We start from the raw sequence: 57,671 nt of genomic DNA, 5'->3' as shown, positions 1-57,671 counted from the left end.
AGAGCTGGTGTATCATCAATATAAATCGGCGCGTTGGTCAGCTTGTGAATACGATGGTGCAATTGCTCCCATTCATGTGGTGCAAGACTTCCTTTTCTGATTTTTTCACTGTCAATTTCAGCCTCAGCAGAGATAAGCCTGTTCACCAGCTGTACCGAGGACATTTCGAGAGAGAATATGGCAACAGGAATATTGAAATCCACCGCTGCGTTGCGTAGGGACGATACTACGAAAGCCGTTTTCCCCATACCTGGACGTGCTGCCAGAATCATCAATTCAGTTTTTTGCCATCCGGATGTTAAACGATCCAGAGCGCTGAAACCTGAGGGAACACCTGTAAGTCCGTCTGTATTGTTTTTCTTCTGATCCAATTCTTCCAGAGCCTGACGCATGAGAGCACCCATATCCGAATAATTCTTCTTGATATTGGATTCAGATATCTGGAACAGAGCTTGTTCAGTTTTATCAAGAAGCCGAAAAACGTCAGTAGTATCTTCAAAAGCATCTCGTATTATCTCTGAAGATATTTTGATAAGTTCTCTCTTGATGGCTGCCTGAGAAATGATACGAGCGTGAAATTCGATGTTGGCAGCCGAGTTGACTCTCGACGTCAGCTCCATAATATAAGCTGCGCCACCTATCATTTCCAGTTCACCGGTGCTCCGTAACTTACTGGTTACCGTAAGCATATCTATAGGCTCGGAATCAGCAAAAAGCGTAATTATGGCACTGTAAATTCGCTGGTGCGATTCTTTATAGAAACTATCTGGTTTCAGAATGTCGGCAACGTCAGTCAGTGCGTCTTTTTCTATCATTAATGCTCCCAGAATAGCTTCTTCCACATCAACAGCCTGTGGAGGTAGTTTACCGAAGTTCTGGTCATTGCCAGTAAGTCTGGCAGGGCCAGGCCTGCGCGATGAAGCAGCTTGCCGGGGAGCGTTTTTTGCTGAATTATTATTTTCCATATTACCACAAAATTAAGCATAACAGGGCAGTGAGAAAAGGAGAAGGCGACAAGTATTTTTTTGAGCCGGATATAAAAAATGGAAGGGCTGATTATGAATCACTTGTCAGTTTTTGATTCAGATTATAGTTTTTTCTTGCAACAGGTGAAGCTATAGAAAGAACCCATTTGTGGCAAATCTTGGTTATTATTACTAAATTTTACAATATTTATAAAACACTAAACCAATTATTCATTTGCTGGAAAAAATCATCACTCTCGAAGACATTTCAATGGTCGATTTTCTTGGAATACACAATTCCAATATCAAGGAAGTTGCAACCGCTTTTCCCGGGAGTAAAATAATTTCAAGAGGTAACGAAATCAGGATCCAGGGCACCGCGCCGGAGATCATGCGAATTACTGATGTCATGGATTCACTGATCGCTCATTACCAGAAGTATGGAAAAATAACTCCGGAGAATGTTAGGATTTATCTTAACGGAGTCACACTACCGGCCAGTTCCAAAACTGCTGAGGACGATGATGACGTAATTATATATGGTAACAAGGGGCTGGTTATCAAAGCAAAAACGGCTAATCAGAAGTTGCTGGTTGACAGGGCTTCGAAGTTTGATCTGGTGTTTGCAGTTGGACCGGCGGGAACAGGAAAAACTTATACGGCTGTAGCTATTGCAGTTAAGGCATTGAAAAACAAGGAGGTCAGGAAAATCATCATCACCAGACCTGCCGTTGAAGCAGGGGAGAACCTGGGTTTTTTACCGGGCGATTTGAAAGAAAAAATAGATCCGTATTTACGACCGATTTATGACGCGCTTGATGATATGATCGCCCCGGAAAAGCTGAAGCTGTATCTGGAGTCACGCGTAATCGAAATTGCTCCCCTTGCTTACATGCGTGGACGAACATTGAACAATGCATTTATTCTGCTGGATGAGGCGCAAAATACAACGCCTATGCAGATGAAGATGTTCCTGACCAGAATGGGGCCAAGTTCAAAGGCAATTATTACCGGCGATAAATCTCAGATTGATTTACCCAAGAATCTGAAATCGGGATTAACGGATTCTATTCAGGTTTTGAAGGGGATTAAGGGAATCAGTTTTGTAGAGCTGGATGGATCCGATGTGGTTCGTCATCGTCTTGTTCGTGATATATTGGCAGCTTATGAAAAATCGGAGCAGTAGTAGATTTCTGACAGTTTTATTGTCAGCACTTTGTGCTACTTCTCTGGTAGCGCAGCAATCAGAAGTTCCCCTGAAACGCTGCGCTACTGATTATCTTGATTCTATACGGATCCGTAATAATCCGTCACTGCTTCATATCAGAGAGAAAACGGAGGAGGCGATTCAGGATCATCTATATCAAAAATCAAATAACTTTCGCATTGCTTCTGATGTTGTTGTCACGATACCTGTGGTAGTGCATGTGGTGCATAATCGTCGTGACGGACAAATTGGTGGTGCCAATAACAGCAATATTTCCGACGAGCAAATCGCCAGTCAGATCGAAACGCTGAATGAAGATTACAGCAATACATCAGGTTATCAGGGTTTTTATACAGGGACGCATGCTGTAGATACTGGTATCCGTTTCAAATTGGCAGGCGTCGTAAGAACCTACGATTCCCGGCAGTCTTTCAGCGTACAAACTTCAGATAAAGAACTTGCCAAAGCTTCACCTCCGTGGGCTACCAATAAGTATTTGAATATATGGGTTTGCGAGCTTTCAGCTGAATATCTGGGGATCGCGCAAAGTCCGACGGTAACAGAAATCAATCCTCAAACCAACGGGCTTGTAACCAGTGAAGATGAGGCGATTGATCCTTTAACTGATGGTGTAATTATTGGCTGGCGGTATTTTGGCCGGAATCAGCCTGCAAATACAAGTAGTTTTTATAACCTTGGACGAACCACCACACACGAAATAGGTCATTGGTTGGGTTTGCTGCATATCTGGGGACGTACAATTTGCGGAACTGATTATTGCGACGATACACCAAGGGCGGAAACGTCTTACCTACCCGATACACCTGTGTGCGGTGAGGTGTATTCCAACTGCGAGGGCAGGCCATCGCGCAACATGATTGAGAATTACATGGATTATTCTCCTGATCGCTGCATGAGCGTGTTTACAAATGATCAGAAGAAAAGAATGCATGCCGTCCTGGCTGTGAGTCCGCGTCGTGCTCAGTTAGTTGCGTATGCTACAAGTACAGAAAACAGGCTTTCTGTTGAAGTGTATCCCAATCCCGTGGGAGATTATCTTCAGGCCAATGTCTATACTCCCAATTATGCTGATTTTCGCCTCAGTGTATTCAATGACAAGGGTGTCCAAATGATCGGCGAAACATACAATCAGACTTATATCAACGTGAAAAACTTACCATCCGGTGTTTACATTCTTCGTGTAACCAGCGGTTCAGAAACTGTAAGTAAACGTTTATTAGTCAGATGATAACATGCTTTCACGTACGCCGTTTGTAAGTCCTGTCCTGAGTTTCATGACAGGAGTCCTTCTTGGAGAATACTTTTTTCGGGATTCACATCTTACGCTACTGATTTTGGAAGTAGCCACATGTGCTCTTCTATTTGCTCTGGTTACAATTGTGCTTCTGAGGAGACAGGCCAAGGGGAGTCTCATCCTGCTTTTTTTCCTGCTGTCAGGTGCACTGGCAGTGTCCTTTCAAAACGATTGGTTAGATCAGGATCAGGCGCTTTTTGAAAAACAAGATTGCGAGGTATATACAGCCATAATTAGCTCTCTACCGGAAAAGCGTACAAAGAACTTTCGATACGAAATTCGGATTGATCAGTACAAGTCCGGCACTAACTGGAATCACTGCGACATAAAGGCGCTGATGACTATTCCTCTTGATGCGGTTCTTGTACCACAGCCGGGCAATCGTGTTTTGGTGATCGGCTCTCTGGATCGTCCATCTCAGCCACTCAACCCGGATGAATTTAACTACCCTCTGTATCTGAGAAACAAAGGAATAGTATGGGTGGATTATCTGCAGAATGGAACCTATCAAATCATTGACTCCGATAACAGTCTTTCTCAACTTCGTAGCTGGAGTTTTTCTATGTCCGGCTGGGCCGATCAGGTTTTCAGAAAACAGATTAAGGATGACGAGTCTTATGGTTTGGTAAAAGCCATGTTGCTGGGGCGCAGAGACGATCTGAGATCAGAACAGGTTGATAATTACACAATTTCAGGTACAGTACACATTCTATCTGTGTCCGGGATGCACGTGGCTATTATTTTCCTGGTGCTGAGTAAGTTACTGGGGTGGGTAAAAAAGTTGCCTGGAGGAAGATTGATTTATCTGTTATTAATCGTGGCAAGTCTCGGATTTTATGCTTTGGTTACTGGTTTACCTCCATCTGTTCAGCGCGCCACACTGATGTGTGTCATTTTCGTAATTGCTGAAACATTCAGCCGGAAGCAGCAGTCTGTCAATACCTTGGCCATTTCGGCTCTTTTGATTCTTGTTTTTGATCCGCATGCCTTATTCGACATTGGTTTTCAGCTGTCCTTTCTGGCTATGGCCGGCATTTTTCTCTTCTATAAGCCGATTGCGGATATATGGCAACCGACTGGTCGTATCAGTGCATTTTTGTGGGAAATTACGGTGTTGTCCTTTGCAGCTCAGTTGGCAACCTTTCCTTTGAGCTTATACTATTTTCACCAGTTCCCGACTTATTTCTGGCTTGTCAATCCATTTGTCATCTTTTTTACAAATATTCTGCTGCCTGCTTCGATGGTGTTATTACTCGTTAGTATTATTCCGATCGAATGGTTACAGTTTCTACCAGAACAGGCCGTATACTTCTCTGCTTACCTGACAAACATCTCAGTGGCCATTCCTAAGTATTTGCCGGGATACGTCCTCACAAATTTGCATCTGGATCATCTTGAAGTTGTTATGTTATACCTGCTTATGCTCATTGTATGGTACTCATTGGAAAGCAGGCAACTAAAAATACTTCAATACAGCCTGTTTCTCACAGTCATTTTTGTAATGTATTCTGTTTCGCAAAGCGTACAGCTTTTCTATTCACCGGCTGCAATTATTCATTCAATTCCCAGACATTCCGTTGTAAGTTTCAAAAATGGTGATCAGCTTTATGTTATGAGCGACAGTGCTTTTGTGAATGATAAGGATGCTTATAATTTCCGCATTGCAAATTATGCAATCAATCATGGTGTGCTGAATACCGTATATCTGTACCAGTCAGATAAATTGAACGATGCTGCCCCGGCATTTCTAAAGTGCCCATATGGGGAACTTGCCCTGTGGAATGGCAGACTTTTCACGAGAGGGAAATTTATTCGGGACAGCAACATTGATTATCAGGTCGTGACGAACGGTATGCCACCTAACGATATTTCATCACAGTCGCTGGTGATGCTGGGAGGGGAGATCAGATACAAACGAGCAGATCAATGGAAGGAATATCTGCTTGCTAATCAGATTCCTTTCTATGATCTGTCAGAAAAAGCCTACTGGGTTCCGGAATAAATACCCGAAATTTCACTCGTAATCTTTCTGTCCCACGCTGCCTGAGCCGAAGCATTTAAACCATGACCAGTTTCTCCGTCGTAAGCCTCCTGTTCCCGATTCATTTCCCGGTAGGTTTCAAGAAATTGATATTGTATTTCACTGTCGAAATCGTCTATTGTGAGCTCTGCTTTGATCAGATTTTTCTTGAACCGTTCTACAACAATACGGGTTACATCGAAATGAAGCTGCTCGTGCCGGAGTGTGCCTGCATTCCGTGACTCAGGCCGGCCCCAGGACATACTTTTTACCATAAAGATTTTAAGTCCTATTTCTACAACGAGGTCGTCGCCTTTGGGATAGGATTTTCCTTCATAAGCAAAGCTGGTAAAAACCGCGGCAGCATAACGGCTTCCGGGCTTGCTGCTCTGTCCGCGGAAATCAGCCCAGATGAGCGGTCTTGCAGAGTCGTAAAAGACAGTATCCCTGTCATTCCTGTTTCTGATTTCCTTAAAGACCAATACCAGATTTCGGGCCAGTGAAGGCGTTTTACCTGCATTCGTGTTCATCCAGTTGGTGAAATGAACAAGTGTCTGATTGAGAATCTGTTCCGCTATTTTTTCATAATATGGATCGTTCTCCGGCCGGGTGTAATTGGCGGAAGTCTGGTAGCTGGTGAGCTCAACTGGCTGCATATTCCTATACCAGCGGAAGGATACATCTAAGGTGATTTCACCTGTAACCTTGTTGGGCCCAGCCTTTTTTTCATTGATCCTGAAATCTTTAACTGTGATGTAAAGAGGAAGATAAGTCTGATTATTTTTGGGAGCCGTGAACGACCAATGTGTCAGCATTTCCTTTTCGATTGAAGAGGCGAAAGATAATGACGCTTCCTGCCCACCGCTGATCACACGACCAATCCCGGCACCTGGCGATTTTCTTTTGTCTTCGACTTCCTGAACAAAAAATTTATAGGATTTAAGCAGGGCAGGAGATTGTTTCTGCAGTTTGAGTGTTACCTTATTTGTCTGTGCAAATACCGGTCTTGCGCATAGTAGCATAAGTACCGGGATCAGCAGCATTTTAATGTGAGACAGTAATGTATATTGAATCCAAATCATCATTTTTCTAAGTTTGCAGCTCAATTCAAGTTTATAACCGCAATGACATTACCTACAACGAATTTTAAGCCGGAATTTGATGATATTTTTATGGAGTTGGCAAAAAATCTTGCGCAACGTTCACATTGTATCAAAGCTCAGGTCGGTGCGGTACTTACAAAAGATACGAGAATTATATCAATAGGTTACAACGGGCCACCTGCCGGTACACACAACTGCGATGAAGAGTTTCCGGAAACGGGTTGTCCGCGTGATGCAAAAGGCAGTTGCTCGCTTGCTTTGCACGCCGAGCAGAATGCAATTTTGTTTGCAGTAAAAAATGGTTCAAATATTGAAGGTTCCACTCTTTTTGTCACATTAGCCCCGTGCATTGCGTGTGCAAGAGTAATTTATACAATGAAGATCAAAAAGGTGATTTTTTTACATTCTTACGCCGCATACAAAGGTATTGCCGTAGAAGAAGGAGTGGAGTTCCTGAAGAGATTCGGAGTGGAAGTGGAGCATTATAAGCCGTAGGCTTATAATTATAAATGAAAAGTTAAGAATTAGGAATGAAGAATCAACCACAGCTAATTCTTCATTCCTAATTTATAACTCCTAATTTCCTCAGTGATGCACTCCGCCTTCGCCATGTACGTGACCGTGGCTGATTTCTTCTGCAGTTGCAGGACGAATAGATAATATCTGTCCTTCGAAGTGCATTTCTTTTCCTGCGAGCGGGTGGTTGAAGTTCATTACTACAACTTCCTCTTTTACCTCTAAAACCTGACCGTGCATACGTTCTCCGTCTTCGTTGGTCATCGGAATAAGATTGCCGACCTGAAGAAGCTCATCCTGGTTCACGTCTTCCATTTGAAATACCTGTTTTGGCAATTCAACAACAGCTTCTTCGTCGTATTCACCATAACCTTCTTCGGGTTCTACAGTGAAATCGAATGTATCACCCACTACAAGTCCTTCTATCTGGTTTTCGAAGCCTTCCGGAAGACCGCTGATACCTTGTATGAAATACATCGGATCCTCTTCCGTTACTACTTCTACCACATCCATTTCGCCATCTGTGTCGGGAATGCGCAGGCTATATGTTAACGCAATCACGTTATTTTTTTCAACTTTCATTTGCTTGTCTGATTAAAATATTGATTGTTGTAAAATAATTGTTCCCGGTGGTTGGCAGTAGCCATTGTGGCAGCAAACGTACAGCTATTTTATTAAAATATCAGGGAAATGAACTTTTTAGCACACTTATTACTGTCAGGAAACAGGGAAGGAATTATAATGGGTAATTTTGTCGGGGATTTTGTAAAAGGACTTCTCACGGAGGAAAAAACATCTGACTGGAATCCGGAGTATGTAGCGGGACTGAGATTACATCGGTTTATAGATTCCTTCACGGATACACATCCGATCGTACGCGAGGCCAGGAAAAAGATTGCTGAAAAGCATGGTCGACTGTCAGGAATTATCGTTGATATTTACTTCGATTACTTTTTAGCGAAGTTTTTTATGGACTTTTGCAATGAAACGCTCTGGAAGTATTCGCACCGGATGTATAGCCTGATCGAAAAGAATGAATATCTGATTCCCGAGGAAATGATACCGATGGCAAGGGGAATGATACGGCAGGACTGGCTCAATAGTTACAATTCATTTGAAGGTATTGATCTGACCTTTAGCCGTATGTCGCGCAGAGCAGGTTTTATGGCTCCTATCCGAGACGCGGTGAACGAGCTCAGGTTCAATGAGTTATTTTACGAGGAAAAGTTTATGACCTTTTTCCCTGAACTTAAAGTGGAATCTGAGCGCTTCATAGCAGAACATAATCAGTTTAACAATAAGAATCATTAGTACCTATGGCTCAATCGCCTGATGTTGCTTTAAAAGAAATTAAAAGTAAAAAGTATAAACCGCTCTATTTCCTGCATGGAGATGAGCCTTTTTATATTGATAGTATTGCTGAAGAACTCGAAAAACGTGTTGTTCCGGAGTCGGAGAAAGGTTTTAATCAGTTTATATTATACGGGAAAGATACGGATGTGGCTGGCGTACTGAGTTACGCCAGAAGATTCCCCTTTATGGCTGAACGACAGCTTGTATTGGTAAAGGATGCTAACAAGCTGGGCGGTATAGAACAGAAGGAACAGCAAACGCGCCTGGAGGAATATGCTTCTAATCCACTGAGCAGCACAGTATTGGTGTTCTGCTTTCAAAGTAATGCCGATGAACGCAAATCATATATCAAAGCTTTCAATACGCATGGGCTGGTGGTTCAGTCTAAAAAGATGTATGATAATAAGTTACCTGAATGGGTGGCTTCGTTCTGTCAGTCTGAAGGCGTGAAAATAAGCCCGAAGGCAATCCAGATGATCGTCGATAATATTGGCAACGACCTGAAAAGATTGACCAATGAGATCAGGAAAATCATGGTTAATCTTAATCCCGATCAGGGTATTGATGCAGAGGCGGTGGAGCGGTTTATCGGAATCAGCAAAGAATACAATGTTTTTGAATTTCAGAAAGCATTGGCAAACCGTGATGCATTGAAAGCAAATCGTATTGCCGCGTATTTTTCAGCCAATTCGAAGGATAATCCGTTGGCTCCGATTTTGATTATCCTGTATAATTTTTACGCAAAAGTACTTTTAACGCACGCAAGTAAGGATAAATCGGAAAAGGGACTTGCCGCAGAGCTGGGAGTGAATCCTTTTTTTGTCAAAGATTATAACCATGCTGCCCGCAACTACCCTATGGCGAAAGCGGCCAATGTGATTCAGTATCTTCGTGAAGCGGATGCGCGCATGAAAGGTTTGGACGGAGTGTCGATTCCGGAATCAGAATTACTGAAGGAGCTTGTATTCAAGATTATTCATTAGAAGCAAGACATCTATCCCCGAAAAAGCAGTTTCCGGGGATAGATAACACGATTATACGGCAACTACCTCCACCTTGCGTTCTCCGATCTGTTGGCGCCACATTGCATAGTAGAGGCCTTTTTCAGCCAGCAGGGTAGTGTGGCTACCCGTTTCAACAATTTTGCCTTTTTCGAGTACATAAATACGATCAGCATGCATAATGGTTGAAAGCCTGTGTGCAATCATCACCGTGATATGCTGACGCTGGTCGGTAATATTTCTTATCGTATTAGAGATTTCTTCCTCTGTAAGTGAATCCAAAGCAGAAGTTGCTTCGTCAAAGATCATCAGGTTCGGATTTCTTAGCAACGCACGTGCAATAGACAAACGTTGTCTTTCACCGCCAGAAAGTTTCAATCCTCCCTCACCGATTACTGTCTCGATGCCATTTTCTGCTCTTGCCAGCAGATTGTAGCAAGCTGCTTTGTGAAGCACGTCGTTGATCAGTTCATCAGATGCTTCGGGATTGACAAATAAAAGATTCTCTTTAATTGTTCCCGAAAACAACTGCGTATCCTGTGTTACGAAACCTATTTTGTGACGCATTTCATCGAAATCAATCAGATTGCCATCTAAGCCGTTGTAAAACAACGTCCCGTTGATAGGGTGATACAAACCGACAAGCAATTTTACCAGGGTAGTTTTGCCCGATCCTGAAGGACCTACAAACGCAATAGTTTCTCCTTTTTTAACTTCAAAGGAAATATCTTCCAGTGCGGGCCGGGTGGCCGACTGATGTTGAAAATGCACATGATCAAATCGTAATGCATTGATTTCATGAATAATATGAGGATTGACCGGCTTTCTTTCTACAGGTCTTGCGAGCAGTGTTTGCAGATTTCCCAAAGAAGCTTCAGCCTCCCTATAGGAAAGGATTACGTTACCAAGTTCCTGCAACGGACCAAAAATAAAGAAAGAATAAAACTGCATCATCATCATTTGTCCCACTGTAATCTGTTCATGAAAAACATAAAACAGCAAGGCGAACATAATGCACTGTTGAAGGAAGTTAACGAATGTTCCCTGTATGAAGCTGATAGACCTGATACTTTTAACCTTATTGAGTTCCAGTTTCAGTATCTTAAACGTAGTGGTATTTAGTCTCGAAATTTCCTGAGAGGTTAAGCCCAGACTTTTGATAAGTTCGATATTACGTAGCGATTCGGTCGTAGATCCGGCCAGAGCGGTGGTTTGCTTCACGATGTTTTTCTGTATTCCTTTGATTTTCCTGCTCAGAATGCTTGTAAGTACTGCCAGTACTACAGATCCAATCAGATAAATCAGTGGCAACATTGGGCTGAGTTTGAATGCGACGATGACTACAAACACGATTCCGACTAAGGTTGCGAAAAGGACGTTCACGAAATTGGTAATGAATTTTTCGCAATCGGCTCTCACTTTTTGTAAAACGGATAAAGTTTCCCCGCTTCTCTGATCTTCAAAATCCTGGAAGGGCAGGCGTAGGGCGTGTTTCAGGCCATCGGTATAAAGGCTCGCACCGAATTTCTGAATGACAACATTCACTACATAATCCTGAAAAGCCTTGGCGATACGTGAAACCATGGCAGTACCGATCAGCAGCAGCAAACCGATTACTACTCCTTTGAAATATTCATTATTCAGCCCGCTGTCTCTGAATTCTTTAGCCTTATTTGCGAATGGGTCAATCAGATAATTACCAAGAATGTAAGGGCTTAATAATGAGAATATCTGGTTAACAGCTGCCAGCAAAAGTGCCAGCAGAATAAGCAATTTATAATTGCTTAGGTAGCGTAATAATAGTTTCATGATGTGGTGATTTGTGCGAGCTGGTGGAGACTCGTCCAGAGGATAAACTAAAAGAAGAGGAATAAAATTCTCTGTAAAAGAAAAAAGGCACCCTTTGAGGTGCCTTTGTAGCGGGGAGCAGAATCGAACTGCCGACCTTAGGGTTATGAATCCTACGCTCTAACCATCTGAGCTACCCCGCCGTAATCGTGGTGCAAAAGTATGTTAAATAATATTAACATGCAATCGTTTTGGTAAAATATTCGTTAAAAAAAATATTTGAAGAAAAAGCGAAGTGAACTATGCTGCTTTATCTAATTGAATTATGCTATATTACAACTTTTAAATCCGTGTATAAGGCGTATGCTGGTTCTTGCTAACCCTATTTCTTTTTGACAGTATGGAAAAGTATAAATTTGTAACTGAGTATGAATTGAGATCATCTCCTAAAGTATTGTTTCCTTATATATCCACACCGTCGGGTTTAGAACAATGGTATGCTGAGAAGGTGACTGTTTTACCTGATCATCGGTTTGACTTCCAATGGGATGGCGAAAGTCATATCGTCAGACAGACAAGTCTCCGTATTAATAAGGCGGTAAAATTTGAATTTGAGCACACCAGTGACGATGATCTGGATAATGATCATGTGGAACTAAAACTTGAAGTTAGTGAGTTAACCCAGACAACGTTTCTTCGAATCGTTGATTATTCGAAGAATAAGGATGAAGCGGAGCTTGCTTCACTTTGGGACGGATTTTTAGACAATCTTAGAGAAATAGTAGGGAGTTGATGAAAAAGCTTGATAAGCTTATTTTTATGTCCTTTTGGGGACCTTTTATAATTACAATGTCGGTTGTGGTCTTCGTTTTTCTAATGAGGATCATGATTTTTTATATTGATGATTTTGTTTCAAAGGATCTTGGACTGATAGATTACGCACGTTTGTTTTTCTATTTCAGTCTGATAACTGTCCCGACTGCCTTGCCTTTGGCTATGCTGCTGTCTTCCCTGATGGCATTCGGTAATCTGGGAGAGTTTTTTGAGCTTACTGCCATTAAGAGTGCGGGTATATCTATAGTGAGGGCTATGGCTCCGCTGTTTATCATCGCTGTCGGAATCAGTATATTTTCCTTTTTCTTCAACGACAGGGTTTCCCCCTGGGCGAATCTGAAAGGGTACAGTCTGTTATATGATATCAAAACCGCAAAGGCGACGCTGAAGATCAAGGATGGAATTTTCTATAATGATTTGCCTGGGTATAGTATCAAGGTAGACAAGAAGGAGGACAATGGTAAGCTGGTCGGGATGGTGATCTACAAACATTCCAACAGGTCCTACGAGCTGGGTAATACGGAAATTATTCTGGCGGACTCGGGTCGTATGTATTCCATTAATGAAAACCGGTATCTGGTTATTGAGCTTTACAATGGTACACATTACACGGAGGTGGTAAACTCGGGGGCGTCAGGATCATATATTTCTTCTCCTTCGGCTTCCACTGCTGTGGTACACAATTTTCAGCGCGATGCTTTCAAACATTATAAGCTGACGGAGAGTTTATCTTCCTTCGGAATGAAGAGGACGGATGAAGGACAGTTCAAATACCATGAGTTTATGAAGAATATCGGTGATTTGACAAAAACTGCCGATTCGCTCAGAAGAGCTTATGACCAGACAAAGAAAGAACTTATTCCTAATAGTCAGCAATACTACACTTATAACTACAGGACTAATACAGACAAAACACTCAAACCCGGGAAATGGATAGACTCTTTGTTGACTGTTCAGGTAAGCGATAGTTTGAAAAAGGATATTTTAACAACAGCTAAAAATGCTTCCGGAGGTATGTTGAGCTATGCCAACTCCCAGGCGGATTATTTGCAGACGCGACTGAAAGATGCCAACAAATATGAACTGGAAAAGCATCACAAATATACCCAGGCGTTATCTTGTCTGATCATGTTCCTGATTGGTGCGCCACTTGGTGCCATCATTAAAAAGGGTGGATTCGGCGTTCCGGTATTGATTTCAATTGTGTTTTTTATCCTTTTGTATGTACTCACCAATCAGGGAGACAAATGGGTGAAAGAGGGGATACTTGCGGTTCCTATCGGTGCCTGGCTGGCGAACACAATCCTGTTATTCACAGGGCTCTATTTTATTGACAGAGCCAGAAGTGATTCGAGGCTTTTTGAGAAAGACGTGTATGTTATGTATTTCAAAAGAATTAAGGATAAATGGACAAGTAGATTTCGTAAAAGAAATCTTATACCATCATAACTGAAATATATTTTCATTTCAAAGAAAAAATTCATAATTTTGCAACCTTATTTGCAGCAAGGTGCTGTAAGTTATATATTAAAAAATTTAATCTGTCGTTACAATCATGTATTTAACCGCGGAAAAGAAGAGAGAGATCTTCGAATCTAAGGGATTCAAAAAAGAAGGTGCTGACACCGGTTCTGCTGAATCACAAATCGCCCTTTTCACGTACCGTATCAATTATTTGAACGAGCACTTGAAAACGCACAAAAAAGACAACGATACCAGACTAGGCTTGCTTAAGATGGTAGGAAAGCGTAGAAGATTGTTAGACTATCTTTTCAAAAACGACATTAACCGCTACCGTGCGATTATTGCCGAATTGAACATACGTAAGTAATTATCGATCAGGGAACTTCTACTAAGACAGTTCCCTGATTTCTTTGCAGGAATTTCATCAAAAGTAACTTTCTGGACGGCGTTCAGCGGTTTTCAAACAACACATATTTTATGCTATTTAATATAGTTAACAAAACTATAACTCTGCCGGACGGGAGAGAAATCACAATTGAAACAGGGAAATTAGCTAAACAAGCGGATGGTTCTGTAGTAGTTCGTATGGGAAATACGATGCTGCTTGCTACGGTTGTTGCTAATAAAGATATAAAGGAAGGACTGGATTTCTTACCACTATCTGTTGATTATCAGGAGAAATTCGCTTCTGCCGGAAGAATTCCGGGAAGTTTTATGCGTCGTGAAGGGAAACTATCTGACCACGAGGTACTGGTAAGCCGTTTGGTTGACCGCGTGTTACGTCCTTTGTTTCCTGATGATTACCATGCAGAAACACAGGTAAACATAGTTCTTATCTCAGCAGATTCAGAGGCATTGCCAGACGCACTTGCTGCACTTGCTGCTTCCGCTGCACTTGCTGCTTCTGATATTCCTTTCGGAGGACCTGTTTCGGAAGTACGTGTTGCAAAAATTGATGGAGAGTTTGTTATCAATCCAGGTTCCGCAGCGCTTGAAAGAGCCACACTTGAATTGATGGTGGGCGCTACATACAATGATATTGCGATGGTTGAGGGGGAGATGGAAGAGGCAACCGAAGAAGAGGTAATCGAAGCACTAAGACTTGCTCATGAAGTGATTAAGCAACAGTGCCTTGCTCTCAAAGAATTTGAAGCCGCTGTAGGTAAAACTGAAAAGAGAGAATACATAGGTGACGAGCAGGATGAAGAACTGGAAGCAAGAGTAAGAGCTTTCTGTTATGATAAAGTTTATGCAGTGACTCAATTGGGTTCACAAAATAAAAACGTCCGTAAAGATGGTTTTAAAGCTGTATGGACAGAATTCGTTGAAAGCATAGGAGAGGAAGAAGTAAACGGCGCTTTGGCAAAACGTTATTTTAATGATATCGTTTGGGAAGCATCCCGCCGTCTGGTTCTTGACGAAAGAAAACGTCTGGATGGTCGTAAGTTGGATGAAGTTCGCCCTATAGCATCTGAAGTCGATTTTTTGCCAAACGCTCACGGATCCGCCCTTTTCACAAGAGGTGAAACGCAGTCACTTACAACCGTGACGTTGGGAACTAAAAATGACGAGCAGATCATTGACACTCCGCTTAAATACGGATACAGCAAATTTTTGCTACACTACAATTTCCCTGGATTTTCAACTGGAGAAGTGAAGCCTAACCGCGGACCTGGTCGCAGAGAAGTGGGACATGGAAACCTGGCATTGCGTGCTTTGAAAAAAGTACTTCCTGCTGCTGAAGATAATCCATATACAATTCGTATCGTTTCTGATATTCTTGAATCAAACGGTTCATCATCGATGGCGACTGTATGTGCAGGTTCACTTGCATTGATGGATTCAGGTTTGAAAATTAAAGCGCCTGTATCTGGTATTGCAATGGGATTGATCTCTGATGAAAAGACAGGTCAATATGCTGTTTTGTCTGATATTCTTGGAGACGAAGATCACCTTGGAGATATGGACTTCAAAGTAACCGGAACTGAAAAAGGTATTACTGCCTGCCAGATGGATATGAAAGTAAACGGTCTTTCTTTTGAAGTTTTGACTGAAGCATTACTTCAGGCAAAAGCCGGCAGACTGCATATTTTGGGTGAAATGAATAAAACTATCACAGAAAGTCGTGCAGATCTGAAACCTCACACGCCTCGCGCCGTCGTAATTAAGATTGACCGCGAAATGATTGGTGCAGTAATCGGACCTGGTGGTAAAGTTGTTCAGGATATTCAGAAAGAATCCGGTGCTACTGTTTCCATCGAAGAAAAGGATGGTGCTGGTTTCGTGAGTATATTCTCTGCTGATAAGACTTCAATGGATAAAGCAGTTTCTCGTATCAAGGGAATCATTCTTGTACCTGAAATTGGCGAAGTTTACAGCGGAAAAGTAAAATCTATTATGCCATTCGGAGCGTTCGTTGAGTTCCTTCCGGGTAAAGACGGTCTTCTTCACATTTCTGAAATTAAGTGGGAAAGACTTGAAACTATGGATGGCGTACTTGAAGTTGGCGAAGAGGTTCAGGTTAAACTGGTTGAAGTAGACAAGAAAACAGGGAAATATCGTCTGTCAAGAAAGGTTTTACTTCCTAAGCCAGAGAACAAAAACGCATAAAACGGTGTTTTTTAAACGAGGGCATTACATCATGCCGTTATTTATACATATTAATATAAGAATGTAGATGAGACAGCTAAAGATCAGTAAGCAAATTACCAACCGAGAAAGTCAGTCATTAGATAAATATTTGCAGGAAATCGGTAAGGTTGATTTGTTAACGCCGGATGAGGAAGTGACGTTAGCTCAAAAAATACGAGATGGTGATCAGTTCGCACTGGAAAGACTGACAAAGGCGAACCTTCGTTTCGTTGTTTCTGTTGCGAAACAATATCAAAACCAGGGTCTTTCACTGGGTGACCTTATAAATGAAGGAAACCTCGGTCTGATCAAGGCAGCGCAACGATTCGATGAAACCAGAGGGTTTAAGTTTATTTCCTATGCTGTATGGTGGATTCGTCAGTCCATTCTTCAGGCATTGGCTGAACAGTCGCGTATCGTACGTCTTCCACTGAACCGTGTTGGATCTTTGAATAAAATCTCGAAGACTTTCTCCGAGCTTGAACAGAAATTTGAACGTGAACCTTCTCCTGAGGAATTGGCAGAGGTACTTGAAATATCATCCTCTGAGGTTGTTGATACTATGAAAATCTCAGGTCGTCACGTATCAATGGATGCCCCTTTTGTTCAGGGTGAAGAAAACAGCCTTTTGGATGTTCTTGAAAACGATCTTGAAGACAAGCCTGACAGCGGTCTTGTAAATGAATCGTTGAGAAAAGAGGTACAGAGAGCACTTTGTACACTTACGCAGAGAGAGGCTGACGTAATTGCACTTTACTTTGGTTTGAACGGAGAGCATGCTATGACACTGGAAGAGATTGGTGAAAAATTCAATCTTACCCGCGAGCGTGTTCGTCAGATCAAGGAAAAGGCAATCAGAAGATTGCGTCACGTTTCCAGAAGCAAGGCTTTGAAAACTTATTTGGGATAAAACCCACCGTAATTTTGAATAATGAAATAGCCTCGGAAGAGGCTATTTTTGTATCAATCAGAATGGCAATACTTCAACCATTAATAGATCTCGCTGCTTTGACTTACTTGCATGGCGTACGGCACGTAGTGCTTTCACCAGGCTCGCGCAGTGCAGCACTTACACTCGCTTTTTCACGCCATGGAGGCTTTCAGATACATCCGGTAATAGATGAGCGTTCGGCAGGTTTTATAGCACAGGGAATGGCGCAACAGCTTTGCAAACCGGTTGTTTTGATATGTACATCAGGAAGTGCAGGATATAACTTTGCACCTGCCGTTTCAGAGGCTTTTTTTCAGCAAATACCTCTTCTCATTCTCACCGCCGATAGGCCCAGGGAATGGACGCATCAATTTGATGGACAGACAATTTATCAGTCAGAACTTTATGGTAAGCATGTAAAGAAATTCTTTGAATTGCCCTCAGATTATAGTCATCCAGATTCTATCTGGGCAATTAACAGATCTGCCAACGAAGCCGTTAATCTGGCCGCTCAGGTTCCATTGGGACCTGTACATGTAAATGTTCCGATAAGAGAGCCCTTTTACCCGTCGGAAGGGGAGGTGTTAGCACCTTCTCTATCAATACGTTTGATTCACCAGACTCCTGTTGATCGCCTGATTTCTGTGAGTCAATGGAACGAGCTACTTGATGAATGGGATGACTCAAAGAAGATACTAATAGCCGGGGGGCAATGCGCTCATTCTGCTTTGCTAAACGAGACATTGTCAAAGATAACAGATGAATTACAAGTGCCTGTTCTGGCAGATAGTATAGCGAATTTGGCTGGCAACGAATCATTCATTTCACATCATGACCTGATACTCTCCGGTAACGATGATGCCGATCTGATGCCTGATTTGCTGATTACCTACGGATTATCGTTTGTTTCCAAAGAGCTTAAGACTTTCCTACGAAGGAACCCAGCTAAAAATCACTGGCATATTGGTAACGATGGAGTATGGGCAGATCCGTTACAATCAGTAACAAGACAAATAGCTGTCGATCCGGATTATTTCTTTTCTCAATTATTTGAAAAAATTGATTATCAGCTGTTTACTGAGAATTCGGAGCCGGACAATGATGCCGGTTATCTGGAGAAGTGGTTGGTAAAAGAAAGATTGGTGCGAAGAAAAATTCAAGATTTTCTTCTAAATCAAACTCTGTTAACTGACCTAACGGCGATAGATGCTGTATTATCGCAATTAGCTGACGGAGAGCAGCTTCATGTGGGTAACAGTATGCCTATCCGTTATGTAAATGCACTAGGCAAACCGGATCTTGTAAGCGTATTCTGCAATAGGGGAACAAGTGGAATAGATGGCTCGCTCAGTACTGCAATAGGTGCAGCATTGACCAATTCCTGCCCGACTACGTTGATTATCGGCGATGTTTCATTTCTATATGATCGAAATGGCTTGCTGATCAAGTCTCTACCCGAAAATCTGAAAATTGTAGTTGTCAATAATGGAGGGGGGAATATATTCCGGATGATAGATGGCCCTGCCAGGCAGCCTGAACTGGAAGAATATTTTGAAACCCGACACCTGCATACAGCCCGAAGAACTGCTGAAGATGCGGGTTTGATTTATTTTTCTGTCCATCAAATGGAGGATCTGGCTACTCAGCTGGCAGCCTTCCGAAGTTGCGACAACACTTGCTTACTTGAGATCTTCACAGATCCTGAGGAAAACCGGGTCATCTGGAAACAATTTAAGCAGCTTTTAGCCTGAAAAATTGCTATTTACAATGTAGTTTCAGTTCTGAAATAGCCAGCGCATCTTTCAGGACTGAACCTTGCTTCCAGATTTTGCATGCATTGGAAGAGTCTCCTTTTTTGAAATAAGCCTGCCCTGTAAGTCCGTACAGTTCTTCAACAGGTTCAGCTATTTCTATGGCCTTATTGTATTCTGCTAAAGCCTTCTCAACGTCGCCCGACTTCATATGATAGATGCCCATGTTGCGTAGCGCATATCCATTTTCCGGCATGATATCCAGCGATCTGTCGATCAGTTTAACAGCTTCATCCAGGCGTCCCAACTGAAGAAGGGTATAGCCTTTATTATTCAAAGCCAATGCGTTGGCAGGGTTCAGGTATAATATCTGATCAAACAATCTTAGCGCTTCATCGTGTTTATGCTGATGGATCGCGATGAGTCCAAGGTTATTCAATGCCTCTATTTGCGAGGGACGAATAGTAAGTGCTCTGCGAAAGTCGTGCTGTGCCAGTGCATAATTTGCCTGATTGTAGTACAGTGCTCCTCTGTTGACCAAAGCTTCTGTATTAGTTGAGTCCAGAGTAATTGCGCGGTCATAGTCTGAAACAGATAAGGCCGATTCGTTTCTTGCCTGAAACAAATCTCCCCGGATCAGAAAATACCGTGAAGAGTCCTTATAGTCTTTTTCGATTAGCTTTAAATCAGCATCAGCTTCTGCGGTTCTGCCCAAATTGAGCGCCACTTCTGCCCGTACGAGATTTGCCTGTGTAAGGGTAGGATCAATCCGGATTGCTTCTGTCAAAATCTCATAGGCATCTGCAGGCTGACTCATTTTCATCAAACAGATACCTTTATTCATATAAGCGTCTGCGAAATCCGGATTCTTGTTGATTGCTTCATCATACAGCCTCAGAGCTTCGGTATAATTCTTTTGTTGAAATGCATGATTGGCTTTTAGAAAAAAATCAGCTGCATCTTTTTTTCTTTGATTACCGCAACCTATCGAAGTTATTACTAAAATAATTAGCAAATATCTGTTTAAAAATTGGAAATTCATTAGAGTGCTTAAATGATTACTTTTGAGAAAAATTATTTGTAATGAGATATATTAAAGACGTACCCAGCAAAGACTTTAAGATTGGTATATACCAATGGAATAACAAGTATATTATCAAAGTTGAAACCGGAATGTTTGAACAAACTTACAAAATCGATCAATATGAGGTCGAAACCGTTGAAGAAATCGAGAAATGTATTGATGAACCGTTTCTCAGAGCAGTGGCACAAACATTTGACAGCATGGGAGGGCAGTTTCAGGCTACACTACTAAGAAATGAAGTGATTTTTTAACACACATTATTATAAAAAACTACCTTCGCATACTACGTATACGGTTTTGAGGAGGTTTTCGTTAGATACCTGTTTAGTTCTGATACCAGGGTGTTTTCCCAACAGTACATTGGTCCTTATATGTCGAAAAATAAGATTAAAATACAACAATTCATCAAACCAACCCCTATGCTTCTGAAACATAGCACTTATTCCTTTGGGTTATACTTAGCTTTTGGTGCGTCCGCTGCCGTTGCTCAGAGTACGCTTGGAATTACCGAGCCTGATGCACACTTTCGCAATGGCCTTGAATATTATGAAAAATCCAACTTTGTGGCCGCCAGGCAGGAATTTGGAGAGTATCTTAGTTCAGAGGATAAACTTTTGAGTACAGGTGATTATAACAAGGTAACTGCAGAGTATTACATAGCAGTTACGGGTCTTTATCTGAATTATCCGGAAGCGGAAGTACAGGTTGACAGGTTCGTGAAAAATCACCGGGAGCATCCTAAGGCTCAGCAGATTTACGGAGACCTTGGTAAATACTATTATGAGGGAGGAGAATACGAAAAAGCGATAACCTACCTGGGCAAGGCTGTGAATTTGCCGGGAAACAATGCTAAAAAGACAGAGAACACGTATCAGCTCGCCATGTCGTACTACAATACGAAGCAGCCTGATGCAGCTCTTCCCCTGTTCAATCAGGTAAAGACAGATGCCTCCTTTGCCAATGCAGGAGACGCATCGTTTTATGCCGGGGTAATCAACTACCAGAAAAACAATTTCGACGAAGCCTATCAGGATTTTGCACGGGTTGAGAACCATCCTTATTATAAAAATGAAGTTCCCAACTGGATTATCTCTTCTTTATACCAACAAAAGAAATATGACCAGTTGCTGCAATACGGAGAAAAGACGTTGACCCAGCAAAGAGGAAATACTAAACTGGATGACGTTGCACTTTATGTCGCAGAGGTCTATTATGAGAAAGGAGATTACGCTGCAGCCGTAAAAGCTTACGAGCGTTATAACAAAATGAAATCTGGGACAATCCCTCCCGCGATTGCTCTGCACTATGGTCATTCACTCTTTCGCAGTAATAATTACGATGGAACAATCCAAGTGTTAAAGAATACAGGAGCGGGCAAGGATTCTGTATCGCAGTATGCTTCTTACTTACTAGGAGTCAGTTACTTAAAGACTAATAATTCAACCTTTGCTTTAACATCATTAGGTGATGCTGCAAAGCTGGATTTCAATCAGGTTGTTAAAGAAGAGGCTTCTTATAATCACGCTAAGATTCAGTTGGAGACCGGAAACAATAATGAAGCCATTAAGGAATTCAATGCTTTCATGACCCAATTTCCGCAAAGCAAACATATTGAAGAGGCAACGGAGTTAGTAGCAGAAGGATATTCCGGTGCTAATAATAATGTCGCTGCTATCAGATATATTGAAAGTCTTACTAAACGAAATACTAAAATAAATGGTACTTACCAGCGACTTACTTACAATCAAGGCGTGCTGGAATTTAACCAGCAACGATTTGATGCAGCTGTGGCGCTATTCGACAAGTCGCTGAAATTTCCTATTGATGAGGAAATTTATAATTCGGCTAGCTTTTATAAGGCTGAGTCAGTTTATGGTTTGAAGAAAACCGACGAGGCAGTAGCACTTTATAACCAGATTGCTAAAAATCCTAAGGCTGGTATTTATGCACGCAAGAGTCTGTATGCACTTGGGTACGTTTATTACAATCAGAAAAAATATAGTCAGGCACTGGGGTATTTTAAAGATTTCGTAACTAACCTGAATGGTATCGATACGCAGATCATAGAAGATGCGCATGCACGTCTGGCAGACTGTTACCTGGCTGCTAAAAATTATGATGAAGCTATCCGCACTTATGAGAAGGTGGCTATCAACGGAAAATCGGATAAAGATTATGCTACATACCAGAAAGCGAGAGCTTATGTGTACATGAATCGCGAGGCTGAAGCACGCCGTCAGTTTGAATTGTTAATCAGCTCATACCCTCAGTCGCGTTACCTGGACGATGCTTATTTCCAGATTGCCGATATTGATTTCCAGAATCAAAGTTATTCAGCTGCTGTGAAGGGCTTCACGAGAATGATTAATGAAAAGCCTAAAAGCTTGCTCATTCCTGCAGCTTTGCTGAGAAGAGCCCAGTCTTACTATAACCTGCAGGTTTATGAGCAGGCAATTGTCGATTTTAAAAAGATATTGACTGAATTTTCTGACTCACAGTCGGCAAGCAGTGCCTTGGAAGGTATTCAGGAGGCTTATTCAGCAGTTGGGCGCCCGGAGGAGTTTACGCAGGTTCTGGGTGTAGTACGTAAGAACAATCCCGGAAACGAAAAGCTGGAAGAAGTGGAGTTCGACAACGTGCGAAACCTTTATTATGCTGAAAAATACGATAATGCTAAAAAATCACTGCTTGAATTCCTGAATTCATATCCGGCAAGTAAGCACCAATATGATGCCCGTTACTTTATTGGTTCATCTTATGATAAAACCGGTGATGTGGCTGAGGCATTAAAGTATTTCAGTAAAGTTGTGCAGGAGAACAGATCTACCTTCGTTGCAGCTGCTGCACAGCGCTCGGCTGAACTGGAGATAGCAAGAGGTAATCATAACAATGCAATTACCAATTTCCGTATTCTGCTCAGAAATGCAGAGAGTAAAAAAGAACAGGCTCAGGCGTGGATTGGGTTGATGGACAATTATTATACGCTGAAGAGCTATGATTCAACTCTGTATTATGCAAGAGAAGTGATTACAGCAGGAAATATTATTCCGGGCGGATTAGGCAAAGCGCAGTTGTATTTAGGTAAAGTGCCTTATGATAAAGGTGATATGACCAAAGCGGTGGAGGAGTTTAAAAAAGTAGCAGCTAATTCAAAAGATGAATATGGGGCGGAAGCCAGCTACTGGAATGCGGTAATCCTTCATAAAACGAAAAAATACAAGGAAGCGGAGGCTGCAATAATTGAAATGGCGAAAAATTTCGAGGGCTATGATTACTGGCGCGTACGCTCTTTTATTTTATTGGCTGAGGTATATGTTGGCTTAAATGAAATGGGGCAGGCAAAAGCAACCCTGAACTCTATCATCGATAACTCTGATGATGAAGACGCCGTTAAACTAGCCAAAGAAAAGTTGGCTCAGATTTCGAAATAGACCATTAACTCCGTTAAAGTAAAAATACTATTATGATGAATTCAAGCATATTGCGAGGTTCCTTATTCATTTTAACTCTGGGATTTTCTTCCAACTTTGCCATCGCACAGAGAGGGGAAATCGAAAGCCAGACATACGAAATTGTAAAAGAGAAAAGTATTGAGTTTGCCCCTGCGGCGCGTATATATGATAAGGTTCAACCTGTTCAGGGCCAGGCCGGCCAGAAGAAGGTGAACTATGAGATTTTAGATCCGAACATTAATATCTCCGCGCCCAAGCTTACCCCGGCAGTAGGCGTATCTTCAGATGAAAAGGAAAGATCTGAAATGCCGGGCGTGTTAAACAATTACATTAAACTAGGAGCGGGTAATTATGGCCGGTTTCTTGGTGAAGGTTTCGTAGGAGCAAGACCATCTGATGATTTGCTCTTCACTGCGCAGCTCAAACATCTTTCGGCAGCAAATGGTCCGGTGGATGGCAAAAACTCGGCAAATGCAGCAACAAATCTGAAAGTGGGTGGAAAATACATTCGTGAAACCTACAAAGTTGAAGCGTCCCTGGGTTACGACAGGAAAAATTATTACTTCTATGGATACAAGCCACAGCCGGAAGGAGTGGTTGTAAACAGAGACAGTCTCCGCCAGACAATCAATCAGTTTGGCATCAACCTGGGATTTGAGAATACAGATGCTTCCGTGGCCGTTGATTACTCTGTAAAGACAAGTCTTAATACTTTGACAGACCGTTACAACGCGTCTGAGCTGGATTGGGGGACAAAGCTGACCGCTGCTGTACCGATTTCTGAGTCGTTTTATGCCTTGCTTGAAGCGGATGCGTTCCTTTCACAGCGCGTTGACAGGCTTACTTACAACCGAAACCTGTTCAGAGTAAAACCAACATTCAAGTACGCATCTGACGTTTTCACGGTAACTGCCGGTTTGAATGCTGTAAACGAAACGGACAACCAACTCGGAATTAACAGAACAAAGGCATTTCCGTTAATCAATTTTGATGTTACACCGTTTTCTGGTCTGCACATTTTCGCTGGTTATAACGGAGATATCGTAAGAAATACGTTAAAGAGTATGTTGAGCGAGAATCAATGGTTGGGGGCTAACGTTTTGATTGCCAATACCGAAAAGACAGGAGATATGTATGCTGGTGTGAAAGGAGAAGCGGATGGCTTTAATTACGAAGGAAAAGTGTCGTATGCCAGGTATCGCAACTTCTATAATTTCAACAACTCACTTGCAGATACGTCAAAGTTTTCCATCATCTATGATCCGGGTAAAACGAATGTACTGACGATTTCCGGCCAGGCAGGCTATAACTTCAACGAAATTTTCAAGACATCATTAAAAGTCAATTTCTTTAATTATTCTGTAGGTGTTGTGGAAGAAGTATGGCATCGTCCGGACCTTACTTTGAACTGGTTCAATGCCGTAACGGTAAGTAAAAAACTGTTTGTAACAGCAGATCTTTATACACAAAGAGGTATAAAAGCGAAAAATTTTCAGTCTGGCGTAGTTACAAAACTACCCGTTATCGCCGATCTGAATCTTAAGATAGATTATCTGTTAACCAAGAACTTCTCTGCCTTTGTGGCCATCAATAACGTGCTTGGGAAGCAGTATCAGAGATATCAGTACTATCCTCAGCAGGGTCTAAATTTTATTGGAGGATTATCATTTTCTTTTTAATTTCGCCAAATACATCTGAACAAGTACTGCATGACTGCTGTCGAAACGGTAATAAAGAAATTAGTTAGTGATTATGAATTCGTGATTATTCCCGGATTCGGTGCTTTGCTGTCAAGGCAGGTTCCGGCTGTGTATGATCAAAATTCAGGGATATTTGCGCCACCTGTTAAAAAACTTGCATTTAACGAGTTTCTGAAACTGGACGATGGCTTCCTGGCTAACTACATTTCAAGGGAAGAGAATATTTCTCATTCGGAAGCTATAGCACGGATAAAGGAATATACTGAGAACCTGAAATCTACTCTTGTTACCAAAGGGCAAACAGTTATTGAAGGGATAGGTCACTTTAACAAGAATGTTGAAGGCAAGCTGGTTTTCGAACCCAATGTAATCAACTGCTTTAAGGACGAGTGGTATGGCTTTTCGAAGGTTGCGGTAAAAATGATAGAGAGACCTGAGCCTGTTAAAGTAGAAACTGTTCAGGTTGCAGAGGAAGAGCATCATGTTGAAGTACTTGAACTGGATTCAAGAAAAGTTCGCAGCGTGAACTGGGTAAGATGGGCATCGGCCGCTATGCTTGCAGGATTGATGGTTTATGTAAGTTTCTTTCTGGTAACCTCAAATTCCGGTAACAATAAGAGCACTTTAAATCCATTTGATTTTTCAGCTGAGAAGGAAGAAACGATTTTGGTAGATCCTGTTCAGAAAGAAGAAGAAATAGTGGAAGTTGCACCAATTGTTGGTGAAACAGTAACAGAAGAGAAGAAAGCTGACTCTATTTCTGTAGTAGCTGAGCCTGTAGTTGTAACACCTGTACCAGCAGCTGCTCCGGCAGTAACAACACCAGCACCTGAGCCTGTTACGGAGCAAAAGAAATTTTACCTGATCGCAGGAGCATTTAATGGAATGAAGCGTGCTACTGTTTTAAAGGAAGATTTGCAGGGGAAAGGTTTCAAAGATGCGATAGTTCTTCCAGCAGGAAAACACAGTAAAAAGTTTACAGTAGCTGTCCAGGGCTTCGATGCTGAAAATGAGGCTTATGCTGCATCAGGCAAACTCAAATCAGTGATCGGTGAGCCTGGGTGGGTTTTAAAAATGAAGTAATTTAGCGTTAAAGCTATATAATTGGTAAAGAGGGAGCCTTAGGCTTCCTCTTTGCGGTTTATACGAAAGTTTTTAATTTTACGTTGTTGAGCCAAATAACAAACATCAAAATACAATGATTGTATTACAGGCAGAAGATCGTCAGAGAATTGCAGTGTCGTGGGCTTTATCCGTAGGGATTACCCTGGCTATTCTTGGCTTATTCTTTTTTATACGACTGAGTAGCTCTATTCCAAAGGTTGAGCCACTAGAACTTTTTGTGGAGGTCAATTACGGTACCAGTAAAGTGGGGAAAGGGGATATTCAGACCTTTAATAAACCTAATGATTCCAAGGTTGCTGAGAATATGAAGGCGGATGCTGACGAGGTGAAGAAGGTGAAGTCTGTTGCTACTCCTAAACCAACTCCTCCTACACCACCTAAAGTAGAGTCAACCAAGCCGACCAAGACGGTTGCGGAGAAACCTGTTATCACCTCAAAAACCGAAAGTCCTGTTGAAGCACCTGAGAAAACTGAGACGAAGAAATCTACGGGTAGTGCAACCTCTTCAGCTCCGGCTGTTAAACCTGCTCCGGAAAAAGCTGTGAACAAAGACGCTTTGTTTACGAAGTCTTCGGGCAGTAAGTCAGGTAGCAATGGTACCAACGGAACTAAGTCCGGAATTGGAGGAAATAACAATGGAGATGATGCCGATGGTGTAGGTGACAAGGGATCCAAAACAGGAAGCCTGTTTTCTAAGACCTACAAGGGTGAGGGAAGTGGTGGTAATGGTGCCGGGACAAGCCTGAACCTGTCAGGATTCGGAATGAGCGGCAGACCCGTGGTTGACGATAATTCTGATGTTACCGGAGATATTACATTCAAGATCACAGTTGATCGTAACGGACGAGTAAAAAGTATCATCCAACAGAACTCGACAGTTACTGACTATGCTGTTATTAATAAATATAAGAACGCAGTAAGAGCGATTGTCTTTGTTCCTAAATCAGCAAACGTACCTGATGAATCTACAGGTACTATCACCTTTAAAATACGCTCTCGTTAAAAAAGAATGAATTATCAGGAAACGATTGAATACCTGTACAGCAGACTTCCGGTTTTTCAAAATATAGGGGCCCGTGCTTATAAGCCGGGCCTTACTACTACGCTTGAACTTTGTAAAATACTTGATAACCCTCAGGATAAGTACAAGACAATACACGTTGGTGGAACCAACGGTAAGGGAAGTACTTCACATATGCTCGCTGCCATTTTACAGGAAGCGGGATACAAGGTTGGGCTGTATACATCCCCTCATCTTAAATCGTTTACGGAGAGAATCCGGATAAACGGTAAGGAAATCAATCAGGATTACATAGTTGATTTTATTGCTGGTAATTTATCTAACATTGATAGATTAAGCCCTTCGTTCTTCGAAGTTACAGTAGCCATGGCTTTCGCATACTTTGCGCACGAGCAGGTGGATGTGGCGGTTATAGAGGTAGGCATGGGCGGAAGGCTGGATTCTACAAACGTAATCCTGCCCGAACTTTCAGTGATCACGAATGTCAGTTTCGATCATACACAGTTTCTTGGTGATACACTGGAGAAAATCGCCGTAGAAAAAGCAGGAATTATTAAACAGAATACGCCGGTAGTGGTGAGCGAGTACCAGGAGGAAACAGCCGAAGTTTTTAAGGCTGTTGCTGAAGGAAAGCAGGCACCTGTCTTTTTTGCTTCTGAAAGAATCAGGGTTGAAAATGTCGGTATGCAAAATGGCCTTTCGGTTGTCAACGCCGGGCCGGCGGACCATTCCGAAGTATCCTACCCGAATCTGGAAATTGATCTGGTGGGATCTTATCAGATCAAAAACGTTGCCGGAGTACTCCAGGCAGTCGAACTGTTGAAAGTAAGTGGTCTTCAGATTGAATCTTCTGCGGTATACAGTGCATTAAGGAGAGTGACTACTCTTACAGGGTTGAAAGGCAGATGGCAAAAACTCGGTGATTCACCTGCCATTTACTGCGATACTGCTCATAACGTAGCGGGACTAACGCAAACACTTAAGCAATTCGCTGGTTTAACTGCAAAAAAACACCGCTACGTGATTGGTTTTGTTGGAGACAAGGATATCTCTGCTATGCTGGCGATGATGCACTCTGAGGCGATTTTTTATTTTACGGAGCCAACTAATTCAAGAGCACTAAAGGCTGAGAAATTACAGGAACTCGCAAGCGGGTTTGGACTGACGGGAAATTATTACTTTAACGTAAATGATGCCCTTAATGCTGCCATCGCCGATTCAGATCCTGAAGATTGCATTTACGTAGGAGGCAGTACGTTCGTAGTGGCCGACCTCGATAATTTATAGTTAACAATTAATACAGAGTTAAGAAATGTCAAGAAGAAAGTTGGCACATTATGAGTTCAGTGCTCAGGCCGATAATGTGATCCAGGCAGAGAAGCCGCTTTATACTACAGTAAAGGGTAAATGGAATGAATTATATTTCAAAAATGCGAATCCTATCGTACTTGAACTGGCTTGCGGCAAAGGGGAATATACCATCGGGTTAGGTAAGCAGTTTCCGGATAAGAATTTTATCGGTGTCGATATCAAAGGCGACAGAATTGCAAGAGGGAGCCTGGCTGCCAGCGAAGCTAATTTAACAAACGTAGCTTTTTTGAGAACAGGGATACAGTATTCTGATGAGTTCTTTTCAGAAAAGGAAGTGGACGAAATATGGCTGGTTCATCCGGATCCTCAGGTACGCGACAGGGATGAGAACAAGCGGCTTACCAATAACCGTTTTCTGGATATGTATTCCCGGTTCCTTAAAGACAACGGAATGTTTTATTTAAAAACAGACAGCTCGTTTTTGTATGAATACAGTTTGGAAACCATTTCAGAGTCAGCGCATTTTGAGATACTTGAATATACGGATAACCTGTACGAATCTGAATTACTTACTGAACATTACGGTGTTAAAACGCACTATGAGCAGATTTTCGTAGGGAAGGGTTATTCGATTAAATACATTAAGGCCAGGCTGAGATAATACCAGGATCCGGATTTTAATATATACCGACAAAAAAACAGGGCTTCGGAAAATACATCCGAAGCCCTGTTTTTATAAGAAACCAGATTGATTACTTGATCAATTTAGCGAAGTAATAAACTGTACGTACCAGCTGAGATACGTAAGACATTTCATTGTCATACCAGCTAACAGTTCTTACCAATTGCGTATCACCTACTTTCTGAACTCTTGTTTGAGTCGCATCGAACAAAGATCCGTAGCTGATTCCGATGATATCGCTGCTCACGATTTCATCTTCTGTATATCCGTAGCTTTCGTTAGCTGCATCTTTCATCGCGGCGTTGATTTCCTCAACAGTAGTTTCTTTTCCAAGAACAACAGTCAATTCAGTCAATGAACCTGTAAGAGTAGGAACACGCTGAGCAGATCCATCCAATTTACCTTTCAATGAAGGCAATACAAGACCGATTGCTTTAGCAGCACCAGTACTGTTAGGAACGATGTTCTGAGCAGCTGCACGAGCTCTTCTCAAATCACCTTTTGGATGAGGAGCATCCTGAGTATTCTGATCGTTAGTATAAGCGTGGATAGTTGTCATCAAACCGTTAACAATTCCAAACTTCTCTTCCAAAACCTGCGCCATTGGAGCAAGGCAGTTGGTAGTACATGAAGCACCGCTGATGATCGTTTCAGAACCGTCTAGGATGTTGTGGTTCACGTTATAAACGATAGTTTTAAGGTCACCTGTGGCAGGAGCAGAAATTACAACTTTCTTAGCACCTGCAGTAATGTGTGCACCTGCAGACTCTGCGCTCGTGAAGAAACCAGTACATTCAAGTACTACATCTACTTCGTGAGAAGCCCATGGAATTTGAGCAGGATCTCTTTGAGCATAGATTACTATATTTTCACCGTTTACAACGATAGAGTTATCAGTGGCTTTAACGTCTGCGTCAAAACGGCCCTGAGCTGTGTCATACTTAAGAAGGTGAGATAAAACCTTTGGACTTGTAAGATCGTTGATAGCTACGATCTCGATGCCTTCCATGTTATAGATTTGACGATACACAAGGCGTCCAATACGCCCGAAGCCATTAATTGCAACTTTTACTGTAGACATGTCTAGATTTGATTTTGTTATTTCTTACGAGCAAATTTAAGAAAAAGAATGGTATGTCAAAAGTTCCGGGGAAGGTCTGTGTACCAATATTGCCTGAGGAAACCAATGGACGTGGGACATGTGGTTAAAAATCAAACGAAAGCATATTTAATGAAATTAAGTTAAAAACGGCTTTTTCTTAAGAATTGGTGCAATATTTGCAGTGAGCAATATGGGAGCTACCGGAATTCATAATCCGCCCGTGCCGGCATCTTTAAATGATGAATTTTACGTCTGTTTAGAGGTGCTCTTGTAAGGAATAATATGGGTTTATATTTATTCTGTCTTGTAATTTAATTGCTTTGTAAATCAATAACTTAAATATATTTCATTAAACAGTTTAATTAATATGAACTTCGCAAGTAAGATCGAAGAAGTATGGTCAAATCGTGAGCTTTTGAGGGATCCTTCGGTAGTATCACTTATATCCGAAATTATTGAAGAAGTGGATAAAGGACGCTTAAGAGTTGCCGAACCTCAGGAAGATGGAAGCTGGGTAGTGAACGAAGCACTTAAAAAAGCAATAATTCTTTACTTCCCTATACAGCAAATGCAGGTGAGTGAGGTTGGTATTTTCGAATACCATGATAAAATGAAGTTAAAAACAGGTTATGAGCAATTAGGGGTGAGGGTTGTACCTCCTGCGGTAGCCCGTTATGGTGCTTATATTTCAAAAGGAGTTATCCTGATGCCTTCGTATGTAAACATCGGTGCATATGTGGACGAAGGTACAATGGTTGATACATGGGCAACTGTAGGAAGCTGTGCTCAGATAGGCAAAAATGTTCATTTGAGCGGTGGAGTGGGTATTGGAGGTGTATTAGAGCCAGTGCAGGCATCTCCTGTAATCATTGAAGACGGAGCTTTCATAGGGTCCAGATGTATCGTCGTTGAAGGTGCACGTGTTGGGAAAAGAGCGGTTCTTGGAGCAGGTGTAACGATTACCGGCAGTTCCAAAATTATTGATGTTACGGGTGAGAAGCCTGTAGAGTATAAAGGATTTGTTCCGGAGGATTCTGTAGTAATTCCTGGTTCTATCCCAAAAGAATTCGCATCGGGTACTTATCAGGTCCCATGTGCATTGATCATTGGTAAGCGTAAGGCAAGCACTGATCTGAAAACTTCTCTGAATGATGCATTGCGCGACAATGGCGTAGCGGTGTAAAATTCTAAATTAAGCTCTCATTTACAAGCAGCACTTTACAGTGCTGCTTTATTTTTGTAATTCAATATAGTTTAATAATATAAATTATTACAATTTACTTATATAAATCGCTGCACGCTTTGTCATTTATGAAACTAAATACTAGTTTTGTGTTACAATTTACATAGTTCAATATTTGAGACATGGATTTAAGTAAGAAAATTAAACTGATACTATCAGGTAAGAATATATCGCCGTCTATTTTTGCCGATGAAATTGGAATACAGCGTTCAAGCATGTCTCATATTCTGGCTGGGAGAAATAAGCCTAGCCTGGACATCGTGCAGAAAATAATAAAAAGGTTTCCGGATTTAGGAATGAACTGGATTATGGACGATCAGGATTTGCCTCAATTTAGTTCTGAAGTTCCGCAACCAGTAGTAGCAAATGAGTTCATTCAAACGAAAACAGAGCCTCAGCAAAAAGCGGAGCCTATTATTGCGGAGAAAGAGGTAAAGGCGGTACAAACACCTTCACCGGAACCTGTGCCTCCCGTAACAACACAGGTGCTTGGAAAGACAGTTACAAAAATTATGGTTTTCTATTCCGACGGTACTTTTCAGGAGTTGAATCCTAATGGTTGAGTTAGCGGATAATCAGGAGTTCACCTTTGTAAATTGTCTCGTTGGTTTGGATAATGTAAGGGTAACTTCCGGCACTTACTTTGGCATTTTGAAAAGTACCATCCCAGGGAACCTTATATCCTTCTGACCGAAAGATGACCTGTCCCCATCGATTGTAAATGGTAACTGCCTGTACACGATCTTTGGCATTGAAGATCTGAAATGTATCGTTTATTCCGTCATGATCAGGTGTGAACGCGGTGGGAATGTATATAGGACTGAGGATTTTAACAAAAACAGATGAAGAGGCGAGGCAACCTGATGAAGAGGATACATCAAGCGTAAATTCTGTATCTTCAGCCAAACTCACCGATATATTTTTTGTTGACAAAGAAAAACCCGGATCTGCAATTGTTGTCCATGAGAATTGATTGCCTCCATGATCAGGGAAAACATCCGGCTGTATCGAAATGTCAGCGCCTTCATTTCCGGTAATGGTATCCGGTAGTGTTACTAACAACTCGCCGGGTGAGATATAAATTGAATTTTCAGATTTACAGCCAGACTCTATATCCTGAGCTATCAGCTTGTAATTACCCGGCTGGTTTATAACAAGTTCGTTGATCGAGCTGGCTACCACTGCGTTGTTGTGGGACCATTGGTAAATGAATCGCTCAGGATCATTAATGGAGCCCGTGAGGAGCATCCTTTCATTTGGGCAAATACTACTTTCTTGCGATGTGATTTCAATTGGCGGAGGTGGTTGCAGTCGCACTCGAACGGGTGCCGACGTAGTGTCGCGCGTACATTTCTTTGTGTAACTCTTTATCACCGAGTAGCTTCCGGTATCGCTCACTGTCACATTGGGAGCAGTGGCACCGGGAATATTAAATCCGTTTTTTTGCCATTGGTAGGTCCAGTCGGATTCCTGTTTTATCGCCAGTGTGACCGCATGAACTGAACACATAGTTATGTTTGTGACAGGCAAATCGCTGACTGTCACCACGGGTACATCTGGCGCCTCGTCGTCACAGTCGATTACCATCAGTTGAAATTCTCTTCTGACAACCCCGATTTTTTTACCGTTTCTGTATTCCTCACACTGTATTGCAAATACAAAAAGTCCGGTTGCATTGGAATTGACATATAAGATACCATTCTGATCGATCCGGAGAGGCTTGCTTCCCGAAATTACATTCTGCAGTGAAAAACCATTGGACCATTCCACTTCGGGGTAGCTACTTTTCACTGTGTTATCACCATTGGACTGCCGTGTGCTGGTGTGCCCTCGCAGTGGATTGACAAGAGCATACCTGAGCTCGTCTCCGTCACTATCAATAGCAGACATATTCATGGTAAAATCTCTGTTCGTGCAGATGTATTGTCCATTTGGTATTTGAAACTGTGGAGAAGAATTGCTGATACTCACCGGCGGAAATTCGAGATATACTGTGATTCCGTTGGTTTGTGGCTCTTTAATATTAGTAATATCTGAATTCCTGCAACATCGTTCCCATACCATATAATATCCGTCAGGATCATTATACCGCTGTGGGCTAAGCGAAATGCTTCCCTCGTAGACTCCCACAGAAGTATGAAGAGATTTAAAAATTGCACAGGCCTTGTTCTGATAGGGGATATCATCCGTAGAAATGTATTGTGCTATTACCTGATCCATATAAGCCCGCGTCCTTTTATTATATATAAAAATAACTGCACTATTATCGCGGTTTCCGCCGGTTGTATTGGTGGGAATGATGAGGTTATTTCCGTCCCAAAATTGAATAAGAGAAATGTTGTAACGATTATTACCAGTGTGGCTCAATCGTAACTCGCCTCCCACGATGTGGTCTGCGAGTAATGGGAATGCTGCAAGCAGCATGAAGATGATTAATAGCTTTTTCATACGTTGATTGCATAGAGGAGAAGGAATATTATTATAAAATTACAATTATTAATTATATTATATCAATAATTTGTTTTCTAAGTAGTTGTTTACTTGGGACTTGCCACATCGGGGTTTGGAAGATGTAAAAGTTAGCCAGCCAGAAGTCCTGTTCCACGTACTTTTTGGTGTTGGGGTTAAGTAAAGAATTAGGGGTGTTTCACTTATACCATTGTTTACAGGTAACTCTGTATATCAACCATGTCCTGAACCTATTCAAGTTTTCTTTTATGTGCATGCTCTTACAATCGACCGGAACCTTCTGGCTCTGGCAATTTCTAGGAAGGCTACATCCGCTCCTTGTTCATTTTCCGATAAGCCTGCTTTGTGTCGCACTGGTGCTCGAAGTCATAGACTGGCGTAAAGGAAATAATGCATTACGCGGTGCCAGTCGGATTCTGATATTTATTGGAACAACTACAGCCATAATCGCAGCGATTTTGGGATTGCTGCTGGCAGATAATGGAGATTATGGTGCCCCGTTATTGGATATTCATCAATGGGCGGGGATAGCAACAGCAATCCTATCAGGAGTAACAGCTTTCTTCCTACAGAGAAATAACATCAAAGCGTATAGAGGTGCCTTGGTGCTGACGGTATTGGGAGTAACTATTGCCGGACACTATGGTGCAATGCTCACACATGGGGATGACTACCTGACAAGCGTATTACCCAACCAACAAAGTGCTGAGGATAGCGCTGGCGGTACAGACTTTGTACTTACTAATCATGGAGCGTTAAGCGAGCAGCAGCTTCTGGATCTCAATTTACAGGTAAGAACCATCCTGGCTCATAACTGTTACAGTTGCCATGGAGAAGCCAAGTCGAAAGGAGACTTACGTCTGGACGGAAAGGAATTAATGATGAAGGGCGGAAAAGGCGGTGCTGTCGTCGTGCCGGGTCAACCCGACAAAAGTGAACTGATCCGAAGGATTACATTGCCCAAAGGTCATAAAGAAGCTATGCCAACGAAGGGTAAGAGATTGACGGACAAAGAAGTCGAAATACTGAAATTTTGGATTGAAAAAGGTGCCAAATGGCCTGATGGTAAGGAGAAAAGTATTTACCGTGTAGCACGACTGGAACCTCGAAATCCTGAAATACCTCCGGCGAGTGGAGATATTGTACAGCCCGTTGATCGTTTTGTAAATGCATATTTCAGAAAGAATAAAATAGAATGGCAACCATTGGTGAACGACAAGGTTTACATCCGTCGGGTATATCTGGATATTGTAGGTTTGCTTCCTACGCCTTTGCAGGTAAATACATTTCTGGCAGATAAGCGTTCGGATAAAAGAGAGAGATTGGCCAGTGAGTTGCTGTTAAGGAATGATCAGTATACTCAGCATTGGCTTTCTTTCTGGAATGATGCGTTGAGAAACGATTACTCGGGTACGGGGTATATTACTGGTGGTAGATTTGATATTACAAAATGGTTGTACATGTCTCTCGAAAGTAATAAACCATACAATCAGCTTGTGAAAGAGCTGGTGAGTCCTGTGAAAGGATCTGAGGGTTTTATAAAAGGTATTAAGTGGCGCGGTACCATCAATAGCAGTCAGCGTACAGAAATGCAGGCAGCACAGAATGTATCTCAAGTCTTGCTAGGGCTCAACCTTAAATGTGCGTCATGCCATGATAGTTTTATCAGTGACTGGAAACTGGATGACGCCTATGCGTTCGCGAATATTTTTGCCGATACTCTTCTTGAAATCAACAGGTGCGATAAACCGACAGGAAAAATCGCTGGTACGAGGATGCTATTTCCTGAATTAGGGGAGATAAGTGTTACGAAAGATACAGAGTTGAGGTTACGACAACTTGCCGATATGCTGGTGCAGCCTAAAAACGGGAGACTTTACAGAACAGTGGTAAACCGGATTTGGGCGCAGCTGCTCGGCAGAGGAATAGTGGAGCCGGTAGATATGATGGATAACCTTCCCTGGAGCGAGGATTTACTGGACTGGTTGGCGTCCGATTTCGCAGCGAACGGTTATGACATGAAGAAACTTATCTATACGATTGTAACATCCAGAACCTATCAGCTACCTTCCTCTTCCGTAAAAGAAGCAGATGAGATGATGTCGGAATCCTACAGGTTTACCGGTATGGCAAGAAAGCGGATGACGGCGGAACAATTCAGTGATGCGATCAGTGCTTCATTTGAACCCATGTATGCCGATACTGCGATCGTTTACAAATTACTGCCAGAAGATTTGAAAAAGAATAAAATTCTTCCCCGCGCAGCTTTGGTTAAGAATGATCCTTTTTTAACCGCTTTGGGACGACCCAACAGAGAGACGGTAAGTACAAGCCGGATGTCTCAGGCTAACTTGTTACAGGCACTGGAGCTAACCAATGGATCGAAATTTACAGAAACCTTAAAAAAGGGTTCAACCCATTGGCGGAGCAAATATCCAACTTCGGATGCACTCATTGATGCACTGTATGAAAATACGCTAGGCAGAAAACCTGTGCCGAAGGAACTGACAGCAGCTAAAAAAATAGTAGGGAAATTACCTACAGAGGAAGGGATTCAGGATTTGGTTTGGGCTATTGCTTTAACCCCTGAATTTCAACTCATATATTAGTATAAAATGTATAAAGCATTTATAATGTATAATTCATTTTATATGTTTTAAAAGTCTAATAATAATTTACTGTAAATATTTTTAATACTTTAATAAAACAATTATTTGTATAAAAAGATAAGTACATATAATACTTTTTAAAAATATATTACATTTTATATGTTGTGATTGATAATCAATATGTTAAGATTTTGATATGAACAAGAACTGGAATAGAAGAGAGTTTCTGCAACGGGCAAGTGCCGCAACTATGGCTGCATTGGCGGCAGGATCACCGGTAAGTAATCTTTTATCAGCTTGTAAACCAGGATCCAATTCGAAAGCCGACACGGTTATTTTGCTCTGGATGGCAGGAGGGATGGCTCATACTGAAACATTCGACCCCAAAAAATTTACTCCTTATGAGACTGGTATTGAAGGGAACCGCGTGCTGAGTACGTTTCGATCTGTCCCTACAATTCTTGACGGAATACACTTTTCAGAGGGACTGCAATCTATCGGAAATGTGATGGACAAAGGAACTTTGATACGTTCCTATGTTGCTGCAGACATGGGGCACATTCTTCATTCTAGACACCAGTATCACTGGCATACCTGCTATGAGCCGCCTCAAACAGTGGCGGCGCCCCATATAGGTTCGTGGATCGCAAAGGAGCTTGGACCGAAGAATCCGGTGATTCCTGCGTTCATCGATATTGGTCAGAGATTTACTGTTGGTGAGGCCGAGGAGTTGAAAGCATTTCATACAGCCGGCTTTCTGGGCAATGAGTTCGGACCATTCTTTATTCCTGATCCTACGCAGGGACTCGACAGCGTAAGACCACCCGTTGGTATGGATGTCAAACGTTTTGAGAGACGGAATCAGTTATATAATGAGTTGATCAATAATAGTCCGGTGGGAGAGTTTGGCAGCGATTATCAGAGAGAGTCCTTGAAGCGATCAATGGAGCAAGCCTACGCATTATTGAATTCGCCAGAATCAAAAGCTTTCGATCTGAGTACCGAGCCGAAAGAAAGTTATAACATCTATAATACCGGAAAATTTGGTTTAGGTTGCCTGCTGGCCCGCAGGTTAACTGAACAAGGGGCTCGTTTTATAAGTGTAACTACCGAATACGAACCATTTAAAGGTTGGGATACTCATGAAAATGGCAACACGCGGCTTGTTGAAATGAAGCGTCAGATCGATGGGCCAATTGCTCAGTTGGTAAAGGATTTGGATAAACAAGGTCTTCTGGACAGAACGATGATTGTCCTTGCAAGCGAGTTCAGCAGGGATATGATGGTTGAAGGCCGGCCAGATCAAAAAGTACAGGAGCAGGTAGCCCAACCGGATATCCTCACCGACATGAAATTCTATGGAATGCACCGGCATTTTACAGACGGATGCTCGATGTTGATGTTTGGAGGAGGGGTGAAGAAAGGTTTTGTATATGGCAAAACGGCAGATGAGAGGCCGTGTAAGACAATTGAAAATCCTATTAAAATTGATCAGGTGCATCAGACAATTTACCACGCGTTGGGTATAGCTGAGGACACGCAATACGAGGTGGAGAAACGACCATTTTACACAACTCCGGACGGGAAAGGCAAAGCTGTGCTTGATTTACTTGCATGAATCTGCAGATATCTAAAATTAATCAGCCGGTTGCCTGCGCAATCGGTTTTTTTATGCTTGAATAATTCAAATTCTTGCAAAACCTCACTCCATTTTGATTCACTACATGATATAGTTCAATAAAAACTTATTTTAAAAATATTTGTAAAAACCGGACACAGCAGGATAGTCTCGTTTCAGAATAGAACTACTATTGCGAATAATACTATTTTAAATAGGTATTATTATACAAATATGTATCGAATTATCAGTCCAATGTTTATACTAAACGACATTTCCTCCCATCAATCAGATCCTGAAACGGACCTCAGGTCTGTGCTTTCACTATACCAGAATAATCTCCAGTAAACTATATATCAAATCCACCAAAATCTGAGCCTATGTAATATTCACCATGAAAATTAAACGTCCTCCGGGCGACTTAAACAAACTTTTATTTTCTAAACCTATCAATTTTATGATTCAATCTGGACTATTCAATGAGAGTGCAGGAATGAGGGACAGGGGGAGAATGCTTTGGCTTACATGCATGGCCACGCTTGCCCTATGTTCTTATGCCGAAAGTAAACCGTTATTAACAAAAGCAAGATACTCCCGTGAGATTTCTGTAGTTAATAAAACCATCAACGGTAAGGTTACCGATGAAAATGGTGAAGGTTTGCCGGGTGCAAGCGTACTTGTGAAGGGTACAAACACTGGTACTGTGTCGGACGCGGAAGGGAATTTCTCTCTGAGCGTACCTGATGCAGGCGGAACGCTGGTAATTTCTTCTGTTGGTTATCTGACAAAAGAAGTTTCGATTGGTAGCAATTCCACCATAAATATTCAACTGGATGCTGATTCCAAAGCACTTACAGAAGTGGTTGTGGTTGGTTATGGTAGTCAGCTTAAGAAGGAAATTACTGGTTCGGTTCAAACTGTGAAAAGTGAGGAATTGAAAGATATTCCCGTTTCGCAGGTAACACAGAAATTGCAGGGACGACTTGCTGGTGTACAGATCAACCAGACGACAGGTAAACCGGGGCAGGGGATGTCAGTACGTATTCGTGGCCAGGTATCGGTTTCAGCAGGTAGTGATCCACTCTATGTAATTGATGGTTTCCCGATTACGGGTAATATCGGAGCTATGAACCCCGATGAAATTGAGGATATTTCTATTCTTAAGGATGCGGCTTCGACTTCTCTTTATGGATCAAGAGCGGCGAATGGGGTAGTGCTTATTACCACTAAAAAGCCCAAAGCTGGTCAGACGAATGTGAGCTTGAACGCATTTTACGGTACACAAAACGTGCCTCAGAAAGGTCGGGTGAAAATGCTTAACGCTGTTGAGTTTGCTCAGTTTAAGAAAGAATATTACGAAGACGAGAATAAGACTGTTCCTGAGGAGTTTAGAGATCCTTCCATTTATGAAGGAAAAAATAACGACTGGTATGATGCGGTACTGCGCAGGGCTCCCATACAGAGCTATAATATTTCGGTGACATCCAGTAAGGAAAACATGCGGACTTCATTGGTTGGTGGGATTTTCAACCAGGAAGGGGTTGTGCGAAACAATACCTACAAGCGTTACTCGCTGAGGATGAATACGGACTACGATCTTTCAAGTAAAGTAAAGGTAGGATTCAACATTGCGCCACAGTATGTTTATGATAACACACCGAGAACCGATGGTGACCGTGGTACTGGTATCCTGTTCAATGCGCTGCACACATGGCCGGTGATGCCGATCAGAGATGCAAACGGCGAACTGACCAAATTCAACCGTTTCCCGGAAAGCACGGGGAATATTTATGCTTATCCAAACTGGGTGAGAGCTGCAGATGAACTGACAAACGAAAATAAGAATGTTAAGATTCTGGGAAACACCTATTTACAGGTTAACCCGTTGCCAGGTCTTAATATCAGATCAACGTTGAACATTGAATTCGAAAACAACAGATTTTTCTTCTTCAATCCCTCTACTGCGACCAGTGCGATTAACGTCCCAATACCTACAACAGCTGTATCCATCCGTCAGGCTCTGACAAATACAGGCTGGCTGAACGAGAATACGGCTACTTATCACAAAAGTTTGGGTGAGCACAATTTCGAATTACTGGCTGGTTTTACGCAACAGGGATATCGTCAGGAATTTGAGCGTATACAAACAGACACTTACGCGGATGATCGCCTACCAACAATTCAGGGTGCGGTAAATGTGAACCGTCCTGGATCTTTCAATGGTGTGAGTGAATGGAAGCTTACTTCTTACCTGTCACGTCTTTCTTATAATTTCAAAGGAAAGTACCTGTTCACGGCAGCTTTGAGAACTGATGGTTCATCCAGATTTGGAAATGAAAAGTTATGGGGTACTTTTCCTTCTGCATCAGCGGGTTGGGTAATGTCGGATGAGAATTTCCTGAATACATCCCGCCACATTTCTTTTGCAAAGATTCGTGGAAGTATTGGCGTAATCGGGAACAACAATATCGGTAACTATACCCAATATGCGCGCGTTAGTAATACGCTTAATGCTGTATTCGGAGAAACTGTTTCAACCGGTGCAGGCGTAATTTCATTGGCCAACAAGAACCTGAGCTGGGAAACTACAAGACAAATGGATTTGGGTTTGGATCTGGGTTTGTTCAATGATCGTATCCAATTGGTGTATGACTTTTATTCCAAAAGAACTACCAACCTTCTGTATGCTGTTCAGGTCCCTCAGGAGTCGGGTTTTGCCAATTACTTTGACAACATCGGAGAGATTAAACTGTGGGGACATGAGATCGCATTGACCACCAGAAATCTGGAAGGAAAGCTGAAATGGACAACGAATGCCAACATTGCTTTTAACAGAAACAAGGTGTTGGCCCTGGCCCCGGGCATCGACAGAGTATATGGTACATTCCATATCACGCAGGTTGGTCAGCCATTCGGTATGTTCTATGGTTTGCAAAAAGAAGGTTTTTATATGAGTAAGGAAGAGCTAGCCAGTTCGCCTGTTATTCCGGGTCGTTCAGCGATCGGTACTGTGAAGTTCAAGGATGTGAACGGTGACGGAAGGATTACGAACGGTGGTGACAATGATGACCGGACTATCATCGGTAATCCATTCCCGAAATTCACATATGGAATTGTGAATAACCTGAGCTATGGCAAATGGGATCTTTCGATTGTAGGTTCTGGTTCTCATGGTAACGATCTGTGGGTAAGGCATTTATATAGTACTGCCAATCTTGATGGAGTATTCAATATGGTTGCCGGAGTAAAAGATCGTTTCAGAGTTAAAAATGTAGCTGATGCCAACGGTACAGGAGTGGCAACAACGATCATCACACCAGGTAGCGGACAGTTCGGTGCTACTAACAATGGCGGAAATTATACCGGTATTGAGCGCGACTGGAACAGTTCTCATTTTGTAGCCAAAGCTTCTTACTTCACGATTAAGAATATCACATTGGGTTACAATATCGGGAAAGTTAATAAAGTGTTTAAGTCAGCAAGGGTTTATGGCTCCGTTCAGCAAGCATGGGTTTTCACAAATTATACCGGTGGACCTAACCCTGAAACAAGTGCACAGGCGGATGGAAATGGTGATGGTGGTAACCTGAGTCAGGGTGTTGATTTCTCAAACTATCCGGTTCCACGTACCTGGACATTGGGTGTAAATCTCAACTTCTAAAACCAGGCTGTTTATCATTTATAAAATCAGATCAGATATGAAAATAAAATATATAGGAGCCTGCATGTTAGCATTGACTTTGGCAGGTTGTAACGAGGGTTTCCTTAGCGTTCTTCCTGAAACAGAACTGACTACAGAAACATTTTTCCGAACGCAGGCGGACTTTCAGCAGGGAGTTAACGCTATTTATGCTCCATTGCGTCAGATGTTTAATGAACGTGCATGGGTATTAGAGGAAATGCATTCAGATAATACCTATTACGCTAGAAACACGCTTTTTGGAGCGGTTGATGCGACTGAGAACGTAGCTGATTTTGCAGTACCGACCGCAAATGGAACGACTCCAAACGACAACGTTCTTGTTCAATATCGTCTCAATTATCTGATTATTGCCAGGGCGAATCAGGTGCTTGCTACGATTGATCAGGCTGACTTTGATTCGGCTATAAAAAGCAATCTTAAAGGAGAAGCACTGTTTCTGCGTGCATTTGCTTATTTCGATCTGGTGCGGTTATTCGGGAAAGTCCCTTTGCATCTGACGCCGGTAACCGGTCGTGAGGATGCAGCCAAACCGTTGGCGTCAACTGAAGATATCTACGCTCAGATTAAAACAGATGCAGAGTTGGCAAGTACTCTGTTGCTCAATAAAGCGAAGCAGCAAGCAGGCAGAGCAACCTCCGGAGCAGCGAAAACTTTATTAGCCAATCTATATCTGACACAGAAAAAGTGGACTGATGTAGAGAGACTTACCAGAGAGGTGATCACGAACGATGGCTATACGCTGATGCCGGATTACAACAACGCATTCTCTTTTACCAGCTCAAATAAGAACAATCAGGAGTCTGTTTTTGAAATACAGTATATGGAAGGAGCTGCCGGATTTAACGGAAATCAAATTTATCGCTTTCTTCCTGCTCCTATTAAATCGGAAGAGTTAAGTCCGATTGTAGGCACTGCCAATCCTCAGGGACTTTCTCAGGAAAGTAACAACATCCCGACGCCGGACCTGATCGCAGCTTACGAAGAAGGAGATAAACGTAAGGATATTTCAATTGGCTATGTGACTTTGAGCGGAAGTCTGGTTACTAACAAGCGATATCCTTATATCAAGAAGTATGCAAGGACACATGCATTGCATAATAATACTGGTCAGAACTGGCCTGTTTATCGTTATTCGGAAGTATTATTGTTTTTGGCAGAAGCGCTTAACGAGCAAGGTAAGCCTGCTGAAGCGGCAACCTATATTAATCAGGTGAGAACCCGGGCAGGTTTGTCTGCTACCACAGCAACCAGTCAGACTGCGATGCGTGAGGCTATTTTCAAGGAAAGACGTGTAGAGCTTGCTTTTGAAAACAAACGCTGGTTCGACCTTACCAGGACAGGACGAGTGAAGGAAATTATTGGAGCATACGGAGCAAAGGTAAAAGCCAATCCGGCAGCGTACTATTTTCCTCCGGGAGCTGTGCCGCCAAACAATGCTTTTACTGTCCTGGACGACTATTACGGTTTACCAGCGGTTGAAGCTGCCCTGACACCACATTTCTAAACCGGGCTGTAGAGGCTTTTATTTGAAAACCGGCAGTTCGTAAGTGTGATCTGCCGGTTTTACTATTTTTTAGTAATATTGTTTTCGTTTATTATTTTTTTATTTCGTAATTTTTTCAAATGTGTACCTGAACTGTATGTCTATTAGAATCTACTTAAATATTCCCTGAACCCGACACAGCAGGATAGTATGCTGAGCGATAACTCCTATAATTGTAAAATCAGACTATTCTAAGTTTTATTTTGTTTTATTTAATAATAAAAGAGAGTGCCATGAAGCTGATTTTTAAAAATTTTATATACTTAAACTCTGAACTGTAAAATGTACAATCAAAAAAAATGGTACAGACTTCCAATAACACTCGCATTGGTGATAGCGGTGGGTGTGTTAAGCGGAATTTTGATTAGCAACCGACCAGCCAAACACAGGCCACCGGGCTCAAAGGTTGATAAAATTAAATTACCAACCGGATTTAAAGCAGAACATTTGTACAGCCCGTCTGAATCCAAAAACGGGTCCTGGGTTTCAATGGCATTTGATGACAAAGGTCGTTTGATCACTTCGGATCAATATGGAAGTTTGTTCAGAATGAAATTGCCGGAAATCGGTCAGACTGCGGAACCGGTTATTGAAGAACTTAAGATTGAAGGTGATACAGCAAAAATAGCAATGGGTTATGCACATGGACTTTTGTATGCATTCAACAGTTTGTATGTCATGATCAATAACCGGGAAAATCCAAGATTCCCAAAGGGCAGTGGCTTGTACCGGTTGCAGGATACTGACAATAATGATCAGTACGACAAAATTACATTGATCAAAGCGTTAAAAGGTGAAGGAGAGCACGGTCCGCATAGTATTGTTCTTTCTCCGGATAAAAAATCTTTGTATGTCGTAGCAGGGAATTTTACGGATCTGCCTAAGATGGATACGTATCTGTTAATGGACAACTGGAAAAATGACAATTTGTTTCCATGGATCAAAGATCCGAGAGGTCATGCAACGGATCGGAATGCTCCGGGAGGATGGATTGCACACACAGATCCGGAAGGGAAAAATTGGGAATTGGTAAGTGCAGGTTATCGCAATTCTTACGATATCGCTTTCAACGAAGCTGGTGATTTGTTCATTTATGATTCGGACATGGAATGGGATTTCGGAACTCCCTGGTATCGGCCGACGCGTGTATGCCATGCAACCAGCGGAGCGGAATACGGATGGAGAACGGGTTCTGCAAACTGGTCACCTACTTTTGCGGATAATCTTTCACCGATTATGAACATAGGTCAGGGTTCACCTACGAACTTACTTTATCTTCAGGATGCGAGATTTCCTGCAAAGTATAAAAATACGCTGCTTGCATTTGACTGGAGTTTTGGTATTGTTCACGGTTTACACCTGAAGCCAAATGGATCGACATATTCCGCAGATCACGAAGAATTTTTATCTGGTGCGCCATTGCCACTAACCGATGGTGTAATCGGACCGGATGGTGCTCTCTACTTTTTAACGGGTGGACGGAGACTGGAATCGGATTTATATCGTGTGTATTATGAAGATTATAAAAACATCCCGGCTGGTTCCAACAAAGCAGAAGTTGTTATAACAAAAGAGCATAAGCAAAGAACTGACATTGAAAAGTTTCATGCTAAAAAGGATCCTGCTGCAATAGCGGCTGCGTGGCCACTGCTGAAAAGTGGTGATCGTTTCCTGAGATACGCAGCACGCATTGCTGTTGAACATCAGCCTGTTAGTGAGTGGAGTGATAAAGTTTTTGCAGAGAAAGATCCCCAAACACTTATTTATGGATCTTTGGCTTTAGGGCGTCAGGGAGATTCATCGAAAGTAGGCGGTCCGCTACTCAGTAACCTTACGACAATCAATTACAATGGTTTGAACCAGATTCAGAAACAGGATTTGTTAAGAACAATTGAAGTTATTTTGTATAGAACTGGTAAACCTGATGCTGCCACCAAAGCAAAACTGATTGCATATCTGAATCCCAAGTACCCATCTGAATCGCCGATACTAAACAGATTTTTTAGTAAAATTCTGGTTAATCTGGAAGCTCCGAAGGTGATTGAAAAAACTTTGGCATTACTTGAAAAGAATGAGCAGTTTGACGATAAGGACAATGAAATGGTGACGGCTTCGGCAGATCTCATTTTGAGAAACCCGCAGTATGGTTTAGATCTGGCAGGACTTCTCGAAAAAATGCCTCCGGCACAGCAGACATTTTATGCTATCGTGCTAAGCAGTCAGAAAACCGGATGGACTCCGCAACTGAGAGATAAATACTTTGCCTGGTTTCACAAAGCATTTAGTTATCAGGGTGGTAGAAGTTACATCGGCTTTATTGATAAGGCTCGTCAGTTGGCATTGAAAAATGTTCCGAAAGAAAGATATGCACATTATAATAAAATTTCAGGAGCAGAGTTACTGACCGGAAATGGAAATGATCTCGTTAAACTTTACACCCCCAAAGGCCCGGGTCGTGGCTGGAAACTCCCTGATGCTGTTGCACTTGTACAGGATAGTTTGAGTAACCGGGATTTTGAGAGGGGAAAAATGATATTTTCCGCAGTTTTATGTGATCGCTGCCATACGATTCAGGGATCCGGTGCGGATGTAGGACCAGACCTGACACAGTTGGGGACGAGATTTTCTGCGAAGGATATGCTTGAAGCTATTATTGAGCCTAACAATGCTATCTCAGATCAGTACGCTTCTATCGCATACACGATGAAAGACAATGAATCGATAGTGGGACGTCAGATTAATGAGGATGCCAATTTCTATTATATTGCTCAGAATCCGTTTGATTCAAAAACAATCCGGAAATTGAATAAGAAAGATGTAGTATCTTCTAAAATTTCAACTGTCTCGGTGATGCTCCCTGGGCTTATCAACGGTTTGAATCCAAACGAACTCAGAGATTTGGTAGCGTATCTGATGTCTGGTGGAAATAAAAATAATCCTATTTATACTGAAGCATCAGCGTCCCAGAAAAAGACTGGGAAATGAAAAAGGAGTAGAGTAGAAAACAGATAATTTGACTTATTAAGTGGTGCTGGTTATTGGATACGCATTCCAATTCGGCACCACTTTTTATTTTCCTTTTCTTTATCTATTTGGGAAAAGGAGATAGTTAGAGCTATTTTAGCGCTCCGAAATAATCACAGAAATTATAAGCACATCAGAATAAGATTATCAAACAATGACATTGAATTCAAAAAGGAGGGAAGCCATCAAAAAAATTGCAGCCAGCTCCCTGGTAATGACTCCACTATCACTCACCTCGGTTTTCTCCAAAAACAAGGAGGCGCTTGGAACAACCTTAAATGGTAAAATAAATCATTCTGTTTGCAGGTGGTGTTACAGTAAAATACCGTTGGACACGCTGGCACAGGAAGCGAAGAAAATGGGAATTAAATCCATAGAATTGTGTGGTCCTGATGAATGGGCAACTCTTAAGAAAAATGGATTGACATGCGCTTTGCCCTGGGGTGAAGGTGCAACACGAAGCCTGGATAAAGGATTTTGTGATACAGCAAATCATGAAGCATTGATCAAAGGTTTCGAAGATGTAATTCCCAAAGTCCAGGCAGCCGGATATGACAAGATTATCTGTTTTTCAGGAAATAGGAGGGGAATGAGTGATTTGGACGGGCTTCGCAATTGTGCAACCGGGCTTAGGAAATTAATTCCTATAGCGGAAAAGTACAATGTTACTCTTGTGATGGAGTTGCTAAACAGTAAGGTTGATCATAAAGATTATATGTGCGATCACACTTCCTGGGGAGCAGCACTTTGTGAAATGGTAGGTTCTGAAAAATTTAAATTACTTTATGACATTTACCATATGCAAATTATGGAAGGTGACGTGATTGCGACAATCAAAAAGTACCACAAGTATATCGCTCATTATCATACGGGTGGTGTGCCTGGAAGAAAAGAAATTGATGAAACTCAGGAAATATATTATCCTGCTGTGATGAAGGCAATTGCAGAGACAGGCTACACAGGATACGTAGGGCAGGAGTTTGTTCCGAGTCGTGGGAACGACATTGCATCACTGACTCAGGCAGTTAAGATTTGTGACATTGCTTAAATTGATAACGAATATGAAATCTAACGTTTCCAGAAGACAATTGATCAAAGGAATTGCAGCAGTTTCGGGCGCTGTGGTTGTACCTCAGTCTTTAACGGCTGCAATTACAAAAGCTGAAACTATTCTTGGGCCTGAGCTGAAAGGGAAAATAAATCACTCAGTTTGCAAATGGTGCTATGGCAAAATTCCTTTGGAAACTTTTGCACAAGAGTGTAAGAAAATGGGAATCAAGTCTATCGAATTATTGGGACCTGATGAATGGCCGATTCTGAAAAAATATGGATTGACATGTGCTTTGCCAAACGGCGCTGGAATGGGAATTGAGAAAGGCTTTAATGATCTGGCAAACCACGACGAGCTGGTAAAAAGTTATGAAGAACTTTTTCCAAAGTTGCAGGCTGCTGGCTACACAACGGTGATTTGTTTTTCTGGCAACAGACGTGGAATGTCGGATGTAGATGGAATGAGAAATTGTGCGATTGGTTTAAGGCGACTGATGCCTGCTGCTGAAAAGTATAATATTACCATGATCATGGAATTACTTAACAGTAAAGTAAATCACCTTGACTACATGTGTGACAGAACTGAATGGGGCGCTGGTCTTTGTGAAATGATTGGTTCTGAAAAATTCAAACTACTGTACGATATTTATCACATGCAGATTATGGAAGGCGATGTGATTGCGACGATCAAAAAATATCATAAGTACATTGGCCATTACCATACTGGTGGTGTTCCTGGAAGAAATGAAATTGATGAAACGCAGGAGCTTTATTATCCCGCAATTATGAAAGCAATAGTTGAAACTGGGTATAAAGGCTTTGTGGCTCAGGAGTTTATACCAAAAAGAGCAGATCAATTGGCATCTTTAAAGCAAGGAGTTGAGATCTGCGATGTAGCCTGATAGGCTTAAATGTAGGATTTTTACCCCTGAAATTCTGTAAAATGGATTTCAGGGGTAATTTTTTTTATACACTTTTTATATTGTAACTTATTATTATTCAGTACTGTAGGCGTGCAACAGTAAGAATTTAACACTCTGACGTTTAAATGAAATAAATGTTGACGGCATTGGTGCAGTCTATTGAAATCTGAGAGCTGACTATGCTTATATTATGTTAAATAGAATGCTTGGAATTACAGGAGAGCTGTATCTCGCCAGAATATTGAATTTGCTACCCAAACACAAGAGGTGTCGGACTTTCTGAAAAATGGTCAGATTATAGATCTTATAAAAGTCAGTAATCTGGCCATGTATTTTTAATTACTGTTAAACGAATGCATATGCTGCTCAGTCGGAATGATCTATTGCGTTTTGGATTAATCAAGTATCTCTTGAATCAGCTCCATGCTTTAGTGTCAGACATTTGCGTGATTGAGCTTGGGTTAGAAAGTAAACTTTCATATTTTGAATTTGTTATTTTTGTACAGCCTATATCAAGCCGGTTGAGTTTGCCAAAATGTCTTAATTCAAAGATCAATGAAACTATTCATTTCGAAAATCATTAGCAACTTCATGACATTCGGGTATTTCGGCGTATGTGGATGCGATTGATTCCTTACAGAGAACAACGTTTAAGCCATCTTGGTAATATATTTGTTATATAATTTATATTATGTTAAATAGAATACAGGGTTACATAAAAGGGGAATACCTTTCGATATTCCCCTTTTAATTGCCTTAGAAATCGTTACTCAACGCAAGTAATTCCTTTTCCTGCAAATTGTTCAAGTACGCTGTTTACAGTTGCAAGGTTTTCTTTTGCTTCTGATTCATCCTTAGCTGCTACTGCCTTCTCGAAGAATGGTTTTGCTTTTTGGAATTTACCACAAACGCGACCTTCAACTTCTTTACCTTTTTGCTGATATTCAGTCATGTTCATGTTATCAACTTCGCCTTTCAATTGAACAGCTTCGTTGAAATAGAAAACACCAAGGTTGTAAAGCGCATCGTAGTTGGTAGCTTCAAGTTCAAGAACTTTCTTGTAGCTTTCGATTGCTTTAGAAGAAGCATTTGCTTGTTTTGCTTTCAGATCAGCTAGTTCTTTTTCCAGACCAGTTTTATCAGTGCTTGCTGAAGATTCAGCTGCAGCTTTTGCTTCACTTTCCAAAGTTGCTACCGCAGCAATTGCTTCTTTTTTCTTTCCGGTCACATCAGCTAGCTGGCGTTTCAAATCGGCATTTTTTGGTTGCTTTTTGATAAGCGCTGAAATACGTTTGATCTCCCCGTCAAATACTTCGATCTTTCCTTTTTCAGATTCCAGATTTTTGGCAGCATTGGCCGCTTTGTTGGATCCTGATCCAAGCTTATTGTTCAGCTCTTTAATTTTCTGAGTTGCTCTTGTATTGGTGTTATCATACAGAATAGCAAGGTTAACCAGATTTTGAACATTTTTAGGATCAGAAGTTGTTAAAGCAGTTAATTCTGCAATAGCCTGGTCTTCTTTACCAGATGCCAGTAAAATGTTAACAATCTCAGATTTAAGATCTTTATTTCCCGGAGATTTTTCTAACCCTTTATTCAGAGTTTCGATCGCCTTATCGAAATCGTTATCTCCACGATAAAGTTGTGCTAAGCCATAAAATACGCTTGGATCTTTACCACCATTATTAATGTAAGTGGCAAATTGAGTTTTTGCGTCGTCTTTCTTTTCAAGTTGCTGAGCAGCAATACCTCCGTAAAGTGCAGCAGTTGTATCTTTCTTATTAACTTCCTGGGCCAATTGGAACATTTCCAAAGCACCATTCAAATTTTTATTCTGATACTTTTCTGCACCTTGCTTTACAAAAGCATTAAAAAGTGAAGTACCCTCTTCCCCATTCAAAGCTTTGGTTGCTTCCTTCGATGATTTACCAGCCTCACCCTTTTTAGTCAGATCCAGTTCAACCACTTTTTTATATGCTTCAAGCGCAGTTTTGGCAGCACTTGAATCTACCTCTGATCCGGACATTGCTATATTTTCATACAACTTAGCTCTTTCCATCCAGAAGGTAGCTTTTGCACTATTTTTCGGATCCGATACATCCTTATCACTTTTCTCTTTATCCTTACGAAATTGATCCACCATCGCCTTGTTCAAAGCATCCTGCGAAAATGCAGTAAAGCTTGCAAGAGTCAGTGCTGAAACAAAAAACACTTTTTTCATAGATATCCTTACTTTTTATTGTGATTGATAATTCGAAAAGCTAAATATAAGTCAATAATTGCAATTTCTACAAAAATCATACCTCATCATCGGCGTCTTCCTCCTCTGACTGATCTTCAGCCTCTTCATCATCCTCAAAAGTTTCCTCTGATTCTCCTTCGGTTAATTCCTGATCGTCAACAGCAATGATGTCAGGCGATGTTACCACGATTGGATTACCATCTTCATCAAATTCTTCTGCTTGTTTTTCGTCAGGGTCTTTCAGGATTCTTGTAACAGACGTGATCTCGTCACTGTTATTCAATCTGATCAGTTTCACACCTTGTGTGTTTCTTCCGGCCAGGCGAATGTCAAGGACACTCATTCTGATCGCTATACCATTTCTGGTGATAATCATTAAATCGTCTTGCTCCGTAACTTCACGAATAGCTACAAGTTTACCTACTTTATCAGTTGCATTCATGGTCGAAACTCCTTTTCCGCCACGTTTAGTAACTCTGTAAGTATCTATATTTGAGCGCTTTCCAAAGCCATTTTCTGAAACAACCAGTAATTGAGCATCTTCACGGCTAATACATACCATACCGATCACTTTGTTACCTGAGTCAGTAAGGTTGATACCACGCACACCTGCTGCAGTTCTTCCCATCGGTCTCACTCCTGTTTCGTTGAAACGTACTGCGCGACCCGCACTTGAGGCGATAACGATATCATTGTCACCGTTGGTTAGTGCAACATTCAGCAGTCTGTCACCCTCATTGATTGAGATTGCGATGATACCATTGGTACGTGGACGGGAATATGCTTCGAGCAAAGTCTTCTTGATAGTTCCCTGTTCTGTACACATAATGAGGTAGTTATTTTTGATATAATCCTCATTAGTCAGCGTCTTCACATTAATTACTGAACGTATCGAATCACCGTTCTCCAGGCTGATAAGATTCTGAATCGGGCGGCCTTTTGAAGTTTTACTTCCTTCCGGAACTTCGTAAACCTTCATCCAGAATAATTTTCCATACTCTGTAAATATCAACAGGTAGTTGAGCATAGTTGCTGAGAACAAATGTTCTGTAAAATCAGAATCCTTTGTTTTCACACCACGTGATCCAACCCCACCTCTTGTTTGAGTACGGTATTCTGCAAGCGGAGTACGTTTAATATATCCCTCATGAGAAATAGTGATCAACATTTCATCATCCGGAATCATGTCTTCATCGCTGAATTCTTCTGCAGCAAATTCGATAGCCGTACGACGGGCATCACCATAACGATCTTTAATTTCGGCAAGCTCGGTTTTGATGATTTCAAACTTACGCCATTCATTAGCAAGAATATCGCGCAAGTCAGTGATCAAAGCCATGATCTCTTCGTACTCTTTTACAATTTTCTCTCTTTCAAGACCTGTAAGACGTTGTAAACGAAGTTCAAGGATTGCTTTTGCCTGAATTTCACTTAACCCGAATTGCTCTATCAAGCCATTCTTCGCAGTTTCCGGATCACGCGCGTTTCTGATCAGATTGATTACCGCATCCAGGTTGTCCAGGGCGATCAGCAATCCTTGCAAAATGTGTGCACGTTTTTCTGCTTCACGAAGTTCGTACTCAGTACGACGGGTGATTACAACGACACGGTGTTCTACATAATGTTTAATCAGATCTTTCAGGTTCAGCAGAACAGGACGACCTTTTACAAGGGCGACATTGTTTACGCCGAATGAAGATTGAAGCGGAGTGTATTTGTAAAGGTGGTTCAATACAATATTAGGAATCGCATCTTTTTTCAAATCGAAAACGATACGCATCCCTTCTCTGTCCGACTCATCACGGATGTCAGAGATTCCATCTAATTTTTTATCATTAATAAGTCCTGCAATTCTTTCAATCATTGCGGCCTTATTGGTCATGTATGGAATTTCGGTAATGATAATCTGTTCCTTACCAGTTTTGGAAACCTCAAAATTCGCTTTTGAACGAATAATGATACTTCCACGCCCCGTTTCGAAAGCAGATCTTACTCCCTGATAACCGTATATTGTTCCACCCGTTGGAAAGTCAGGAGCTTTTACATGCTCCATCAATTCAGGAATAGTAATTTCGGAATTGTCGATATAAGCCAAAACTCCGTCAATGACTTCGGAAAGATTGTGCGGAGCCATGTTGGTAGCCATACCGACAGCAATACCGGAAGAACCGTTTACCAGGAGGTTGGGGAATTTGGCAGGAAGGACAGACGGCTCAGAAAGTGAATCATCAAAGTTGGGTTGAAAGTCAACAGTGTCTTTACCCAAATCGTTTAATAATTCATCAGCCAGCCTTTTCAGGCGTGCTTCTGTGTAACGCATTGCAGCGGGGTTGTCACCATCCACTGATCCGAAGTTCCCCTGTCCGTCAACAAGTGGGTAACGCAATGACCACGGTTGAGCCATACGTACCATGGTGTTGTACACCGATGAGTCACCATGTGGGTGATACTTTCCTAATACTTCACCAACGATACGCGCAGATTTTTTATGGGCTCTGTTGTAATTAACACCCAAATCGGACATACCATATAAAACGCGGCGGTGTACAGGTTTTAAACCATCTCTTACGTCAGGAAGGGCACGGGAAATAATAACGGACATCGAATAATCGATATACGCACCACGCATTTCTTCCTCAATATTGATGGGAATAATGTTTTCACCAGGAGATTCTGCCATAGATAATCAGAAAAGAATCAGAATTTATGTGAGAAATTGGAATTATACCAAGCCTCACGTGATTAATCCAAAATAGTTAGTTATAAGGATTCAAATTTCGTCATTTTTGGGCACTTGGACAAACTATTTGAAGCCTATTCAGGCTGTCAATTGTATATTGGTGTGATACAGCGCTTTCGACGCTTAGAGTGATTTAAGAAAAAGTTAAATGCATCCTGAGCATTAAATTTCGGTTACTCTATTCTTATAGTAGGAAGTTCACGTTTCAAACCTATCGATAATGCCTTTACTACTTACTTTTCTTGCCATCATTCTTCTTGTTTTGCTTATTGCATGGCTAAAAATTGACACTTTTATTTCATTTCTTCTAATATCAATCGGTCTGGGACTTGCAAGCGGACTGGATGTTGCGACTATCGGAAAAGCTATACAGAAAGGAGTTGGCGGCACGCTGGGAGATCTGGTTCTGATTGTGGGGTTTGGAGCAATGCTTGGTAAAATGGTGGCTGATAGCGGAGCAGCTCAAAGGATAACCGATGCGCTGATCGGTATTTTCGGCACCAAAAATATTCAATGGGGAATGGCGCTAGCGGGTTTTGTAATCGGGATTCCACTTTTTTACAATGCCGGTTTTGTAATTGTTATTCCGCTCATCTTTATGATCAGCGCTACTGCAAAACTACCGCTCTTATATATAGGAGTACCAATGCTATCCGCCCTGTCGGTTGCGCACGGTTATCTTCCTCCTCACCCGTCGCCGGCTGCAATCGCAAGTCAGCTGAATGCTGATCTGGGTAAAACTTTGCTGTATGGTTTAATGGTTTCTATTCCTGCTATAGCCATTGCCGGACCTGTCTTCGGTAAAACACTTAAAAAGTTTCAGCCTAAACCAGACGAAGATCTGTTTAATGTAAAACCACGTCCATCTCATGAATTACCGGGACTTGGTATCAGTATTGTAACTGCGCTTCTTCCTGTCTTTTTGCTCACAAGTATGTCAGCCCTGAAGAGTGTGATGCCTGGTAATACCCTTGTTGCACTTTTGGCTGAACCTTATTTTGGAATGTTGCTATCTGTGCTATTCGCCGCTTATTCGCTTGGAATAACACGCGGGATGAACATGAAAGCGATTACAAAATCGATGGAAGAAGCTTTCAAAGGTGTATCAGTAATATTGCTGATCATCGCAGGTGCAGGGGTTTTTAAAGAAATAATGACGGTGGGTGGAGTGAGCAATTATATAGCGGAAAGTCTGAAAGACGTTGCTGTTTCTCCGCTTCTGCTGAGCTGGGGAATTGCTGCGATTATCAGAGTTTGTGTTGGTTCCGCAACTGTTGCCGGGTTGACAACCGTAGGAATTCTATCTCCATTACTTGTTCATTCTACCGTTTCTCCCGAGCTGCTGGTTTTGGCAATTGGCTCTGGCAGCCTTATGTTCTCCCATGTAAACGACGGTGGATTCTGGCTTTTTAAGGAATATTTCAATCTCAGTATCAAAGACACCCTGTTGACCTGGTCAGTAATGGAAACGATTGTTTCTATTATGGGACTCGTGGGCGTTCTCATTTTAAATTTGTTTATTTAAGGTTTTAGAATTATTGAAATTATATCAACAGGAAATTTAACTTATGAGCGCCGAATCAAATTTTGAAAAACTAGGTCTTTCGCTTCCGCCTGCCCCTAAGCCTTTGGGAGTTTACAAACCTTACCTGATTGTGGACGAACGCTGGCTTTATGTATCCGGACATGGAACGGTGCAGGACGATGGTTCTCTGATCATCGGTCGTATCGGTGAGGATATGGATATTGAAGCAGGGAAAAAAGCAGCCGAACAGGTTGGACTTACAATTCTTTCAACCCTGAAAGCAAATATTGGAAGTCTGGACAGAATTAAACGTGTAGTGAAGATCCTGGGTATGGTGAACTGTACTGCAGATTTTGAAAGGCATCCTTATATTATCAATGGTTGCAGCGAATTATTTGCTAAGATTTGGGGTGAGGAAAATGGTATCGGTGTTCGCAGTGCAGTAGGAATGGGCTCCTTACCTGATAATATTCCGGTAGAAATAGAGGCAATGTTTGAACTTGAAGTTTAGAAGTCCCTTCTTTAAAGCATTACACTATCTTTTCACTTTACTCTCATTACCATATGTGGTATCAAATTGACCACACCGATAATATTCTATCGCCTTCACTCCTGTTCTACAAAGCCAGAATAGAATCCAATATTGACAAGATGATCAGCATTGCTGGTGGTCCGGATAGGCTGATTCCTCATGTCAAAACCCACAAGTGCGGCGAAGTAGTACAACTGCAGTTGGCAAAAGGGATAACCAAGTTCAAATGTGCCACTATTGCAGAAGCAGAAATGCTCGCTCAGGCTGGTGCTAAATGGATTTTGCTGGCATACCAGCTGGTTGGCCCCAATCAAAAACGCCTTGTTGCGCTGACCAAAGCTTATAACGATGTTCAGTTTTTTTGCCTGGTTGATAATGAAAATACGGCTCACTCGTTCAATGCGCTCGCTGAGGAGAACGATATTCGGCTGTCTGTATTCATTGACGTCAACAACGGCATGAATCGTACCGGGCATATTACAGATGATGCCTTACCGGAGCTTTTGAGTAATCTTCAACAATTTAAGAACCTGATTGTTGCAGGTGTTCATGTTTATGACGGTCATATCGGGGATTCTGATTTTGCTGAGCGTAAGAGTCATGTTGATCAGGCGTTTGATACAGTTCGTGAACTGTTGAATACTTTCGTATCTCAGGAAGGCTTACAGCCCATGGTTATTGCGGGAGGTTCTCCGTCCTTTACAGTTCATGTGCAAAGACCTGACGTGTACCTTAGCCCTGGAACCAATGTGCTTTGGGATTGGGGCTATCAGTTAAAACTTCCTGAGCAATCTTTCGATCACGCCGCATTGTTACTTACAAGAGTTATTTCGAAGCCAAAGCCAGGAATTATAACTATTGATTTAGGTCATAAAGCTGTGGCTGCCGAAAATCCTATTGAAAAGCGATTCAAAATTCTGAATCTGGACGGTTACAAAGTAATTAGTCAGAGTGAGGAACATGGTGTACTGGAAGTGGGGCTTGATCAGTGGGAAGAGATAGAGATCGGCAAAGTTTGCTATGCTCTCCCCTATCATATCTGCCCGACGGTAGCTCTGCACAATTATGCTACGGTGATTGAGAACAATAACTCAGTTGCAGAATGGGAAATTGCCGCAAGAAGCAGACGTATTCTGGTTTAGTTTGGGATAATTGTATTACGTATCAAAGTTTATTTTGATCTGGTAGTGAATGCCTGGAAACGACCGAGCTTCACATTGAAGTGTACTGTTTTCTGTAAAATAATATTGGCTTAATCTGTTTTAAGTAAAAGCTTCGCAACTTTCGGATGTTCCGGTGCGAAGCTTTTATTTTTTACTTCCAATAAAGAAAATCAATTATTTTTATTTGGAATTATTATAAATAGAATGCATCTTTGAATATCATTTAAGGATAAATTTTACAGTTACATTGATGAGCACAACATATAAAATTTCATTTCGAACTACGCTTAAAAATAGCCGGTCGTTTCAGCGATTGCACGACTGCCTTAAGCAACTCAATGTAAAACATTGGGCTTACGATTTTCAGGATTTCATTCTCACCTTAACCTCCGACCTATCCGATTTCAGAAGAATACAAGCAGCCTTGAAATCGAGTGGTTATGTATGCCAGTTTGTAAAATTGGAAAGTTTGGCGGATTCTCACTAATAGGTTCAGCTACTACTCAACGTTATGAAATGGGGATCGCCGTTATTGGCAATCCCCATTTTTCATTTACTCAGGAAGACTCGAAACCATGAAGCTCAAAAAGTGAAACACTTCCTCCTGGTTCCGAATGTGGTTCCGGGCAGCCGACAGATCGTCCCCTACCTTGATCGTATAGGATGTATCGGGTAAGGCCTCAAACATATCTTCGTCCGTGGTATCATCACCGATCGCGAGAATAAAGTCGTAATCATTCTCTTCAACAAAGCTGCGCGCTGCTGTTCCCTTATTGAATGCAGTCTTCTTCACCTCTACCACCTTATTGCCGTCAATAATCTGTAGATTGAGTTCCGGCTGTATAAAATTTTTCAGTTGCCATGAAAGCTCTTGCGCGCGCCGTGCTGCATATTCTTTGTCGTCGGCTGTGCGGTAATGCCAGGCAAGTGA

At 41.8% G+C, this 57,671-nt stretch carries 41 protein-coding genes and 1 tRNA gene (2 of these 42 cut by a window edge); 31 read left to right on the top strand and 11 right to left on the bottom strand.

All coding sequences use genetic code 11. The features are described from left to right. Positions 1–965, bottom strand: the 5' portion of a protein-coding gene (gene dnaB, locus DSL64_RS00510) for a replicative DNA helicase (RefSeq protein ID WP_229216903.1). Its footprint begins 631 nt before the window's first position; only the first 965 of its 1,596 coding nucleotides appear in the window; it begins with the start codon at positions 963–965; the stop codon falls past the left edge of the window. 235 nt (positions 966–1,200) lie between these two features. Between dnaB and DSL64_RS00505 the strand changes: the two genes are divergently transcribed. Genes DSL64_RS00505 through DSL64_RS00495 form a run of 3 tightly spaced genes read left to right on the top strand, consistent with a single transcriptional unit; the run spans position 1,201 to position 5,489 of the window. Beyond that, on the top strand, positions 1,201–2,151 hold the full coding sequence (locus DSL64_RS00505) for a PhoH family protein (protein ID WP_115828685.1): 951 nt from the start codon (positions 1,201–1,203) through the stop codon (positions 2,149–2,151). Further along, positions 2,132–3,421 carry a M43 family zinc metalloprotease gene (locus DSL64_RS00500; protein WP_115828684.1) on the top strand — a complete coding sequence of 430 codons (1,290 nt, stop codon included), beginning with the start codon at positions 2,132–2,134 and terminating at the stop codon, positions 3,419–3,421. Before DSL64_RS00505 ends, DSL64_RS00500 begins: the two co-directional genes overlap by 20 nt. Positions 3,422–3,425: 4 nt before the next feature. Beyond that, on the top strand, positions 3,426–5,489 hold the full coding sequence (locus DSL64_RS00495; RefSeq protein WP_115828683.1) for a ComEC/Rec2 family competence protein: 2,064 nt from the start codon (positions 3,426–3,428) through the stop codon (positions 5,487–5,489). On the opposite strand, the gene DSL64_RS00490 is transcribed toward DSL64_RS00495, so the two are convergent. Continuing rightward, positions 5,471–6,592, bottom strand: a complete 1,122-nt coding sequence (locus DSL64_RS00490) for a hypothetical protein (protein WP_229216902.1) — start codon at positions 6,590–6,592, stop codon at positions 5,471–5,473. The genes DSL64_RS00495 and DSL64_RS00490 overlap by 19 nt on opposite strands. Positions 6,593–6,631: 39 nt before the next feature. Here DSL64_RS00490 and DSL64_RS00485 point away from each other — a divergent pair, with 39 nt between their 5' ends. Next, entirely contained in the window at positions 6,632–7,105 is a 474-nt protein-coding gene (locus tag DSL64_RS00485; RefSeq protein ID WP_115828682.1) for a deoxycytidylate deaminase, read from the top strand. 90 nt (positions 7,106–7,195) lie between these two features. Here the strand turns inward: DSL64_RS00485 and DSL64_RS00480 are convergent, their stop codons facing one another. Continuing rightward, positions 7,196–7,708 (bottom strand): FKBP-type peptidyl-prolyl cis-trans isomerase, encoded by a 513-nt coding sequence (locus DSL64_RS00480; protein WP_115828681.1) that lies wholly within the window; start codon positions 7,706–7,708, stop codon positions 7,196–7,198. Between the two features lie 108 nt (positions 7,709–7,816). On the opposite strand from DSL64_RS00480, the gene DSL64_RS00475 reads away from it, so the two are divergent. Both DSL64_RS00475 and holA read left to right on the top strand, forming a co-directional pair. Beyond that, on the top strand, positions 7,817–8,437 hold the full coding sequence (locus DSL64_RS00475) for an acyl carrier protein phosphodiesterase (RefSeq protein ID WP_115828680.1): 621 nt from the start codon (positions 7,817–7,819) through the stop codon (positions 8,435–8,437). A 5-nt stretch (positions 8,438–8,442) separates the two neighbouring features. After that, positions 8,443–9,462: a DNA polymerase III subunit delta gene (holA, locus tag DSL64_RS00470; RefSeq protein ID WP_115828679.1), complete on the top strand. Its 1,020-nt coding sequence runs from the start codon at positions 8,443–8,445 to the stop codon at positions 9,460–9,462. A 51-nt stretch (positions 9,463–9,513) separates the two neighbouring features. On the opposite strand, the gene DSL64_RS00465 is transcribed toward holA, so the two are convergent. Both DSL64_RS00465 and DSL64_RS00460 read right to left on the bottom strand, forming a co-directional pair. Further along, entirely contained in the window at positions 9,514–11,289 is a 1,776-nt protein-coding gene (locus DSL64_RS00465) for an ABC transporter ATP-binding protein (RefSeq protein ID WP_115828678.1), read from the bottom strand. A gap of 108 nt (positions 11,290–11,397) precedes the next feature. Further along, a tRNA-Met gene (locus tag DSL64_RS00460) sits at positions 11,398–11,471 on the bottom strand. Between the two features lie 197 nt (positions 11,472–11,668). Here DSL64_RS00460 and DSL64_RS00455 point away from each other — a divergent pair. The 6 genes from DSL64_RS00455 to menD all read left to right on the top strand — a co-directional run bounded on the left by DSL64_RS00455 (position 11,669) and on the right by menD (position 18,879). Continuing rightward, positions 11,669–12,061 carry an START-like domain-containing protein gene (locus tag DSL64_RS00455; RefSeq protein WP_115828677.1) on the top strand — a complete coding sequence of 131 codons (393 nt, stop codon included), beginning with the start codon at positions 11,669–11,671 and terminating at the stop codon, positions 12,059–12,061. Next, positions 12,061–13,551 (top strand): LptF/LptG family permease, encoded by a 1,491-nt coding sequence (locus DSL64_RS00450; protein WP_115828676.1) that lies wholly within the window; start codon positions 12,061–12,063, stop codon positions 13,549–13,551. The genes DSL64_RS00455 and DSL64_RS00450 overlap by 1 nt, the downstream gene beginning before the upstream one ends. A 106-nt stretch (positions 13,552–13,657) precedes the next feature. After that, on the top strand, positions 13,658–13,933 hold the full coding sequence (gene rpsO, locus DSL64_RS00445; protein ID WP_115828675.1) for a 30S ribosomal protein S15: 276 nt from the start codon (positions 13,658–13,660) through the stop codon (positions 13,931–13,933). A 110-nt stretch (positions 13,934–14,043) separates the two neighbouring features. Further along, positions 14,044–16,176 carry a polyribonucleotide nucleotidyltransferase gene (locus tag DSL64_RS00440; RefSeq protein ID WP_115828674.1) on the top strand — a complete coding sequence of 711 codons (2,133 nt, stop codon included), beginning with the start codon at positions 14,044–14,046 and terminating at the stop codon, positions 16,174–16,176. Positions 16,177–16,243: 67 nt separating this feature from the next. Beyond that, complete coding sequence (locus DSL64_RS00435; protein ID WP_115828673.1) at positions 16,244–17,107, top strand: sigma-70 family RNA polymerase sigma factor; 864 nt, start codon at positions 16,244–16,246, stop codon at positions 17,105–17,107. Positions 17,108–17,121: 14 nt separating this feature from the next. Next, complete coding sequence (gene menD, locus DSL64_RS00430) at positions 17,122–18,879, top strand: 2-succinyl-5-enolpyruvyl-6-hydroxy-3-cyclohexene-1-carboxylic-acid synthase (RefSeq protein WP_229216901.1); 1,758 nt, start codon at positions 17,122–17,124, stop codon at positions 18,877–18,879. A gap of 7 nt (positions 18,880–18,886) precedes the next feature. On the opposite strand, the gene DSL64_RS00425 is transcribed toward menD, so the two are convergent. Beyond that, on the bottom strand, positions 18,887–19,894 hold the full coding sequence (locus tag DSL64_RS00425; protein WP_229216900.1) for a tetratricopeptide repeat protein: 1,008 nt from the start codon (positions 19,892–19,894) through the stop codon (positions 18,887–18,889). A 68-nt stretch (positions 19,895–19,962) separates the two neighbouring features. Between DSL64_RS00425 and DSL64_RS00420 the strand changes: the two genes are divergently transcribed. From DSL64_RS00420 to trmB, 7 genes are all read left to right on the top strand, one after another. Then, complete coding sequence (locus DSL64_RS00420; RefSeq protein WP_115828671.1) at positions 19,963–20,214, top strand: hypothetical protein; 252 nt, start codon at positions 19,963–19,965, stop codon at positions 20,212–20,214. Between the two features lie 168 nt (positions 20,215–20,382). Further along, a complete protein-coding gene (locus DSL64_RS00415) occupies positions 20,383–23,394 on the top strand; it encodes a tetratricopeptide repeat protein (protein WP_115829119.1) in 3,012 nt (1,003 codons plus the stop codon). Positions 23,395–23,426: 32 nt separating this feature from the next. After that, complete coding sequence (locus tag DSL64_RS00410) at positions 23,427–25,094, top strand: TonB-dependent receptor (protein ID WP_115828670.1); 1,668 nt, start codon at positions 23,427–23,429, stop codon at positions 25,092–25,094. 30 nt (positions 25,095–25,124) lie between these two features. Further along, positions 25,125–26,198, top strand: a complete 1,074-nt coding sequence (locus DSL64_RS00405) for an HU domain-containing protein (protein WP_115828669.1) — start codon at positions 25,125–25,127, stop codon at positions 26,196–26,198. Between the two features lie 115 nt (positions 26,199–26,313). Continuing rightward, positions 26,314–27,243, top strand: a complete 930-nt coding sequence (locus tag DSL64_RS00400) for a hypothetical protein (RefSeq protein WP_115828668.1) — start codon at positions 26,314–26,316, stop codon at positions 27,241–27,243. Positions 27,244–27,249: 6 nt separating this feature from the next. Beyond that, positions 27,250–28,548 (top strand): bifunctional folylpolyglutamate synthase/dihydrofolate synthase, encoded by a 1,299-nt coding sequence (locus DSL64_RS00395; RefSeq protein WP_115828667.1) that lies wholly within the window; start codon positions 27,250–27,252, stop codon positions 28,546–28,548. 25 nt (positions 28,549–28,573) lie between these two features. Next, complete coding sequence (gene trmB / locus DSL64_RS00390) at positions 28,574–29,233, top strand: tRNA (guanosine(46)-N7)-methyltransferase TrmB (protein WP_115828666.1); 660 nt, start codon at positions 28,574–28,576, stop codon at positions 29,231–29,233. Positions 29,234–29,324: 91 nt separating this feature from the next. On the opposite strand, the gene gap is transcribed toward trmB, so the two are convergent. Further along, positions 29,325–30,335: a type I glyceraldehyde-3-phosphate dehydrogenase gene (gap, locus tag DSL64_RS00385; protein ID WP_115828665.1), complete on the bottom strand. Its 1,011-nt coding sequence runs from the start codon at positions 30,333–30,335 to the stop codon at positions 29,325–29,327. 388 nt (positions 30,336–30,723) lie between these two features. On the opposite strand from gap, the gene DSL64_RS00380 reads away from it, so the two are divergent. After that, complete coding sequence (locus tag DSL64_RS00380; protein ID WP_115828664.1) at positions 30,724–31,539, top strand: 2,3,4,5-tetrahydropyridine-2,6-dicarboxylate N-succinyltransferase; 816 nt, start codon at positions 30,724–30,726, stop codon at positions 31,537–31,539. A gap of 182 nt (positions 31,540–31,721) precedes the next feature. Beyond that, a complete protein-coding gene (locus DSL64_RS00375) occupies positions 31,722–32,162 on the top strand; it encodes a helix-turn-helix transcriptional regulator (RefSeq protein WP_115828663.1) in 441 nt (146 codons plus the stop codon). 1 nt (position 32,163) lies between these two features. Here DSL64_RS00375 and DSL64_RS00370 read toward each other — a convergent pair whose 3' ends face one another. Next, positions 32,164–34,047: a T9SS type B sorting domain-containing protein gene (locus tag DSL64_RS00370; protein WP_115828662.1), complete on the bottom strand. Its 1,884-nt coding sequence runs from the start codon at positions 34,045–34,047 to the stop codon at positions 32,164–32,166. 269 nt (positions 34,048–34,316) lie between these two features. Between DSL64_RS00370 and DSL64_RS00365 the strand changes: the two genes are divergently transcribed. The 7 genes from DSL64_RS00365 to DSL64_RS00335 all read left to right on the top strand — a co-directional run bounded on the left by DSL64_RS00365 (position 34,317) and on the right by DSL64_RS00335 (position 48,517). After that, on the top strand, positions 34,317–36,677 hold the full coding sequence (locus DSL64_RS00365) for a DUF1549 domain-containing protein (protein ID WP_115828661.1): 2,361 nt from the start codon (positions 34,317–34,319) through the stop codon (positions 36,675–36,677). Positions 36,678–36,873: 196 nt separating this feature from the next. Beyond that, the gene (locus DSL64_RS00360; protein ID WP_115828660.1) at positions 36,874–38,295 is read left to right on the top strand and encodes a DUF1501 domain-containing protein; all 1,422 of its coding nucleotides are present in this window, start codon (positions 36,874–36,876) and stop codon (positions 38,293–38,295) included. 457 nt (positions 38,296–38,752) lie between these two features. Then, positions 38,753–41,956: a SusC/RagA family TonB-linked outer membrane protein gene (locus tag DSL64_RS00355; protein WP_229216899.1), complete on the top strand. Its 3,204-nt coding sequence runs from the start codon at positions 38,753–38,755 to the stop codon at positions 41,954–41,956. Positions 41,957–41,993: 37 nt separating this feature from the next. Beyond that, the gene (locus tag DSL64_RS00350; protein WP_115828659.1) at positions 41,994–43,502 is read left to right on the top strand and encodes a RagB/SusD family nutrient uptake outer membrane protein; all 1,509 of its coding nucleotides are present in this window, start codon (positions 41,994–41,996) and stop codon (positions 43,500–43,502) included. A 321-nt stretch (positions 43,503–43,823) separates the two neighbouring features. Next, positions 43,824–46,526: a c-type cytochrome gene (locus tag DSL64_RS00345; RefSeq protein WP_115828658.1), complete on the top strand. Its 2,703-nt coding sequence runs from the start codon at positions 43,824–43,826 to the stop codon at positions 46,524–46,526. A 193-nt stretch (positions 46,527–46,719) separates the two neighbouring features. After that, on the top strand, positions 46,720–47,613 hold the full coding sequence (locus DSL64_RS00340; protein WP_115828657.1) for a hydroxypyruvate isomerase family protein: 894 nt from the start codon (positions 46,720–46,722) through the stop codon (positions 47,611–47,613). 13 nt (positions 47,614–47,626) lie between these two features. After that, entirely contained in the window at positions 47,627–48,517 is an 891-nt protein-coding gene (locus tag DSL64_RS00335; RefSeq protein ID WP_115828656.1) for a hydroxypyruvate isomerase family protein, read from the top strand. A gap of 787 nt (positions 48,518–49,304) precedes the next feature. On the opposite strand, the gene DSL64_RS00330 is transcribed toward DSL64_RS00335, so the two are convergent. Both DSL64_RS00330 and gyrA read right to left on the bottom strand, forming a co-directional pair. Continuing rightward, a complete protein-coding gene (locus tag DSL64_RS00330; protein WP_115828655.1) occupies positions 49,305–50,759 on the bottom strand; it encodes a tetratricopeptide repeat protein in 1,455 nt (484 codons plus the stop codon). Positions 50,760–50,835: 76 nt separating this feature from the next. Further along, entirely contained in the window at positions 50,836–53,460 is a 2,625-nt protein-coding gene (gene gyrA, locus DSL64_RS00325) for a DNA gyrase subunit A (RefSeq protein WP_115828654.1), read from the bottom strand. A gap of 280 nt (positions 53,461–53,740) precedes the next feature. On the opposite strand from gyrA, the gene DSL64_RS00320 reads away from it, so the two are divergent. Genes DSL64_RS00320 through DSL64_RS00310 form a run of 3 tightly spaced genes read left to right on the top strand, consistent with a single transcriptional unit; the run spans position 53,741 to position 56,719 of the window. After that, complete coding sequence (locus DSL64_RS00320) at positions 53,741–55,045, top strand: gluconate:H+ symporter (RefSeq protein WP_115828653.1); 1,305 nt, start codon at positions 53,741–53,743, stop codon at positions 55,043–55,045. A 43-nt stretch (positions 55,046–55,088) separates the two neighbouring features. Then, on the top strand, positions 55,089–55,556 hold the full coding sequence (locus tag DSL64_RS00315; protein ID WP_115828652.1) for a RidA family protein: 468 nt from the start codon (positions 55,089–55,091) through the stop codon (positions 55,554–55,556). 53 nt (positions 55,557–55,609) lie between these two features. Further along, positions 55,610–56,719 carry a D-TA family PLP-dependent enzyme gene (locus DSL64_RS00310; protein ID WP_115828651.1) on the top strand — a complete coding sequence of 370 codons (1,110 nt, stop codon included), beginning with the start codon at positions 55,610–55,612 and terminating at the stop codon, positions 56,717–56,719. A gap of 574 nt (positions 56,720–57,293) precedes the next feature. On the opposite strand, the gene DSL64_RS00300 is transcribed toward DSL64_RS00310, so the two are convergent. After that, positions 57,294–57,671 carry the final stretch of a bifunctional alpha,alpha-trehalose-phosphate synthase (UDP-forming)/trehalose-phosphatase gene (locus tag DSL64_RS00300; protein WP_115828649.1) on the bottom strand. It continues 1,860 nt past the right edge of the window, so the window shows 378 of its 2,238 coding nt (coding positions 1,861–2,238); its start codon lies off the right edge, out of view — the gene reads right to left on this strand; the stop codon is at positions 57,294–57,296.

Source organism: Dyadobacter luteus (assembly GCF_003383615.1).
GTDB lineage: Bacteria > Bacteroidota > Bacteroidia > Cytophagales > Spirosomataceae > Dyadobacter > Dyadobacter luteus.
The sequence above is the reverse complement of the archived record's forward strand: the minus strand, read 5'-3'. Positions and strand labels throughout refer to the sequence as shown.

Excerpts from the sequence above, each read along its gene's own strand:
- DSL64_RS00500 (WP_115828684.1), top strand. The coding sequence starts at position 2,132 with ATGAAAAATCGGAGCAGTAGTAGATTTCTGACAGTTTTATTGTCAGCA.
- DSL64_RS00495 (WP_115828683.1), top strand. The coding sequence starts at position 3,426 with ATGCTTTCACGTACGCCGTTTGTAAGTCCTGTCCTGAGTTTCATGACA.
- DSL64_RS00490 (WP_229216902.1), bottom strand. The coding sequence starts at position 6,592 with ATGATGATTTGGATTCAATATACATTACTGTCTCACATTAAAATGCTG.
- DSL64_RS00485 (WP_115828682.1), top strand. The coding sequence starts at position 6,632 with ATGACATTACCTACAACGAATTTTAAGCCGGAATTTGATGATATTTTT.
- DSL64_RS00480 (WP_115828681.1), bottom strand. The coding sequence starts at position 7,708 with ATGAAAGTTGAAAAAAATAACGTGATTGCGTTAACATATAGCCTGCGC.
- DSL64_RS00475 (WP_115828680.1), top strand. The coding sequence starts at position 7,817 with ATGAACTTTTTAGCACACTTATTACTGTCAGGAAACAGGGAAGGAATT.
- holA (WP_115828679.1), top strand. The coding sequence starts at position 8,443 with ATGGCTCAATCGCCTGATGTTGCTTTAAAAGAAATTAAAAGTAAAAAG.
- DSL64_RS00465 (WP_115828678.1), bottom strand. The coding sequence starts at position 11,289 with ATGAAACTATTATTACGCTACCTAAGCAATTATAAATTGCTTATTCTG.
- DSL64_RS00455 (WP_115828677.1), top strand. The coding sequence starts at position 11,669 with ATGGAAAAGTATAAATTTGTAACTGAGTATGAATTGAGATCATCTCCT.
- DSL64_RS00450 (WP_115828676.1), top strand. The coding sequence starts at position 12,061 with ATGAAAAAGCTTGATAAGCTTATTTTTATGTCCTTTTGGGGACCTTTT.
- rpsO (WP_115828675.1), top strand. The coding sequence starts at position 13,658 with ATGTATTTAACCGCGGAAAAGAAGAGAGAGATCTTCGAATCTAAGGGA.
- DSL64_RS00440 (WP_115828674.1), top strand. The coding sequence starts at position 14,044 with ATGCTATTTAATATAGTTAACAAAACTATAACTCTGCCGGACGGGAGA.
- DSL64_RS00435 (WP_115828673.1), top strand. The coding sequence starts at position 16,244 with ATGAGACAGCTAAAGATCAGTAAGCAAATTACCAACCGAGAAAGTCAG.
- DSL64_RS00420 (WP_115828671.1), top strand. The coding sequence starts at position 19,963 with ATGAGATATATTAAAGACGTACCCAGCAAAGACTTTAAGATTGGTATA.
- DSL64_RS00415 (WP_115829119.1), top strand. The coding sequence starts at position 20,383 with ATGCTTCTGAAACATAGCACTTATTCCTTTGGGTTATACTTAGCTTTT.
- DSL64_RS00410 (WP_115828670.1), top strand. The coding sequence starts at position 23,427 with ATGATGAATTCAAGCATATTGCGAGGTTCCTTATTCATTTTAACTCTG.
- DSL64_RS00405 (WP_115828669.1), top strand. The coding sequence starts at position 25,125 with ATGACTGCTGTCGAAACGGTAATAAAGAAATTAGTTAGTGATTATGAA.
- DSL64_RS00400 (WP_115828668.1), top strand. The coding sequence starts at position 26,314 with ATGATTGTATTACAGGCAGAAGATCGTCAGAGAATTGCAGTGTCGTGG.
- DSL64_RS00395 (WP_115828667.1), top strand. The coding sequence starts at position 27,250 with ATGAATTATCAGGAAACGATTGAATACCTGTACAGCAGACTTCCGGTT.
- trmB (WP_115828666.1), top strand. The coding sequence starts at position 28,574 with ATGTCAAGAAGAAAGTTGGCACATTATGAGTTCAGTGCTCAGGCCGAT.
- gap (WP_115828665.1), bottom strand. The coding sequence starts at position 30,335 with ATGTCTACAGTAAAAGTTGCAATTAATGGCTTCGGGCGTATTGGACGC.
- DSL64_RS00380 (WP_115828664.1), top strand. The coding sequence starts at position 30,724 with ATGAACTTCGCAAGTAAGATCGAAGAAGTATGGTCAAATCGTGAGCTT.
- DSL64_RS00375 (WP_115828663.1), top strand. The coding sequence starts at position 31,722 with ATGGATTTAAGTAAGAAAATTAAACTGATACTATCAGGTAAGAATATA.
- DSL64_RS00370 (WP_115828662.1), bottom strand. The coding sequence starts at position 34,047 with ATGAAAAAGCTATTAATCATCTTCATGCTGCTTGCAGCATTCCCATTA.
- DSL64_RS00365 (WP_115828661.1), top strand. The coding sequence starts at position 34,317 with ATGTGCATGCTCTTACAATCGACCGGAACCTTCTGGCTCTGGCAATTT.
- DSL64_RS00360 (WP_115828660.1), top strand. The coding sequence starts at position 36,874 with ATGAACAAGAACTGGAATAGAAGAGAGTTTCTGCAACGGGCAAGTGCC.
- DSL64_RS00355 (WP_229216899.1), top strand. The coding sequence starts at position 38,753 with ATGATTCAATCTGGACTATTCAATGAGAGTGCAGGAATGAGGGACAGG.
- DSL64_RS00350 (WP_115828659.1), top strand. The coding sequence starts at position 41,994 with ATGAAAATAAAATATATAGGAGCCTGCATGTTAGCATTGACTTTGGCA.
- DSL64_RS00345 (WP_115828658.1), top strand. The coding sequence starts at position 43,824 with ATGTACAATCAAAAAAAATGGTACAGACTTCCAATAACACTCGCATTG.
- DSL64_RS00340 (WP_115828657.1), top strand. The coding sequence starts at position 46,720 with ATGACATTGAATTCAAAAAGGAGGGAAGCCATCAAAAAAATTGCAGCC.
- DSL64_RS00335 (WP_115828656.1), top strand. The coding sequence starts at position 47,627 with ATGAAATCTAACGTTTCCAGAAGACAATTGATCAAAGGAATTGCAGCA.
- DSL64_RS00330 (WP_115828655.1), bottom strand. The coding sequence starts at position 50,759 with ATGAAAAAAGTGTTTTTTGTTTCAGCACTGACTCTTGCAAGCTTTACT.
- gyrA (WP_115828654.1), bottom strand. The coding sequence starts at position 53,460 with ATGGCAGAATCTCCTGGTGAAAACATTATTCCCATCAATATTGAGGAA.
- DSL64_RS00320 (WP_115828653.1), top strand. The coding sequence starts at position 53,741 with ATGCCTTTACTACTTACTTTTCTTGCCATCATTCTTCTTGTTTTGCTT.
- DSL64_RS00315 (WP_115828652.1), top strand. The coding sequence starts at position 55,089 with ATGAGCGCCGAATCAAATTTTGAAAAACTAGGTCTTTCGCTTCCGCCT.
- DSL64_RS00310 (WP_115828651.1), top strand. The coding sequence starts at position 55,610 with ATGTGGTATCAAATTGACCACACCGATAATATTCTATCGCCTTCACTC.